General features: G+C 73.5%; 56 protein-coding genes (1 of these 56 only partly in view). 30 read left to right on the top strand and 26 right to left on the bottom strand.

What is annotated here, in order from left to right; genetic code table 11:
- Positions 1–261, top strand: the 3' end of a protein-coding gene (locus WBQ80_RS12410; protein WP_336570849.1) for a LacI family DNA-binding transcriptional regulator. The gene continues 765 nt to the left of window position 1, outside the view; the window shows 261 of its 1026 coding nt (coding positions 766–1026); the start codon falls outside the window, past its left edge; it ends in the stop codon at positions 259–261.
- Here WBQ80_RS12410 and WBQ80_RS12405 read toward each other — a convergent pair.
- Entirely contained in the window at positions 258–1160 is a 903-nt protein-coding gene (locus WBQ80_RS12405; RefSeq protein ID WP_336570848.1) for a DNA-methyltransferase, read from the bottom strand. The two genes, WBQ80_RS12410 and WBQ80_RS12405, sit on opposite strands and share 4 nt — an antisense overlap.
- A 107-nt stretch (positions 1161–1267) precedes the next feature.
- On the opposite strand from WBQ80_RS12405, the gene WBQ80_RS12400 reads away from it, so the two are divergent.
- On the top strand, positions 1268–1774 hold the full coding sequence (locus tag WBQ80_RS12400; protein WP_336570847.1) for a flavodoxin family protein: 507 nt from the start codon (positions 1268–1270) through the stop codon (positions 1772–1774).
- Positions 1775–1807: 33 nt separating this feature from the next.
- Here the strand turns inward: WBQ80_RS12400 and WBQ80_RS12395 are convergent, their stop codons facing one another.
- Complete coding sequence (locus tag WBQ80_RS12395) at positions 1808–2128, bottom strand: hypothetical protein (RefSeq protein WP_336570846.1); 321 nt, start codon at positions 2126–2128, stop codon at positions 1808–1810.
- 99 nt (positions 2129–2227) lie between these two features.
- Positions 2228–3277 (bottom strand): lipoate--protein ligase family protein, encoded by a 1050-nt coding sequence (locus WBQ80_RS12390; RefSeq protein WP_336570845.1) that lies wholly within the window; start codon positions 3275–3277, stop codon positions 2228–2230.
- A 91-nt stretch (positions 3278–3368) separates the two neighbouring features.
- Here WBQ80_RS12390 and WBQ80_RS12385 point away from each other — a divergent pair, with 91 nt between their 5' ends.
- Complete coding sequence (locus WBQ80_RS12385; protein WP_336570844.1) at positions 3369–3989, top strand: histidine phosphatase family protein; 621 nt, start codon at positions 3369–3371, stop codon at positions 3987–3989.
- Between the two features lie 16 nt (positions 3990–4005).
- On the opposite strand, the gene WBQ80_RS12380 is transcribed toward WBQ80_RS12385, so the two are convergent.
- A complete protein-coding gene (locus WBQ80_RS12380) occupies positions 4006–4854 on the bottom strand; it encodes an alpha/beta hydrolase (RefSeq protein WP_336570843.1) in 849 nt (282 codons plus the stop codon).
- 162 nt (positions 4855–5016) lie between these two features.
- Here WBQ80_RS12380 and WBQ80_RS12375 point away from each other — a divergent pair, with 162 nt between their 5' ends.
- A complete protein-coding gene (locus tag WBQ80_RS12375; RefSeq protein ID WP_336570842.1) occupies positions 5017–5439 on the top strand; it encodes a MarR family winged helix-turn-helix transcriptional regulator in 423 nt (140 codons plus the stop codon).
- Between the two features lie 5 nt (positions 5440–5444).
- Complete coding sequence (locus WBQ80_RS12370) at positions 5445–6899, top strand: MFS transporter (protein WP_336570841.1); 1455 nt, start codon at positions 5445–5447, stop codon at positions 6897–6899.
- Here WBQ80_RS12370 and WBQ80_RS12365 read toward each other — a convergent pair.
- From WBQ80_RS12365 to WBQ80_RS12340, 6 genes are all read right to left on the bottom strand, one after another.
- Positions 6896–7903 (bottom strand): LacI family DNA-binding transcriptional regulator, encoded by a 1008-nt coding sequence (locus WBQ80_RS12365; RefSeq protein WP_336570840.1) that lies wholly within the window; start codon positions 7901–7903, stop codon positions 6896–6898. The genes WBQ80_RS12370 and WBQ80_RS12365 overlap by 4 nt on opposite strands.
- A gap of 96 nt (positions 7904–7999) precedes the next feature.
- Positions 8000–8782, bottom strand: coding sequence for a nucleotidyltransferase domain-containing protein (locus tag WBQ80_RS12360; RefSeq protein ID WP_336570839.1), 783 nt, complete (start codon positions 8780–8782; stop codon positions 8000–8002).
- Complete coding sequence (locus tag WBQ80_RS12355; RefSeq protein ID WP_336570838.1) at positions 8769–10865, bottom strand: alpha-L-rhamnosidase-related protein; 2097 nt, start codon at positions 10863–10865, stop codon at positions 8769–8771. The genes WBQ80_RS12360 and WBQ80_RS12355 overlap by 14 nt, the downstream gene beginning before the upstream one ends.
- Positions 10866–10868: 3 nt before the next feature.
- A complete protein-coding gene (locus tag WBQ80_RS12350; protein ID WP_336570837.1) occupies positions 10869–11699 on the bottom strand; it encodes a carbohydrate ABC transporter permease in 831 nt (276 codons plus the stop codon).
- Complete coding sequence (locus tag WBQ80_RS12345; RefSeq protein ID WP_336570836.1) at positions 11696–12631, bottom strand: carbohydrate ABC transporter permease; 936 nt, start codon at positions 12629–12631, stop codon at positions 11696–11698. Before WBQ80_RS12345 ends, WBQ80_RS12350 begins: the two co-directional genes overlap by 4 nt.
- A 69-nt stretch (positions 12632–12700) precedes the next feature.
- On the bottom strand, positions 12701–14038 hold the full coding sequence (locus WBQ80_RS12340) for an ABC transporter substrate-binding protein (RefSeq protein ID WP_336570835.1): 1338 nt from the start codon (positions 14036–14038) through the stop codon (positions 12701–12703).
- Between the two features lie 235 nt (positions 14039–14273).
- Between WBQ80_RS12340 and WBQ80_RS12335 the strand changes: the two genes are divergently transcribed.
- From WBQ80_RS12335 to WBQ80_RS12305, 7 genes are all read left to right on the top strand, one after another.
- Positions 14274–15305 (top strand): LacI family DNA-binding transcriptional regulator, encoded by a 1032-nt coding sequence (locus WBQ80_RS12335; protein ID WP_336570834.1) that lies wholly within the window; start codon positions 14274–14276, stop codon positions 15303–15305.
- Positions 15306–15361: 56 nt separating this feature from the next.
- Positions 15362–18046: a family 78 glycoside hydrolase catalytic domain gene (locus tag WBQ80_RS12330; protein ID WP_336570833.1), complete on the top strand. Its 2685-nt coding sequence runs from the start codon at positions 15362–15364 to the stop codon at positions 18044–18046.
- An 83-nt stretch (positions 18047–18129) separates the two neighbouring features.
- On the top strand, positions 18130–18534 hold the full coding sequence (locus WBQ80_RS12325) for an L-rhamnose mutarotase (protein ID WP_336570832.1): 405 nt from the start codon (positions 18130–18132) through the stop codon (positions 18532–18534).
- 5 nt (positions 18535–18539) lie between these two features.
- Positions 18540–19697: an L-rhamnose isomerase gene (rhaI, locus tag WBQ80_RS12320; RefSeq protein WP_442892667.1), complete on the top strand. Its 1158-nt coding sequence runs from the start codon at positions 18540–18542 to the stop codon at positions 19695–19697.
- Between the two features lie 66 nt (positions 19698–19763).
- Positions 19764–20750 carry an alpha/beta hydrolase gene (locus WBQ80_RS12315; protein WP_336570830.1) on the top strand — a complete coding sequence of 329 codons (987 nt, stop codon included), beginning with the start codon at positions 19764–19766 and terminating at the stop codon, positions 20748–20750.
- Positions 20747–22783 (top strand): bifunctional aldolase/short-chain dehydrogenase, encoded by a 2037-nt coding sequence (locus WBQ80_RS12310; protein WP_336570829.1) that lies wholly within the window; start codon positions 20747–20749, stop codon positions 22781–22783. The genes WBQ80_RS12315 and WBQ80_RS12310 overlap by 4 nt, the downstream gene beginning before the upstream one ends.
- Before the next feature lie 109 nt (positions 22784–22892).
- The gene (locus tag WBQ80_RS12305; RefSeq protein WP_336570828.1) at positions 22893–24323 is read left to right on the top strand and encodes a rhamnulokinase; all 1431 of its coding nucleotides are present in this window, start codon (positions 22893–22895) and stop codon (positions 24321–24323) included.
- A gap of 6 nt (positions 24324–24329) precedes the next feature.
- Here the strand turns inward: WBQ80_RS12305 and WBQ80_RS12300 are convergent, their stop codons facing one another.
- Positions 24330–24965, bottom strand: a complete 636-nt coding sequence (locus WBQ80_RS12300) for a hypothetical protein (protein ID WP_336570827.1) — start codon at positions 24963–24965, stop codon at positions 24330–24332.
- 59 nt (positions 24966–25024) lie between these two features.
- Between WBQ80_RS12300 and WBQ80_RS12295 the strand changes: the two genes are divergently transcribed.
- From WBQ80_RS12295 to WBQ80_RS12285, 3 genes are read left to right on the top strand one after another with little or no spacing between them, the layout of a single operon-like run.
- Complete coding sequence (locus tag WBQ80_RS12295; protein ID WP_336570826.1) at positions 25025–25978, top strand: 2-hydroxyacid dehydrogenase; 954 nt, start codon at positions 25025–25027, stop codon at positions 25976–25978.
- Positions 25979–26004: 26 nt separating this feature from the next.
- Positions 26005–26976 (top strand): serine hydrolase domain-containing protein, encoded by a 972-nt coding sequence (locus tag WBQ80_RS12290; RefSeq protein WP_336570825.1) that lies wholly within the window; start codon positions 26005–26007, stop codon positions 26974–26976.
- Positions 26977–27031: 55 nt separating this feature from the next.
- Positions 27032–28132 (top strand): NYN domain-containing protein, encoded by a 1101-nt coding sequence (locus tag WBQ80_RS12285; RefSeq protein ID WP_336570824.1) that lies wholly within the window; start codon positions 27032–27034, stop codon positions 28130–28132.
- A gap of 19 nt (positions 28133–28151) precedes the next feature.
- Here WBQ80_RS12285 and WBQ80_RS12280 read toward each other — a convergent pair whose 3' ends face one another.
- Positions 28152–28670: a DUF1707 SHOCT-like domain-containing protein gene (locus WBQ80_RS12280; protein ID WP_336570823.1), complete on the bottom strand. Its 519-nt coding sequence runs from the start codon at positions 28668–28670 to the stop codon at positions 28152–28154.
- Positions 28671–28778: 108 nt separating this feature from the next.
- On the bottom strand, positions 28779–28994 hold the full coding sequence (locus WBQ80_RS12275; RefSeq protein ID WP_336570822.1) for a hypothetical protein: 216 nt from the start codon (positions 28992–28994) through the stop codon (positions 28779–28781).
- Between the two features lie 173 nt (positions 28995–29167).
- Between WBQ80_RS12275 and WBQ80_RS12270 the strand changes: the two genes are divergently transcribed.
- The 3 genes from WBQ80_RS12270 to WBQ80_RS12260 are packed head-to-tail and all read left to right on the top strand — an operon-like array spanning position 29168 to position 32255.
- Positions 29168–29932, top strand: a complete 765-nt coding sequence (locus tag WBQ80_RS12270; protein WP_336570821.1) for a FadR/GntR family transcriptional regulator — start codon at positions 29168–29170, stop codon at positions 29930–29932.
- A gap of 14 nt (positions 29933–29946) precedes the next feature.
- Complete coding sequence (locus tag WBQ80_RS12265; protein WP_336570820.1) at positions 29947–31233, top strand: alpha-hydroxy acid oxidase; 1287 nt, start codon at positions 29947–29949, stop codon at positions 31231–31233.
- Entirely contained in the window at positions 31230–32255 is a 1026-nt protein-coding gene (locus WBQ80_RS12260) for a lactonase family protein (protein WP_336570819.1), read from the top strand. The genes WBQ80_RS12265 and WBQ80_RS12260 overlap by 4 nt, the downstream gene beginning before the upstream one ends.
- A 33-nt stretch (positions 32256–32288) precedes the next feature.
- On the opposite strand, the gene WBQ80_RS12255 is transcribed toward WBQ80_RS12260, so the two are convergent.
- From WBQ80_RS12255 to WBQ80_RS12235, 5 genes are all read right to left on the bottom strand, one after another.
- Positions 32289–32594 carry a hypothetical protein gene (locus tag WBQ80_RS12255; RefSeq protein WP_336570818.1) on the bottom strand — a complete coding sequence of 102 codons (306 nt, stop codon included), beginning with the start codon at positions 32592–32594 and terminating at the stop codon, positions 32289–32291.
- Between the two features lie 73 nt (positions 32595–32667).
- Positions 32668–34293, bottom strand: a complete 1626-nt coding sequence (locus tag WBQ80_RS12250) for a response regulator transcription factor (protein WP_336570817.1) — start codon at positions 34291–34293, stop codon at positions 32668–32670.
- Positions 34294–34425: 132 nt separating this feature from the next.
- Positions 34426–34773, bottom strand: a complete 348-nt coding sequence (locus tag WBQ80_RS12245) for a hypothetical protein (RefSeq protein ID WP_336570816.1) — start codon at positions 34771–34773, stop codon at positions 34426–34428.
- 1 nt (position 34774) lies between these two features.
- Positions 34775–35248, bottom strand: a complete 474-nt coding sequence (locus WBQ80_RS12240) for a hypothetical protein (RefSeq protein ID WP_336570815.1) — start codon at positions 35246–35248, stop codon at positions 34775–34777.
- Positions 35249–35258: 10 nt separating this feature from the next.
- Positions 35259–35468 carry a DUF2945 domain-containing protein gene (locus WBQ80_RS12235; protein ID WP_336570814.1) on the bottom strand — a complete coding sequence of 70 codons (210 nt, stop codon included), beginning with the start codon at positions 35466–35468 and terminating at the stop codon, positions 35259–35261.
- A 155-nt stretch (positions 35469–35623) separates the two neighbouring features.
- On the opposite strand from WBQ80_RS12235, the gene WBQ80_RS12230 reads away from it, so the two are divergent.
- Positions 35624–36466, top strand: coding sequence for a class I SAM-dependent methyltransferase (locus WBQ80_RS12230; RefSeq protein ID WP_336570813.1), 843 nt, complete (start codon positions 35624–35626; stop codon positions 36464–36466).
- Positions 36463–37248, top strand: a complete 786-nt coding sequence (locus WBQ80_RS12225) for an SDR family NAD(P)-dependent oxidoreductase (protein ID WP_336570812.1) — start codon at positions 36463–36465, stop codon at positions 37246–37248. Before WBQ80_RS12230 ends, WBQ80_RS12225 begins: the two co-directional genes overlap by 4 nt.
- 2 nt (positions 37249–37250) lie before the next feature.
- On the opposite strand, the gene WBQ80_RS12220 is transcribed toward WBQ80_RS12225, so the two are convergent.
- Together WBQ80_RS12220 and WBQ80_RS12215 are read right to left on the bottom strand one after the other, a co-directional pair.
- Positions 37251–37727 (bottom strand): MSMEG_6728 family protein, encoded by a 477-nt coding sequence (locus WBQ80_RS12220; RefSeq protein ID WP_336570811.1) that lies wholly within the window; start codon positions 37725–37727, stop codon positions 37251–37253.
- A gap of 43 nt (positions 37728–37770) precedes the next feature.
- Entirely contained in the window at positions 37771–38538 is a 768-nt protein-coding gene (locus WBQ80_RS12215) for a polyprenol monophosphomannose synthase (protein ID WP_336570810.1), read from the bottom strand.
- A gap of 193 nt (positions 38539–38731) precedes the next feature.
- Between WBQ80_RS12215 and WBQ80_RS12210 the strand changes: the two genes are divergently transcribed.
- Positions 38732–39571 (top strand): alpha/beta fold hydrolase, encoded by an 840-nt coding sequence (locus WBQ80_RS12210; protein WP_336570809.1) that lies wholly within the window; start codon positions 38732–38734, stop codon positions 39569–39571.
- Positions 39572–39576: 5 nt separating this feature from the next.
- On the opposite strand, the gene WBQ80_RS12205 is transcribed toward WBQ80_RS12210, so the two are convergent.
- Both WBQ80_RS12205 and ddaH read right to left on the bottom strand, forming a co-directional pair.
- Positions 39577–40212, bottom strand: a complete 636-nt coding sequence (locus WBQ80_RS12205; RefSeq protein ID WP_336570808.1) for a Rho termination factor N-terminal domain-containing protein — start codon at positions 40210–40212, stop codon at positions 39577–39579.
- Positions 40213–40374: 162 nt separating this feature from the next.
- Positions 40375–41232 (bottom strand): dimethylargininase, encoded by an 858-nt coding sequence (ddaH, locus tag WBQ80_RS12200; protein WP_336570807.1) that lies wholly within the window; start codon positions 41230–41232, stop codon positions 40375–40377.
- A 413-nt stretch (positions 41233–41645) separates the two neighbouring features.
- Here ddaH and WBQ80_RS12195 point away from each other — a divergent pair, with 413 nt between their 5' ends.
- The 5 genes from WBQ80_RS12195 to WBQ80_RS12175 all read left to right on the top strand — a co-directional run bounded on the left by WBQ80_RS12195 (position 41646) and on the right by WBQ80_RS12175 (position 45752).
- Entirely contained in the window at positions 41646–42380 is a 735-nt protein-coding gene (locus WBQ80_RS12195; protein WP_336570806.1) for a hypothetical protein, read from the top strand.
- Between the two features lie 119 nt (positions 42381–42499).
- On the top strand, positions 42500–43225 hold the full coding sequence (locus WBQ80_RS12190) for a hypothetical protein (RefSeq protein WP_336570805.1): 726 nt from the start codon (positions 42500–42502) through the stop codon (positions 43223–43225).
- A gap of 80 nt (positions 43226–43305) precedes the next feature.
- Positions 43306–44136 (top strand): hypothetical protein, encoded by an 831-nt coding sequence (locus WBQ80_RS12185; RefSeq protein ID WP_336570804.1) that lies wholly within the window; start codon positions 43306–43308, stop codon positions 44134–44136.
- A gap of 83 nt (positions 44137–44219) precedes the next feature.
- Positions 44220–44951 carry a hypothetical protein gene (locus WBQ80_RS12180; protein WP_336570803.1) on the top strand — a complete coding sequence of 244 codons (732 nt, stop codon included), beginning with the start codon at positions 44220–44222 and terminating at the stop codon, positions 44949–44951.
- A 117-nt stretch (positions 44952–45068) separates the two neighbouring features.
- On the top strand, positions 45069–45752 hold the full coding sequence (locus tag WBQ80_RS12175) for a hypothetical protein (RefSeq protein WP_336570801.1): 684 nt from the start codon (positions 45069–45071) through the stop codon (positions 45750–45752).
- Positions 45753–45777: 25 nt separating this feature from the next.
- Here the strand turns inward: WBQ80_RS12175 and WBQ80_RS12170 are convergent, their stop codons facing one another.
- From WBQ80_RS12170 to WBQ80_RS12160, 3 genes are all read right to left on the bottom strand, one after another.
- Positions 45778–46608, bottom strand: coding sequence for an LLM class F420-dependent oxidoreductase (locus tag WBQ80_RS12170; RefSeq protein WP_336570800.1), 831 nt, complete (start codon positions 46606–46608; stop codon positions 45778–45780).
- A 111-nt stretch (positions 46609–46719) separates the two neighbouring features.
- A complete protein-coding gene (locus WBQ80_RS12165) occupies positions 46720–48177 on the bottom strand; it encodes an APC family permease (RefSeq protein WP_336570798.1) in 1458 nt (485 codons plus the stop codon).
- A gap of 15 nt (positions 48178–48192) precedes the next feature.
- Positions 48193–49896, bottom strand: a complete 1704-nt coding sequence (locus tag WBQ80_RS12160) for an amidohydrolase (RefSeq protein WP_336570796.1) — start codon at positions 49894–49896, stop codon at positions 48193–48195.
- Between the two features lie 126 nt (positions 49897–50022).
- Between WBQ80_RS12160 and WBQ80_RS12155 the strand changes: the two genes are divergently transcribed.
- From WBQ80_RS12155 to WBQ80_RS12145, 3 genes are all read left to right on the top strand, one after another.
- Positions 50023–50667 (top strand): TetR/AcrR family transcriptional regulator C-terminal domain-containing protein, encoded by a 645-nt coding sequence (locus WBQ80_RS12155; protein WP_336570795.1) that lies wholly within the window; start codon positions 50023–50025, stop codon positions 50665–50667.
- 77 nt (positions 50668–50744) lie between these two features.
- Positions 50745–51182 carry an Lrp/AsnC family transcriptional regulator gene (locus WBQ80_RS12150; protein WP_336570794.1) on the top strand — a complete coding sequence of 146 codons (438 nt, stop codon included), beginning with the start codon at positions 50745–50747 and terminating at the stop codon, positions 51180–51182.
- 7 nt (positions 51183–51189) lie between these two features.
- Entirely contained in the window at positions 51190–51552 is a 363-nt protein-coding gene (locus WBQ80_RS12145; protein WP_336570793.1) for a GntR family transcriptional regulator, read from the top strand.
- 64 nt (positions 51553–51616) lie between these two features.
- On the opposite strand, the gene WBQ80_RS12140 is transcribed toward WBQ80_RS12145, so the two are convergent.
- Positions 51617–52825, bottom strand: a complete 1209-nt coding sequence (locus WBQ80_RS12140; RefSeq protein WP_336570792.1) for a RimK family alpha-L-glutamate ligase — start codon at positions 52823–52825, stop codon at positions 51617–51619.
- Between the two features lie 27 nt (positions 52826–52852).
- On the opposite strand from WBQ80_RS12140, the gene WBQ80_RS12135 reads away from it, so the two are divergent.
- Entirely contained in the window at positions 52853–53332 is a 480-nt protein-coding gene (locus WBQ80_RS12135) for an ATP-dependent zinc protease family protein (RefSeq protein WP_336570791.1), read from the top strand.
- Positions 53333–53496 lie beyond the last annotated feature (164 nt).

The raw sequence follows: 53496 nt of genomic DNA, 5'->3' as shown, positions 1-53496 counted from the left end.
GTGGCGAGCGACCTCATGGCGACCGGCACGCTGTCGGTGCTGCGCGAGCGCGGACGCCGCGTGCCCGAGGACATCGCGGTCGTCGGCTACGACGACAGCCCCGCGGCGACGTCCTCCGCGATCCCGCTCACGACCGTGCACCAGCCGTCGGAGGAGATGGGGTACCTCATGGCGGACCTGCTGCTCCGCCTCCTCTCGGGCGAGGACGTCCCGCACCGCAACATCATGTCGACGCGGCTCGTGCGTCGCGCGTCGGCCTAGCCGGCGTCCTCCCGGATCGCGGGCGGCATCTCGTCGAAGCGGATGCCGCCGGCCCCCGCGAAGCGACGGCGCATGACCTCGATCGCCTCCGCGTGCTCGTCGACGAGCACGAACCGCCGGTCGAGCGAGCGCGCGACCGCGCCCGTCGTGCCGGACCCGGCGAACGCGTCGAGCACCCAGTCGCCCCGCCGGCTCGACGCCTGCACGATCCGCCGCAGCACGCCCTCGGGCTTCTGCGTCGGATAGCCGGTCTTCTCGCGCCCGGTCGGGGACACGATCGTGTGCCACCACACGTCGGTCGGCAGCTTGCCGGCCGCCGCCTTCTCGGGCGTCACCAGCCCCGGGGCCATGTACGGCTCGCGGTCGACGGCCGCCGAGTCGAAGAAGTACCGCTCCGGATCCTTCACGTACACGAGGATCGTGTCGTGCTTGGTCGGCCACCGCCGCTTCGACTTGCCGCCGTAGTCGTAGGCCCAGATCAGCTCGTTGAGGAAGCACTCCCGCCCGAAGAGCGCGTCGAGCAGCACCTTCGCGTAGTGGGCCTCGCGATAGTCGAGGTGCAGGTAGAGCGTTCCGTCGTCGGCGAGGACCCGCCAGGCCTCGGCGAGCCGCGGCTCGAGGAAGCCCCAGTAGTCGTCGAACCGGTCGTCGTACCGCATGAGGTCGCCGCGGATGCGCTCGTACCGCTTGCCGGCGAAGCCCGTGACGGTTCCGGATGGCGCGAGCGCCGCGTCATCCGTCGGCGACTGCCGCACGTGCCGGGTCGACTGCCGCGACTGCGACCGCCCCGTGTTGAACGGCGGGTCGAGGTAGACGAGCGTGAAGCGGCCGTCGGGAAGCGTCGGCAGCACGTCGAGGTTGTCGGCGTGGACGACGCGGTCGGGCTCGGCAGCGGACACCGGTCAAGTCTGCCAGCGCGCACGCCAGCGGCCGAAGGTCCCGTTCGGCGCGGCTCCGCCGCCGTAACGTGACCGGCCAGGACCCGGACGAGGAGGAACGAGGAGCGATGATGCACGCGCTGGTGGTGTACGAGACGATCTGGGGGAACACGGGGGAACTCGCCCGCGCGGTCGCCGAGGGACTGCGCTCGAGCGAGGGCGTCGAGGTCGTGGACGTGGTCGAGGTCGTGTCGGCGCCCGACGTGATCGACCCCGACGTCGATCTCATCGTGGTCGGCGGGCCGACGCACGCGTTCTCGATGACGACCGCCTCGACGCGCGAGTCGGCCAGGCAGCAGGGCGCGACGACCATCCCCGCCCGCGGAATCCGGGAATGGCTGGACGCCCTGGCCGTGCCGTCGTCGCCGGTGGCGGCCGCCACGTTCGACACGCGCACCGTGAAGCCCCGCCTGCCCGGATCGGCCGCCAAGAAGGCGCTGAAGAAGCTGATCTCGAAGGGGTTCCGCCCGGTCGACCACGCGGTGACCTTCGGCGTGCACGGCTACTCGGGCCCGGTCGCCGACGGCGAGCTCACCCGCGCCCGCGAGTGGGGTGCGACGCTGGTCGACGCCTAGCGTCGACGGCGTCGGGGTGCCGTCGCGGCGCGCTCAGCGCTCGACGTCGAGGCGGATCCGCCCGCGGAACCGGTCGGGGTCGTCGTCGCCGGCGTCGGCCGCGGCGTACGAGATGCCCTTGTCGCCGTCGCCGGGCACGGGAGCGGGCACCGGCAGGCGGGCCTGGCGGTCGACCTCGACCTGGGCCTCGTACTTGCGGGGCGCGAACACCTCGTCGCCGATCATCATGACGGCGGACCCACTGGGCTTGCCCTGCTTGGTCTTGTCGGACAGGTCGATCCAGCGCAGGCGCACGGCGATGACGCCGAACGCGACCACCGCGCCGGCGATGAGCAACCCCATCCACCAGTCCACCCGGCGATTGTACCGGCGTGACGACTGCTCACGTTCAGGGGTTCCCCAGTACCGCCGTCGGGTTGCATCCGGGGCGACGGGGGCGCTCCGTCCGTCGCCTCACGGCACGCGCTGGAGCCACTCCTCGGTCGCGAACTTCGACGCGACGAGCGCCTCGGCCTCGGCGAGCTCGTCGGGCGCGACCGTCCCCGGCGTCGCCCCGTGGAGCCCCGCGAACGTCTGCTTGAGCCGCTCGATGATCTCGGCGCGGGCGAGGCCCGTCTGCGAGCGCAGCGGGTCGACGCGCTTGGCGGCCGACGCGATGCCCTTGTCGCTGATCTTCTCGCGCCCGATGCGCAGCACCTCGAGCATCTTCTCGTTGTCGAGGTCGTACGCCATCGTGACGTGGTGCAGCACGCCGCCCGAGCCGAGGCGCTTCTGCGCGGCGCCGCCGATCTTGCCCGCCGGGCTCGCGATGTCGTTCAGCGGCTGGTAGGTCGCCTCGATGCCGAGCGAGCGCAGCCCCTGGAGCACCCAGTCGTCGAGGAACGCGTAGGAGCCGGCGAAGCTCATGCCCTGCACGAGCGCGGCGGGCACGTACAGCGAGTAGGTGACGACGTTGCCCTTCTCCATCATCATCGCGCCGCCGCCGGAGATGCGGCGCACGACGTCGAAGCCGTACTTCGCCGCACCCTCGGGATCGACCTCGTTGCGCACCGACTGGAACGAGCCGATCACGACGGCCGACTCCTCCCACTCCCAGAACCGCAGCGTGGGCTTCCGGCGGCCCTCGCCGACGCGCGTCGCGAGCACCTCGTCGAGCGCGAGGTGCACGCGCGGCGACACGGCCGGATCGTGCACGATCTCCCACTCGTAGTCCGACCAGGTCGCGGCATCCGTGAGCGCTCGGCGCACCGCGACGGCGACCGCCTCGGGCGAGAACCCGAGCAGGACCGCGTCGGGGCGCAGGCCCTCGGCGATCGCCGCGGCGATCTGCTTGGCGTCGGATGCCGCGGGCAGCCCCTCGAGCGCGGCGTTCAGGTCGCCCAGCGCCTCGTCGGGCTCGAGGAAGAAGTCGCCCGCGACGCGCGGGTCGCGGATCGCGCCGTCGACCACGTCGAGGTCGACGACCACGAGCTTGCCGCCGGGAACCTTGTACTCACCGTGCATGGGCCCCAGCCTACGGATGCCTCGGGCCGGACGCGCCTCGGGCGTAGGCTCGGCCGCAGGTCCCGATTCGATCGAGGGAACGGATGCCGCGATGACCACGCTCTTCCTGGCCCGGCACGGCGAGACCGTGTGGCACGCCGAGCACCGCTATGCGGGCTCGTCCGACGTCGAGCTCACGGACCACGGCCGGGTGCAGGCCGACGAGCTCGCGGACTGGGCGACGCGGGCGCGGCTGTCGGCGATCGTCGCCTCGCCGCTGCAGCGGGCGCGGCGAACGGCCGAGCCGGCCGCGAAGGCCACGGGCCTCGACCTGCGCGTCGACCCGCGCCTCGTCGAGATCGACTTCGGTTCGGGCGAGGGCCTCACCCCGGCCGAGCTGGGCGAGCGGATGCCGGCGGAGTGGGCGGCCTTCGAGCGGCATCCGGCTCGCCAGCCCATGCCCGCGGGCGAGTCCGGCGTCGAGGGCCTCGACCGTGCGCTGCCCGCGCTGCTCGAGCTCGTGGACGAGTTCCCGCACGGGCGCGTGCTCGTCGTGACCCACGCCACGCTCATGCGGCTGGTGCTGTGCGAGCTGCTCGGCATCGATCCGGACCGGTACCGCGACCTGTTCCCCGTCGTGGAGAACTGCGCGCCGACGATCGTGCGCTTCGAGGAGCTCGGCGGCGAGCGTCGCGCGAGGCTGCTCGGGTTCAACGTCCCGCCACGGCCGTAGTCGCCGAGATCGCGCGTCAGTCGACCGCGAAGCGCTCGTCGAGCCAGCGGACGAGATCGGCCCGCACCTCCTCGCGGTTGGTCTCGTTGAAGACCTCGTGGCGGGCGCCGTCGTAGACCACGAGCGTGACGTCGGCCAGTCCCGATCGGCGCGCGTACGCGTTCGCGAGCCGCACCGCGCTCTTCTCGCCGCCGAGCGAGTCGTCGGAGCCGACCATGATCAGCAGCGGCAGCTCGGCGGGCAGGCTCCGGCGGGGCCGGCCCACGAGTCGCGCCGCCTCGATGAGGCCGAACAGCTCCTGGAGGGGTACCGCCGTCGTGTACGGGTCGCGCACGAACGCCTCGGCCACGGCCGGGTCGCGCGAGAGCCACTCGAGGCCCGTGGTGCCGAGGTGCCGGTGGCGACGGTTGAGGTCGCCCGAGTTCATGTGCGGCGGCATCCGGTAGGCGGTGCCCGTCAGCACGACCGCGTCGTAGTCGTGCGGATGCCGGTTGAGGATGATCTGCGCCATCAGCGAGCCCCACGAGTGGCCGAGCAGCACGAGCGGCGCCTCGTCGCCCTCGGTCTCGCGGATGACGGACGTGAAGCGGTGCACGTCGTCGATGGCCGCCCGCAGCCCTCCCGGGCCGAGCCGCCCCATGCGGTCGAGGTCGCCGCCGTGCTGCTCGAAGCCGGTCTGCCCGTGGCCGCGATGGTCGTCGGCCCACACCGAGTAGCCGGCGGCGTTGAGCTCGGCGACGAGCTCGCCGTAGCGGCCGATGTGCTCGCCGACGCCGTGCACGAGCTGCACGACCGCCGTGGCATCCGGCACCCGCCAGTGCTCGTAGTGGATGCGCACCCCGTGCGGGTCGGTGAACGTCGGCATGCGCTCATCTTGGCACCGGTGGGGCGCGACGGGGCAGTCCTCCTCACTGGAGTGCGGTTCGTGGGGTGGAGCACCGCGCGAAAGTGCCCTCGATCGCACGAACGGGACTCCCGCGGCATCCGACTTTACTTAGCAAGGCTAATTTGTTATGCTAATCGATCCATGGGGACGATCGCCGAGCAGAGCACGACGCTCCGCATGTCGACGCTGCGACTGGCCCGCCGACTCCGCGCAGAGCGGGTCGACCCGAGCCTGTCCGACGGGCAGTTCGCGGTCCTGGGCTGGCTGCACAAGCACGGTCCCATGACGCTCACGCAGCTCGCCGAGCGCGAGCGGGTGTCCGCACCGTCGATGAACCGCACCGTGAACTGCCTGCAGGACGTCGGCTACCTCGTGCGCGAAGCCGACGAGGCCGACCGCCGGCGCAGCAACATCCGCCTCACCGATGCCGGCCGCGACATCGTCACCACCACCCTCAAGCAGCGCGACGCGTGGCTCACCACGCGCCTCCGGGAACTCCCGAAGGAGGACCGCGCCACCCTCGCCCGAGCCGCCGAACTGATGGGAGACCTCGCCACCCTGTGAAAGCCATGTTCCGCTCCCTCGCGTCGGTCGACTACCGCATCTGGTTCGTCGGCGCGCTCATCTCCAACATCGGCGCCTGGATGCAGGCCACGGCCCAGAGCTGGGTCGTGCTCACCGAGCTGACCGACAACGACGCCCTCGCCGTCGGCATCACCATGGCGCTCCAGTTCGCGCCCCAGCTGCTGCTCGTCCCCGTCACGGGGCTCATCGCCGACCGCTTCGAGCGCCGCAAGGTGCTCATGCTCACCCAGTCGGCCCTCATGGTGCTCGGCGTCGGGCTCGGCGCGCTGCTCATCCTCGGCCACGCCGAGCTCTGGCACCTCTTCGTCTTCGCGGGCGCGCTCGGCGTCGTCAACGCGATCGACATCCCCGCCCGGCAGACCTTCGTCGCCGACCTCGTCTCATCGTCGAACATGTCGAACGCGGTCGCCCTCAACTCGGCGTCGTTCAACGCCGCGCGCATGATCGGCCCGGCCCTCGCGGGCGTGCTCATCGTGCTCGTGGGAACCGGCTGGGTCTTCATCATCAACGCCGTCACGTTCGTGGCGGTGCTCGTCGCGCTCGCGAAGCTGCGCGGTTCGAAGCTGCGCCGGATGCCGCGGGCCCCGCGCGAGCGCGGCGCGTTCGTCGCGGGCTTCCGCTACGTCGCGGGCCGGCCCGACCTCGTCGTCGTGTTCGCGATCGTCTTCCTCGTGGGCGCGTTCGGCATGAACTTCCCGATCTTCTCGTCGACCATGGCCGTCGAGTTCGGACGCGGAGCGGGCGAGTACGGCATGCTGAACTCGATCCTCGCGATCGGGTCCCTCACCGGCGCCCTGCTCGCCGCCAAGCGCGAGCGCGCTCGCATGCGCGTCATCATCGTGGCCGCGGGGCTGTTCGGCGCGGCCGCCGCGATCTCGGCGATCATGCCCGGCTATTGGCTGTTCGCCGCGTCGACGGTGCTCATCGGCTTCGGCGCCGTGACGATGCTCACGACCGCGAACGGCTACGTGCAGACCACGACCGATCCGCTGCTGCGCGGGCGCGTGATGGCGCTCTACATGGCGATCCTCTCGGGCGGCACGCCCATCGGCGCACCCATCGTGGGCGCGGTCGCGAACGCATGGGGCCCGCGCTGGGCGCTCGGGGTCGCGGCGGTCGCCGCAGGGATCGCCGCGCTCATCGGCCTCGCCTGGCTCGTCGTCGCGCGCGGCCTGCGCGTCGTGCGGCATCCGGCCGACGGGTGGATGCCGCGACTCGGCCTCGACTGGGCCGAGCCCCCGACCGCGGCGATCGCCGTGCCGGTCACGCGCCCGGTGGCGGTGGCGCGGCCCGATGGCCCGGCGGGCGCGCACGTCGCCGCCCGGCGCACCGGGCCGCTCGTGCTGCCCGCCGAGCCACGCGATCGAGTCGCGCCTCGCGCCGCGCGACCGGCGGAGCCGGCCGTGCGGGAGGCCGTCGCCCGCCCCCCGCGAGGCTAGCGGGTCGACTCCCGCACGACGAGCTCCGGCTGGAACTGCACCTGGTCGGGCGCGAAGTCCGCGCCCTCCCTCGCCTCGCGGAGGAGCAGGTCGACCGCGGTGTACCCGATAAGCCACGCGGGCTGGCGGATGGACGACAACGGAACGACCGCGGCCTGCGCGAAGTCGATGTCGTCGTAGCCGATGAGGGCGAGGTCGTCCGGTACCCGGATGTCGCCGCCGAGCATGATGAGCGCCTGCAGCACGCCGACCGCAAGGAGGTCGTTCGCCGCGAAGATCGCGTCGGGACGGTCCTCGGGTGCCCGATCGCGGATCCGCTCGCCCGCCGCACGACCCTCGAGCACGGTCAGCGCGTGCGTCTCGACGACCTCCAGCGTCACGCCCGGCGTCTCGGCCGCCGCGCGCCGTGCACCCTCCAGTCGGTCGGCCACCTGCCGGATCGACCCGGGCCCGCCGACGAACGCGATGCGGCGACGGCCCGACTCGACGAGGTGACGCACCGCGAGCGCACCGCCCACGACGTCGTCGACCGCGACCGACGAGAAGCTGCGGTCGTCGGCCTCGCGGTCGACGAGCACGACCGGGACGCCCCGCGTGCGGAGCGTCGCGAGCCGGGGAAGGTCGTCGCCGAGCGGCGAGATGAGCACGCCGTGCACGCGCTGCTGCTCGAAGAGGTCGAGGTACGAGCGCTCGCGATCCGGGTTGTCGTCGCTGTTTCCGAGCAGGATCGTCATGCCGTCCTCCGCGGCGCGGTCCTCGGCGCCGCGGGCCACGTCCGTGAAGAACGGGTTGCGCACGTCGAGCACGACGAGGCCGATCGACCGGCTGCGTCCCGCCCGCAGCTGGCGTGCGGCGTCGTTGCGCACGAAGCCCAGCTCGTCGATCGCGGCGAGCACGCGGGCGACGGTCTCGGGCGACACCTTCTCGGGGCGGTTGAGCACGTTCGAGACGGTGCCCACCGAGACGGATGCCGCGGCCGCGACCTCGCGCACGCTGACGGCCATGCACGTCCTCCTGTCGTCGCCGGGCGGGCGCACGCCCGGGCCGGTCCTCCCATGATCGCAGGCGCGACCTCCTCGAAGCGGAGCCGCACCGCCGGTTCAGCGGTACTCGGGCGGCGCCGCACCGGTGAGCCACGCGAGCTCGTTGTCGCGGATGAAGGTCGAGAGCGTGGCGTCCGGGTCCAGCGCCGGGCCCAGCCAGTCCTCGAGCACCGCGAGCATCCGGGTCCCGGAGTCGAGCCCCGGATCCGCGACGAGGGCCCGCCACGACTCGAGGAACCCTTCGGGCAGGTCGAGCCCGGCGAGCGCGGCCGCGACGTACTTGGGTCCTCGGAGCAGCGTCCGTCGTTCGGCCAGGGCGGCTCGGGCGGCCGCGAGGGCGAGGTGCGTGGCCGCGTGCAGCCGCAGGAACCGGTCGCCGCGCAGCTCGGCCTGCGGGAGGAAGTAGCCGCCGTGGATCCGCGCCTGCGCGACGTGCGATCGGACGCGTCCGCGCCAGGCCTCCTCGGGCAGCCGCACGATGGGCTCGATCGCGGCCGCGACGTCGACGTCGCGGGCGAAGGCGATCCGGGCGCCCTCGAACGACGCCCGCATCGGGTCGTCGCCCGACTCGGCCGCCGCCGCGAGCACGCGCGGGCTGACGACCTTCACGTCGAGGTAGCCGCCGGGGTAGTCCTCGTCGTGGCGCTCGGTCCACGACAGGCGCCCGGCGGCGAGCGCCGCGTCGAACGCGGCATCCGCCACGACGAGGTACACGTCCACGTCGGAGTCGGAACGCTCCGTCCCCCGGGCGACCGAGCCGACGGCGATCACCGCGAGCGTCGACGGGGACGCCCTGACCGAGTCCGCGTACGCCGCGAGCGCGCGTTCATGGTGTTCCATGCGCACCGACCCCGGCCGGCCACCCGGACACCGCTTCGGCGGTCGACCACTCGACCACCGCAGGCCCCCGATCGACGCGCTCGCCGCGGACGAGCGCCGTGCCGGCCGGGACGCGCACCGTGACGCGCCCCGCTGCGGCGTGCACGACGACGTCGCCCGACGGGGTCGGGACCACCGCGGCGGCCCAGTCGAGCTCGTCGAGGCGCGGGTCGACGGCGAAGCGGGTCCAGCCGTCGGCGAGCGGGCGGACGCCGAGGATCGCCTCCGGGAGGATCGCGGCCGGGCCGGCCGACCATGCGTGGCACCGGCTGCGCCCGAACGGCCGGCCGTACATGGCGAGGTCGTCCTCGCCGGTCGCCGCCTCCTCCCAGAACGTGCCGGGGCCGGCGTCGAGCATCGCGCCCCAGGTGTGCCGGATCTCGTCGAGCACGGCGGCGTGCTCCCCCGCCGCCAGCCGGGCGCGGAGCCGGAAGGCCGTCATGAACGGCGTCCCCGCCGTGCCGCCCGCGATGGACGCGGCCACGCCGGGCGGCACCCCGTCCGGGTGGAGACCCGCGACCACCGCGAGGAAGTTCGCGTACGGCGCGGTCGACGCCGATGCGGCATCCGCACCCAGGTAGTCGGCCCATCGCCCGGGGCCGGCGAGCCAGCCGCGCGCGCGCAGCGTCGCCCCGAGGGTCTCGGCGAGCCCGCGCCACCGGCCGGCGCCCGCGTGGGCGGCCCGGTCGAGCAGGCGCGCGGCGCTCCCGAGGGCCCACCACCACAGCATCTGGAGCGCGACGGGATCGCGCCCCTGCTCGAGCGCGAGTCCCCAGTCGAGGAAGACCGAGCCGGGTCCGGAGTCCACGAAGCCGCCGGGCTGCTCGGCCGGACGGAACACCCCGTCGTCGTCGGCGTGCCGGGCGAGGTCGGCGACGAACGCCTCGACGTGCTCCGCCTCGCGCTCGGCGAACGCCGTGTCGCCGAAGTACCGCACGTACAGGTCGGCGTCGACGACCCACCACAGCGAGTAGTCCGCGATGCCGTTCACGTACCCGTGCTGCGGGCGGCCGAGCGCGACGAGCCCGTCGGCGACCGTGCGTGCGTCGCCGAGGGCGAAGGCGTTGGCGAGGGTGCTGAGCGCCTGGTCGCCGGCCCACGGCATGCGGTCGCGCTTGATGCCGTCGATCATGAGGCCCTGCGAGCACAGGCGGAGCGTGTACTGGGCCGCGGCCCAGATCCGCGTGAGCCGGTCGTCCGAGCACGCGAAGGCGCCGGGGCGGGCTGCCGGGGCGACCTCGGCGCGGACCGCGACCGGTTGCGGCGCGGCATCCGCCGCAACCCGCAGGTACCTGAACCCGAGCGGATGCCGCGTGGTCCAGCCGCCGTCCGGCAGCGACGCGACGTCGTGGCGCGTCTCGAGCACGGCCGGATCGGCGAACGCCTCGGCCTCGCTCTCGCCGCTCGTGATTCCAGGCTTCGCGCCGCCGGCGGGGAGGAACGGGCGCCCGAGCACCGGGGCACCGACGTCGAGGAGCCCCGCGGGGCCCGGCCGGGCCACGACGTCGACGGTTCCGGGCGGATCGAGGTGCGGCGGACGCTCGCCGCCGGGCCGCACGTCGGCCGCCGTCCAGGGCCCGCCGCCGACGCTCGCGGTCCAGTCGCCGAGCACCGCACCGCGCGGCGCCCCGAGCGCCGGGACGGCCCCGGGCCCCCCCGTGACCGCGACCTCGACGACCGCGCCCGCCTCGTCGATCGCCAGCTCGAGTCCGCCGTCGGTCACCCGGACGCGGACGCCGTCGCCCGCGACATCCGCTCGCCCCGAGACGAGCACGCGCACGACGCCCGCGCCCGCCGAGACCGCCCGGAAGTCGACGCGCTCGGCCGGCCCGGCGTGGTTGCGCGGGTAGTGCACGTGCCGGTTGGCGGCGAATCCGTCCGCCACGAGCCGGTCGAGGAGGGCCGGCGGGTACTGGCCCGGCCCGTACACCCAGTCCCGGTCCGCCGGGCGCGGGACCACGTCGGCGTCGTCGAACGGCTGCGGCGAGCGCGCCCGCACCCACCGCCGCAGTCCGTCGGCCGAGCGCGGCGGCCGCTGCGGCATCCGTCAGCCCTTCACGGCGCCGGACGTCATGCCGGCGACGATCTGCCGCTGGAAGAAGATGTACATGATCAGCGGCGGGACGGTGATGAGCAGCACGTTCGCGAACAGCAGGTTGAACGAGCTCACCGACTGCGAGATGTAGTTGAACGTCGTCAGCTGCACCGTCGCGTTGTCGTCGCCCGGCGCGAAGTACAGGGCGAAGGTGAAGTCGTTGAACACCGACACGGCCTGCACCACGATCACGGTCACGATGACCGAGCGCAGCAGCGGGAAGATCACCCGGAAGAAGAGCTTGACGGGCCCGGCGCCGTCGATGATCGCGGCCTCGTCGAGCTCGCGCGGGATGGTCGCGACGAACGCCCGGAAGAGCAGGATGCAGAACGACAGGCCGAACGCGACGTGCACCGCGATGAGCCCGGGAATGGTCTTGAACAGCTCGAGGCCCTGCAGCACCCAGATCGTCGGCACGACGGCCGGCGGGATGATGAGGCCGGCCAGCACCAGGCCGTTGACGAGCGGGTTCCACCGCGACTTGCGCCGCTGCAGCACGTAGCCGACCATGGCGCCGAGGATGACCATGATCGTCACCGCGACGACCGTCAGCACGGTGCTGTTCACGAATGCGCGCACGAGCAGGAAGTCGCGGTTCTCGAGGACCGTGGCGATGTTCTCGAAGAACACCCACTCGGTCGGCCAGGTGAACTCGAGGAAGGCCGACTCCGCCTGGGTCTTGCCCGCCGTGAACACGATGAAGAGGAACGGGACGATGAAGACCACGAGGGCCACCAGGATCGCGGCGATGCCGCCGCCGACCCGCCAGAGCCGAGCGCTCATCGGTCGTCTCCCTTCCGGTTGAGCCACCACGAGAGCGGGAAGACGATCGCCGCCACGACGATGAAGAGCACGACGTTCCCCGCGGTGGAGAGGCCGAAGAAGCCGGCCTGGTACTGCTTGTAGATGACGGAGGCCAGGACGTCGCTCGTGAAGCCCGGCCCGCCGCCGGTCATGGCCCAGATCAGGTCGAACGAGCGCAGCCCGCCGATGAGCGAGAGCAGCACCACGGTGACCGTCGCCGGCCGCAGGAGCGGCAGCGTGATGTGGCGGAAGTTGTTCCAGGCGCCCGCGCCGTCGACCTTCGCGGCCTCGTAGTACTCCTGGGGGATCGCCACCATGCCCGCGATGTAGATGAGGGTCGCGAGCCCGACGCCCTTCCAGATGTCGACGAGCGCGACGGACAGGAGGGCGATCGAGGGATCGGTGAGCCATGCGGGGCCCTCGATGCCGATGACCGCGAGCGACTCGTTGATCGGGCCGCCGAACGGGTCCATCAGCACCTTGAAGAGGATCCCGACCCCGATGGTGCTCACGAGCACGGGGAAGAAGATGGTCGCGCGGAGGAACCCGCGGGCGATGATCTGCGAGCTGAGGAACACGCCCAGCAGCAGGCCGAGCACGACCTTGGCGCCCGAGGTGAGGAACGCGTAGATGAACGTGTTGACGAAGCCCGTGACGAGCTGCGGCTCCTGGAAGAACCGCACGAAGTTGTCCAAGCCGATGAACTCGACGTCGAAGAGCGTCCAGCGCGTGAGGGCGAAGTAGAAGGATGCGAGCGTCGGGACGAGGAACAGCACGACGTAGAACACGCCGGCGGGGATGAAGAACCAGGTCGGATAGGGGCTCTTCATGGGCTTCCGCTTGCTGGAGGCCGGAGGCGCCGTCGCCTCGGCTCCCGCTGCGGTGCGGCCGGAGGCCGTCGCGGTCGTCATGGTGATCTCCCGGGTGTGGCTGCGGGGCCGGGCCGGGCGGCCCGGCCCCGCAGCGTGCGGTCGTACGGCCTACCAGCCCTCGAGGCCGAGCTGCTGGGCCTGCTTCTTGACATCCTCGTCGTACTGGGCGGCGCCCTCGTCGGCCGAGGTGATGCCGGAGCCCACGGCGACCGTGATCTGCTCCAGGGCCGGTCCCTTGATGGGCGAGAGGAACTCGAGCGCGAGGTTGGTCTTGCCCTCGTCGAAGTACGGCTGCAGGTCGGAGACCATCGCCGGGACGTCTTCGGGCAGCTCGCAGCCCTCGACGACGAACGGGCCCTGCGGGGCGTTCGACTCGGCCTGGATGTCGCAGGCCTCGGGCGTCGTCAGGAATTCGAGGAACTGCTGCGCGGCCTCGAGCTTCTCGCCCTCGGTCGACTTCGGCACGTAGATCGTGTTCGTGGGCATCCACACCGTGAGGCCGTTGGACTCGGGGTCGTCGCCCGGGAGCGGGAAGGTGCCGACGACGTCGGCGGCCTCGGGGTTCGTGGTCGCCAGCTGCGACGCGGCGAACGTCAGCATCGGGTAGTGCGCGCCCTCGCCCGTCGCGACCATCGAGACGCCGTCGGCGTAGAGGGCCGAGGCGAAGTCCTCGTTGAAGAGGTCCTTCTCGAACGCCTCCTGGAGGTGCTCGAACCCGGCGAACGCGGGCTCGTCGACGTACTTGGCCTCGTTGTTCGTGTACTTCTCAGCCCAGTCCGGGTCCTCGGCGAGCACGTTGTTGAAGTCGCCGAGCACGAACAGCTGCGAGGTCCACGTGTCGCCGTACGTCTGCACGATGGGCGCGGCGGTGCCGGCCTCCTTGACGGCCTCGGCGTTGGCGATGAACTCGTCCCACGTGGTGGGGATCTCGAGGCCGAGCTCGGCGTAGATGTCCTTGTTGTAGAGCACCGCGCCCGCCATCGACTGGCCCATGGGCACGCCGTAGACGCCGTTCTCGGTCGAGACGCTCTTCACGAAGTTCTCGTCGAACTTGTCGACGTACTCCTGGTCGGCGAGGTTCACGAGGGTCTGGTCGGGGTTCAGCGCCTGCAGGAGGGAGCCCGAGTTGTACTGGAACAGGTCGGCCATCTCGCCCGTGGAGAGGCGGGTCTTCACGACGTTGTCGCCGTCGGCGCCCTGCGGGCGGGTCTCGACCTCGATGGTGATGTCGGGGTTCTCGGCGGTGAACGCCTCGGCGAGGGCCTCGGCCGTGCCGACGGTGGCCTCGCCGTTGTCGACGAGGAAGGTGAGCTCCACCTCGCCGTCGGCGGAGCCGGAGTCGCCGGCGCTGCAGCCGGCGAGGGCGAGCGACAGGGCGAGACCGCCTGCGCCGAGGGCGACGATCGAGCGTCGCGTGGGACCGGGGACCATCTTCTTTACCTCCATGTAAAGCAACTGCGCTGTTGGGTGCGCCGAAGCAACCGGTGCTGTGGCGCGGCCCACGTTACGAGTGCGCCATCCGCTTTGTCAACCGATCTACACAGATTTCTTGAAACGATTTACAGCGAATGTGCCGACGCGCTATCGTCCTCGCGTAGATCGATCTATGATCAAGCATCCCGGTGTGTATCGTGACACCGGGATCCTGCGTCCCGGCATCGACGACGGAAGGGGAACGAGCATGAGCGCATCGCGGGCAGCGACCATCGAGGACGTCGCGCGCCAGGCCGGCGTCTCCCGCGCCGCCGTCTCGAAGGTCATCCGCAACGCCTACGGCGTGAGCCCCGCGATGCGCGAACGCGTGAACGCCGCCATCGAGGCGCTCGACTACCGTCCCCGGGTCGCGGCGCGGGCCATGCGCGGGTCGAGCTTCACCCTCGGCATCGAGCTGCCGAGCATCGGCAACCCGTTCTTCACCAAGATCATCGCCGGCGCCACCGCGGCGCTGCAGGGCAGCCCGTACCAGCTGATCATCGCCCCGGCCGACATGGACGGCGAGGAGGGGGTCCGGGCGCTCGGCGCCCTCGCCGACCGGCAGGTCGACGGCATCATCGCCATCTCGCCCAAGGTGCGACCCGACTGGCTCGAGCGGCTCGCCGGGCGGGTGCCCGTCGTGATGATCGGCCGCCACGACCGCCCCGTGGCCTACGACACCGTGACCGACGACGACGTGCTCGGCACGCGCCTGGCCATGGAGCACCTCTTCGACCTCGGACACCGGCGCATCGCGCACCTCACGCGCGACGAGGAGGTCACGCTGCCCGGCTCCGGGACCCCGCACGCGATCCGACTCGAGCAGTACCGGGCGCTGATGGAGGGCGCCGGGCTCGCCGAGCACATCCGCGTCGTGCGCACGGGACTGACCGAGGAATCGGCCCGCCTCGACACGCACGCCCTCCTCGACGAGGATATGCCGACCGCGATCTTCGCGGGCAACGACGAGCTCGCCTTCGGCGCCCAGCGGGCGCTCGGCGAACGCGGACTCGGCCCCGCCGAGGTGTCGCTCGTCGGCTACGACGACGTCGACATCGCCAGCCATCCGGCCATCTCGCTCACGACGGTCCACCAATCCGGTGAGGCCCTCGGCGAGCGTGCCATCCGCCTGCTGCTCGAGCGCATCGACGGCAGGAGCGAACCGGTGAACTTCACCGTGGTGCCGTCGCTCGAGGTGCGCGCATCGACCGCGCCGGCGCCCGCGGAGCCCACCTCCTGACCGACCCTCCGGCGAGACCGGAACGCCCAGCCGGGCGAGCCCACGAAAGGACGCGCATGCCGACGATGCTGCCCGCCACCACGATCACCGATCCCACCGCGCGGATCGCATCCGTGCGGACCCAGTACCCGGGCGACCTCCTGGGCGTGCCCCGCACGGGACTGCGCCTCACGTGGCGCGCCGAGGCCGCCTCGCCCCAGGTCGCCTCCCAGGTGCGCTGGCGCGGCTCCGACGGCGAGGCCGTCACCGCCGAGCCCGTCGAGGGCGACGCGTCGATCGGCGTGCCGGCGCCCGGTCCCGCTCTCGGCGCCGGCGAGGAGCGGCGCTACGCGGTGCGGATCGCCACGGACGCGGGCTGGTCGGACTGGAGCGACGACCTCGTCGTCGAGGGCGCGCTCGAGGCCGCCGAGCTCGAGGCCGTGCCGATCGGCGGATCGCAGCCCGTCGAGGGTCCGGCCGCGCTGCTGCGGACCGCGGTCGCGCTGCCGGCCCCGCCGACGCGAGCGCGCCTCCGGGCGACCTTCTGGGGCGTCGGGGACCTGCGGATCAACGGACGTCGCGCGACCGACGAGCACCTCGCACCCGGATGGACGTCGTACGACGAGCGACTCCTGCTCGCGACGTGGGACGTGACCGACCTGCTGCGCGAGGGCGAGAACGCACTCGGCGTCGTGCTCGGCGACGGGTGGTACCGCGGCCGACTCGGCTGGGAGGACGAGATCGAGCACTACGGCACCGAGCTCGCCGCGCTCGTGCAGCTCGACGTCGAGTGCGCCGACGGGACGCACGTGCGAGTGGGGACCTCGCCCGAGTGGCGCACCTCGACGGGCGGCATCCGCTTCGCCGGGCTCTACGACGGCGTCGACGTCGACCTCGCCGCCGAACCCGACGGATGGGACGCGCCGGGCTTCGACGACGACGCCTGGGCACCCGCCCGCCGCGTCGACGTCGACACCGCCCGGGTCGAGCCGCGCATCGCCGGCGGCGTCCGCACCGTGGGCGAGTGGGACGTGCGCGCCGAGCCGCGCGGCGACCGGGCGTTCCTCGACGTCGGGCAGAACATCGCGGGCTGGCTGCGCCTGACCGTCCGGGGCCGCACCGGCGACCGCGTGGTGGTACGCCACGCGGAGGTGCTCGAACCCGACGGATCGCTGCACACCGCGGCGTTGCGCACCGCCCGCGCGACCGACACCTACGTGCTCGCTCGCGACGGCGAGACCGTGCTCGAGCCGCTGCTCACGTTCCACGGCTTCCAGTACGCCGACGTCACCGGTGCCGAGGTCGTCTCGGCGACGGCCGTCGCCGTCTCGAGCGCCGACCGGCCGCGCTCGACGTTCGAGTGCGCCGACCCGCGCCTGGAGCGGCTCCACTCCAATGTGGCATGGTCGCAGCGCGACAACTTCGTCTCGCTGCCGACCGACTGCCCGCAGCGCGACGAGCGCCTCGGATGGACCGGCGACGCCCAGGCGTTCGCCCCGACCGCGTCGACGCTGTTCGACGTCGAGGCGTTCTGGATGAGCTGGCTCCGCGACGTCGAGCTCGACCAGGACGCCGACGGCGCCGTCGCCGCCGTGGTCCCCAACATCCTGACGCGCGACGAGTTCCCCGCCGACGGCGGCGCCCACAGCGTGATGGGGCGTGCCGGCTGGGCGGATGCCGCGACCATCGTGCCGTGGGCGGTGTACGAGTCGTACGGCAGCACCGAGGTGCTCGAGCGCCAGCTGGATTCGATGCGCCGGTGGGTCGACCACCTCGAGCGCCGGGCGGGCGAGCGGGGGCTGCTGCCGACGGAGTTCCAGTTCGGCGACTGGCTCGACCCCGACGCGCCCGGCGATCGGCCGTGGGAGGCGAAGGTCTCGTCTGACTACGTGGCCAACGCGTTCTTCTCCCGCAGTGCGCGGCTCCTCGCCGACGCCGAGCGGCTCGTCGGCGATGCGGACCGCGCCGAGCGCGCGGCGCAGCTCGCCGAACGAGTCGCCGCGGCCACGTGGGCGGAGTGGGGCGAGGCCGCGATCGACACGCAGACCGGCGCCGCCATCGCGATCGAGTTCGACATCGCCCCGGGCGACGACCGCGAGCGCATCGGCGAGGCGCTGGCCCGCAACGTGCGCGCCGAGCACGGGCGCATCGCGACCGGATTCCTGGGCACGCCGCTCGTGCTGTTCGCGCTCGTGCACACCGGGCACGTCGACGAGGCGTACCTGATGCTGCTCCGCCAGGCGCCGCCGTCGTGGCTGTACCAGGTCGAGATGGGCGCGACGACCGTGTGGGAGCGCTGGGACGCACTCGCACCCGACGGCACCATCCACTCGGGCGAGATGGCGACGGGCGACAGCTCCGGCATGCTCTCGTTCAACCACTACGCGTACGGCGCCGTCGTGGACTGGATCTACCGGTACGTCGCCGGCATCGCGCCCTCGCCGGAGCGACCGGGCTACCGGCGCATCGTCGTCGCTCCCCGGCCGACGGCGAGCATCGCGTGGGCGCGCGCCAGCGTCGAGTCCCGCCTGGGCGAGGTCTCGATCGAGTGGCGGCGCCGCGACGACGAGCTGGCGATCGACCTGCAGGTGCCGTACGGCGCGGACGCGATGCTGGACCTCCCCCTCGACGAGGCCTCGACGGTCACGGTCGACGGCGAGGCGACGGAGGCCCCGACGGGTGCACTCCTCGGCCCCGGCACGCACCGCGTCCTCGTCACCGGCGTTCGGGTGGCGGATCCGGCGGCGGTCGTGACGGCATAGCCGCGGCAAGCGCCTTCCCCCTTGCGGGCATGCGCTTCGCCGTCTACGCTTGAAACGATTCAGGACGAACGGAGAGCTCGACGATGAGCACAGGCACCACGCAGCGGGTCTGCTTCCAGCTGCAGGTCGACCCCGCCCGCCTCGGCGAGTACCGCGAGCGCCACGCCGCGGTCCGGCCCGATATGCTCCGGGCCATCGAGGCGTCGGGGCGCCGCAACTACTCGCTCTTCCTCCGCGAGGACGGCCTGCTCATCGGCTACTACGAAGTCGACGACGACGAGGCCGCGCAGGACGCGCTCGCGAACGACCCGCGCACCGCGCCGTGGGAGGCCGAGATGGCGGAGTTCTTCGTCGCGCTCGACGGCACCCGCCCCGACCAGGCTGCCCCGCGCATCCCCGAGGTGTTCCACCTGGAGGACCAGCTCGCCGCGCTCGGACCCGAGCCCGCGGCATCCGTCACCACCACCACAGAAAGCAGCGACTCGTGAGCACCATCCCGCAGACCGTCCTCGACCAGCTCGAGCTGCAGTCGATCGAGCTCCCCTCGTGGGCCTTCGGCAACTCGGGCACCCGCTTCAAGGTGTTCGCCACGCCGGGCACCCCGCGCGACCCCTACGAGAAGATCGCGGATGCCGCGCAGGTGCACCGGTACACGAGGCTCGCCCCGACCGTCGCGCTGCACATCCCCTGGGACAAGGTCGACTCCTACGACGACCTGCGCCGCCACGCGGAGGACCTCGGCGTCTCGCTCGGCACCGTCAACTCGAACACCTTCCAGGACGACGACTACAAGTTCGGCGCGCTCACGCACGAGGACCCGGCGGTCCGCCGCAAGGCGATCGACCACCACCTCGAGTGCATCGACATCATGCACGCGACCCGCAGCCGCGACCTCAAGATCTGGCTCGCGGAGGGCTCGAACTACCCCGGCCAGGCCGACCTGCGCGGCCGTCAGGACCGCCTGCACGAGTCGCTCCAGGAGATCTACGCGCGCCTCGGCGACGAGCAGCGCCTCGTGCTCGAGTACAAGTTCTTCGAGCCGGCCTTCTACCACACCGACGTCCCGGACTGGGGCACGAGCTACGCCCAGGTCGCCGCGCTCGGCGACAAGGCCATGGTCTGCCTCGACACGGGCCACCACGCGCCCGGCACGAACATCGAGTTCATCGTCATGCAGCTGCTGCGGCTCGGCAAGCTCGGCTCGTTCGACTTCAACTCGCGCTTCTACGCCGACGACGACCTCATCGTGGGCGCGGCCGACCCGTTCCAGCTGTTCCGCATCCTGTTCGAGGTCGCCCGCGGGGGCGGCCTCAACCACCCGGACGTCGCGTTCATGCTCGACCAGTGCCACAACGTCGAGGACAAGGTCCCCGGCCAGATCCGCTCGGTGCTCAACGTGCAGGAGATGACCGCGCGCGCCCTGCTCGTCGACACCGACGCGCTGCGCGCGGCGCAGGTCTCCGGCGACGTGCTCGAGGCGAACCGCATCTTCATGGACGCGTTCTACACCGACGTGCGTCCGGCCCTCGCCGAGTGGCGCGAGTCGCGGGGCCTCCCCGCCGACCCGATGCAGGCGTTCGCGGCATCCGGCTACCTGGAGCAGATCGCGGCCGACCGCGTCGGCGGCGTCCAGGCCGGGTGGGGCGCCTGACCCCCGGCGGGCCCCACCCCGACCGCGAACCGAATCGCACGACGTGAGCCTCGAGAGGAGCGACGGATGACGCAGCAGGCGCCGTACGGTGCGGCCGACGGCCTCGTCCGGGTGTACCCGGTGGATGCCGCGGCTCCGCGTCCCGCGCCGGGCCTCGTCTGGGCGCACGGCGGCGGCTTCGTCGCGGGCGACCTCGACATGCCCGAGGCCGACTCGGTCGCTCGCGCCGTCGCGGCACGCGGGATCGGCGTCGTCTCGATCGACTACCGGCTCGCGGTCGACGACGCCGCACGGTACCCCGCGGGGTCGGACGACGTGCTCGCGGCCTGGCGCTGGACGGTCGAGCACGCCGCCGAGCTGCGCCTCGACCCGGCGCGGCTCGTGATCGGCGGCGCGAGCGCGGGCGCGAACCTCGTGACCGGCGCGGTGCTGCGGCTCCTCGGCCACCCCGTCTTCGGGGGTGGCACGGGAGGGCTGACCTCCGCATACACTGACTCCGCCGGCGGGGCGCCTGCGCCCGGCGCTGCACCCGAGGTCGCGCAGGAGACGCGCGCCCCGTCGGCGGGCGGGCGAGTCGAGCGGGGCGGCGACGCGCCGCTGCCCGCGGGCGTCTTCCTCGCGTACCCGACGCTGCTCGCGGTGCAGCCCGCTCCGGATGCCGCGCTGCGGGCGCTGCTCGACGCGAACCCCGTCGCCGACCGCTTCGGCCCCGCCGTCGTGCGCGCGATGTACGAGGATTACCTCGGCCGTGCCGTCGGAGAGGGCGCCCCGCTGCCCGCCGTGCCCGGCCTCGCGACCGCCGACGACCTCGCCGGGTTCCCTCCCGTGCTCATGGTGAACGGCGAGGCCGACGAGCTCCGCGTGTCCGGCGAGGCGTTCGCCGCGACGCTCGCACGCGCCGGCGTGCCGGTCGAGCTCGTGACCGAGCCCGGCACCGAGCACGGGCACCTGAACCGACCCGCCGAGCCCGCGGCATCCGCCACCGTCGACCGCGTCGTGCGGTGGCTCGACCACCTGACCGCTCCCCGTTTCACCGAAGGAATCACCTCATGACGAACCAGGCCGCTGCCGACCTCATCGCGCGGTCGAACCGCCTCGGCGCCGACCCCAGGAACACGAACTACGCCGGCGGCAACACGTCGGCGAAGGGCACCGGGACCGACCCCGTCACGGGCGAGCCGGTCGAGCTGCTGTGGGTCAAGGGCTCGGGCGGCGACCTCGGCACGCTCACCGAGCAGGGGCTCGCGGTGCTGCGCCTCGACCGCCTCCGCGACCTCGTGGAGGTCTACCCCGGCGTCGAGCGCGAGGACGAGATGGTCGCCGCGTTCGACTACACGCTGCACGGCAAGGGCGGCGCGGCGCCGTCGATCGACACGGCCATGCACGGCCTCGTCGATGCGGCGCACGTCGACCACCTCCACCCCGACTCGGGCATCGCGATCGCGACCGCCGCCGACGGCGAGGAGTTGACCCGGAAGATCTTCGGCGACACGGTCGTGTGGGTGCCGTGGCGCCGCCCGGGCTTCCAGCTCGGCCTCGACATCGCCGCGATCAAGGCGCGGAACCCGCAGGCGATCGGCTGCATCCTCGGCGGGCACGGGATCACCGCGTGGGGCGACACGTCGGAGGAGTCCGAGCGCAACTCGCTGCGGATCATCGACACCGCGGCGGCGTACCTCGCCGAGCACGGGAAGGCCGAGCCGTTCGGCCCGGTCGTCCCGGGCTACGAGCCCCTCCCCGAGGCGGAGCGTCGTGCGAAGGCGGCCGCGCTCGCGCCCACCATCCGCGGGCTCGCCTCGTACGACACGCCGCAGGTCGGCCACTTCACCGACGCCGACGTGGTGCTCGAGTTCCTCTCGCGCGAGAAGCTCCAGCCGCTCGCCGCGCTCGGCACGAGCTGCCCGGACCACTTCCTCCGCACGAAGGTCAGGCCGCTCGTGCTCGACCTGCCGGCCTCCGCGACCGTCGAGGAGAGCATCGCGCGCCTGAAGGAGCTGCACGAGCAGTACCGCGCCGACTACCGGGCCTACTACGACGCCTACGCGACGCCCGAGAGCCCTGCGATCCGCGGTGCGGACCCGGCGATCGTGCTCGTGCCCGGAGTCGGAATGTTCTCGTTCGGCGCGAACAAGCAGACCGCCCGGGTCGCCGGCGAGTTCTACGTCAACGCGATCAACGTCATGCGGGGCGCCGAGTCGCTCTCGACGTACGCGCCGATCGCCGACGAGGAGAAGTTCCGCATCGAGTACTGGGCGCTCGAGGAGGCCAAGCTCCAGCGCATGCCGAAGCCGAAGACGCACGCGTCGCGCGTCGCGCTCGTCACCGGCGCGGCGTCCGGCATCGGCAAGGCCATCGCGACCAGGCTCGCGGCCGAGGGCGCGTGCGTGGTGATCGCCGACCTCGACCTCGGCACGGCGCAGGCGGCCGCGGCCGAGCTCGGCGACGCGGATGTCGCGATCGGCGTGCAGGCGAACGTGACGGATGCCGCGGCCGTGCAGGCCGCGATCGACGAGGCCGTCCTCGCGTTCGGCGGCCTCGACCTCGTGGTGAACAACGCCGGTCTCTCGCTCTCGAAGCCGCTGCTCGAGACCACCGAGGCCGACTGGGACCTGCAGCACGACGTGATGGCCAAGGGCTCGTTCCTCGTGTCGAAGGCCGCGGCGAAGGTGCTCATCGACCAGGGCCTCGGCGGCGACATCGTGTACATCTCGTCCAAGAACTCGGTGTTCGCCGGCCCGAACAACATCGCCTACTCGGCGACCAAGGCCGACCAGGCCCACCAGGTGCGGCTGCTCGCGGTCGAGCTCGGCGAGTACGGCATCAAGGTCAACGGCATCAACCCGGACGGGGTCGTCCGCGGCTCGGGCATCTTCGCGAGCGGCTGGGGCGCGAACCGCGCCAAGACGTACGGCATCGAGGAGGAGGACCTCGGGACGTTCTACGCGCAGCGCACGATCCTGAAGCGCGAGGTGCTCCCCGAGCACGTCGCGAACGCGGTGTTCGTGCTGACCGGTCCCGAGCTCAGCCACACGACGGGCCTGCACGTCCCGGTCGACGCGGGCGTCGCCGCGGCGTTCGTGCGATGAACCGGCGACCTGTGCGGGCCGAGGAGCGCGGAGCGCGTCCCGAGGCCGTCGCCCGCCGCTCTCGGGACGCGGCTGCGCCGCTCCTCGACTCGCACCGCGCGGTGACCCGATGAGCGGCGGCGCGGTCGCCGCGGTCGACCTCGGCGCCACGAGCGGGCGCGTGATCGTCGGACACGTCGACCAGGCGGCGGGCCGGCTCGGGCTCGACCAGGCGGCGCGGTTCCCGAACGGTCCCGTCCGGCTCGCGTCGGGCCTGCACTGGGACGTCACGGGCCTGTACCGGGACCTCGCGCGCGGGCTCGCCGACGCGTTCCGCCGCGAGCCCGGCGTGGCCTCCGTGGGCGTCGACTCGTGGGCGGTCGACTACGGCCTGCTGCGGGGCGGGCGCCTGCTCGGTGAGCCCTTCCACTACCGCGACGCCCGCAACGAGGCAGCGGTCGACGCCGTCCACGCGCGGGTGCCCTTCGAGGAGCTCCACCGCCGCAACGGCCTGCAGTTCCTGCCGTTCACCACCGTGTACCAGCTCGCCGCAGAGCAGGCGACGGGATGGCTCGACCTCGCCGACTCGCTCCTGCTGATGCCCGACCTCGTCGGGTTCCAGCTCACCGGGGCGGAGGTCGCCGAGCGCACCAACGCGTCGACGACCGGCCTCGTGCGGGTCGAGTCGGGCGAGTGGGACGACGACCTCATCGAACGGCTCGCGCTTCCGGCATCCGTCTTCGCGCCGCTCGTGTCGCCCGGCGACGCGATCGGGGGCCTCCGGGCGGAGGTCGCGACCGAGCTCGGCGCTCCCGCCGGCCTCGAGGTCGTCGCGGTCGGATCGCACGACACCGCCTCCGCGGTCGTCGCCGTGCCCATGCGCGCCGAGTCGGCCGCGTACGTCTCGTGCGGCACGTGGGGGCTCGTCGGCGTCGAGGTCGAGCACCCCGTGACGACGGACGCCGCGCGCGAGGCGAACTTCACGAACGAGGGCGGCGTCGACGGGCGCGTGCGGTTCCTGCACAACGTCATGGGCCTGTGGCTGCTCAGCGAGTCGGTGCGCTGGTGGGAACGGGACGGTGAGGCGATCGACCTGCCCCGGCTGCTCGCGGCCGCGGCATCCGTCACCGCGCCCGTGACCGTGTTCGACGCGAACGACCCGCGGTTCCTCGCGCCGGGCGACCTCCCCGGACGCATCGCGGAGTGGTGCCGCGAGCACGACGAGCCGGTGCCGCAGTCGCGCGCCGAGTTCGCACGGTCGATCGTCGAGAGCCTCGCGGAGGCGTTCGCCCAGGCGGTCCGCGACGCGTCCATCCTCTCGGCCGTCGACGTCGAGACGATCCACCTCGTGGGCGGCGGCGCGCTGAACGGGCTGCTGTGCCGGCGGACGGCCGACCGGTCGGGGCTGCCCGTGCTCGCCGGTCCCGTCGAGGCGACCGCGATCGGCAACGTGCTCGTCCAGGCCCGCGCCCTCGGGTTCGCCCGCGGCGACCTCGAGTCGCTCCGCGCGCTCGTGTCGCGGGCGCTCGCGCCGACGCGCTACGAGCCGCGCGGGCGCTGAGCGCGGTCAGTGGCCGTGGGCGAGCTGCTGCAGCGCGACGACCGCGAGCCCGAGCGCGAGCAGTGCCCCGAGTGCGACGAGCTGCTTCCACCACTCGGCGTGCGTGCGGCGCACGGCCACGAGGCCGATGAGCACGAGCGTCACGAGGTACAGGATCGACGCGGTCCGGAGGGCGATCTCGAGGTCGACGATCCCGGATGCGGCGAGCGCGAGGATCACGAGCGGTCCGGCCGCCGACGCGATGGCCGATCCGGAGACGCGCAGCATCCGGCCGACCTCCTCGCGGTCGGGGAAGCCGCCGCGCACCGCGACGTGGGCGACCACGCCGGCGACGAAGCCCGCCGCCGTGATCGCGACGACGCCGACCAGCAACGTCACGGTCGCGCGGAGGGCATCGACGTGCTCCACGTTCTCGAGCTGCACGAGCACGATCGCGAGACCCGTGAAGCTCGCGTAGACGCGCTCCTTGAGCGCCTCGGCGAGTTCCTCGCGGGGCCGCTCGGGGCGCTCGCGGTGACCGCGGTGGGCTCGGCCGTGGCGGGCGGGGTGGCCGACGACCGCCTCGCCGTCGACGTCGATCGCGTCGGGATGTTCGGGCGGAGCCGCACCGGTCCCGCCCGACTCGGCCGCCCGCTCGTCCATGCGCGTCACGGTAGCACCAGCTCCGGCCGCCGGCCCGGAGGTTCTGCGAGGATCGTCGCATGACCCAGACCCGGCCGCTCCTCGTCACCGTGCCCGGCGTGACGCTGCGCCGCGCGCTCGAGCAGACCGCGGGCGGCGTGCCCGACGGGGTCGAGCTGGTCGAGTGGGACCTGTCCGGCCCGCCTCCGGCCGCGGCATCCGGTCGGCGCATCGACGTCGTCGTGCCGCCGTACATGGGGGCGTCCGCGCGGCTCGGCGCGCTCGACGGGCTGGACGTGGGGCTCGTGCAGTCGCAGTCGATCGGCTTCGACGACGTCACCGGAGCCCTTCCGGCCGGGCACGTGTTCGCGAACGCGGCGTCCGTCCACGAGTCGTCGACGGCCGAGCTGGCCGTGGGGCTCGCGATCGCGGCGCAGCGGGGGCTGCCCGACTTCGTGCGCGCGGCCGCCCACGGCCGGTGGGCGCCCGCGCGGCACGCGAGCCTCGCGGACCGGCGCGTGCTCCTCGTCGGCTACGGCGGCGTGGGTCGCGCGATCGAGGACCGCCTCGCCGGGTTCGAGGTCGAGCTCGTCCGGGTCGCGAGTCGGGCGCGCGATGACGCGCACGGTCGCGTGCACGGCATCGACGAGCTGCCGGCGCTCCTGCCGGAGGCCGAGATCGTGATCGTCGCCGTGCCGCTGAACGAGGGCACCACGCGCCTGGTCGACGCCGGGTTCCTCACCGCGCTCCCCGACGGCGCCCTCGTGGTCAACGTCGCCCGGGGGCAGGTCGCCGACACGGATGCGATCCTCTCGGAGGCCTCGAGCGGGCGACTCCGCTTCGCCCTCGACGTCACCGACCCGGAACCGCTGCCCGAGGGGCATCCGCTGCTCGTGCGGCCGAACGTGCTCGTGTCGCCGCACGTCGGCGGCGCGACGACCGCGATGATGCCGCGCATGGCGCGGCTCCTCCGAGACCAGATCGAGCGGATGCGACGCGGCGAGGAACCCCGCAACGTCGTGCTCCGCACCTGACCGCCGCACCACCGGGAGGAACGCCCATGCCGCAGTTCGACCACGCCTTCGACTGGGTCCGGCGCCACGTCGACGACGGCCGGCTGCCCACGGCCGTGCTCGGCGTCGCGACGGCCGAGGGGGTGATCGCGCTCGACGCCTTCGGCGCGGCATCCGTCGACGATCACTACCCGCTGTTCTCGATCACGAAGCCCATCGTGGGACTCGCCGCGCTGCGGCTCGTCGAGCAGGGCCGGCTCACCCCGGAGACGCCGCTGACTCGGGCGATCCCGGCGTTCGGCACCGGCCGCGACGACGTCGTGCGGCTCCGCCACCTCGCGAGCCACACGTCGGGCGTCGTCGAGCCGCCGCTCGATGCGCCGCGCGGCCTCCGCCCGTCGCTGCTCGCGGGCGGACGGGACTTCGCGGCCGGCACCGCATCGCGGTACTCGACGATCGCCTTCGAGGGCATCGCGGCCCTCATCGAGGACGCGTCCGGCCGCCCGTGGGAGCAGGCGGTCTCCGCGATCGCCGAACGTGCGGATGCACCGGGCCTCACCTTCGACGACGTGTCGCCGCACGCGCCGATCGAGGCGGCGGAGCAGGGACTGGACTGGCCGCGGCTCGCCTCGCTGCGGCATCCGGGTGCCGGGCTCTTCGGCCGCGCCGCCGACCTGCTCGCGGTGGGCGGCGCCCTGCTGCGCGACGACGGCTCGCTCGTGTCGCGGCTGACCGTCGAGGCCATGCGGCGGCCGCTCACGACGGGCCTGCCGAAGCTCGAGCCGTACCCGGAGTCGCGCGGCCAGGACTGGGGCTTCACCTGGAACCTCCGGCACGCGGCCCCGGGGCTGCTCGCCCGCGACACCTACGGCCACGGCGGATGGGCCGGCACCGAGTTCTGGATCACGCCGTCGCTCGGAGTGTGCTTCGTGCTGCTCGCGAACGTCGGCGGCGGCATCACGCGCCTCGGCCTCGACGCCGACGAGCTGCACAACGCGGTCGCCGCGGCCGCGGCCTGAGCGCCGACCCAGCCGGCGGGCCTACGATCGGAGGACACCCCGACGGAAGGTCGACATGCCCGCTACGGCAGAACCCCGGGTCGCGCTCTACTTCGACTTCGACAACATCGTCATCTCCCGGTACGACCAGCTGCACGGCGACAGCTCGTACCGCAAGGACACGAGCCGCACCAAGACGGTCGCGCCCGGCACCCAGGCGTGGAAGCGCCTGCAGCAGGCGACGGTCGACATCGACGCGGTGCTCGACTTCGCGGCCACGTTCGGCACGATCGCGATCGCGCGCGCCTACGCCGACTGGTCGACGCCCGTGAACGCCAGCTACCGCGGCCAGCTCATCGACCGCGCGGTCGACCTCGTGCAGCTCTTCCCGCTCTCGGCGACGAAGAACGGCGCCGACATCCGCCTCTCCGTCGACGCGATCGAGGACCTCTTCATGATCCAGGACCTGTCGCACATCGTGATCGTCGCGGGCGACTCCGACTACGTCGCGCTCGCGCAGAAGGCGAAGAAGCTCGGCCGCTACGTCGTCGGCATCGGCGTCGCGGGCGGCACGAGCCGGGCGCTCACGGCCGCGTGCGACGAGTACGCCGACTACGACGCGCTGCTGGCGACCGATGCCGCCGTCGCCGACGACGAGGACCGGGCCGCGTCGCGCGCCCCGGAGTCGAAGCCGGCGGCCGCCGCCGAGCCGCCGCAGGCCGAGGGCGCGTCCGCACCCGCGGCCCCCTCTCGGCGCCGCCGCGCCTCGACGAAGTCGGTGACGGATGCCGCGTCCGGCGACGCCTCCCCCGAGCCCGCCGCCGCCAACGCCACCGCCTCCGCCTCGAGCGACGCCGCACCGGCCAAGGGGTCGTCCCGGGCCGTGCAGTTCGTCGCGCCGATCGAGCCGGGCTCCGACGACGCCGCCGCCGGAGCCACGCGCAACCCCGGCCGGCTGCTGCTCAAGGCGCTCGAGCTGCTGCGCGCGAAGAACGACCAGGAGTGGCAGGGCTCGAGTGCGGTGAAGAACCAGATGCTCCGCATGGACCCGTCATTCCAGGAGCGTCGTCTCGGCTTCCCGACGTTCACCGACTTCCTCAGGTCGCGCGGCGGCGTGGTCGAGCTCGACGAGACGCCCGGCAACAACCGCGTGCGGATCCGGCCGAAGAAGGGCTGAGCCGGGCCCGGCGCGGTCGTCAGCGTTCGGAGTCGGGCTTGCCCGACGGGCCGTAGATGATGATCGCCGCGATGGGGATGATCAGGAACCACAGCCACGACCACGCGAACCCGCCCGCGAACCCGGTCAGGAAGAAGAGCGCGAGCGCGAGGAACGGCGTCAGCGCCATCACGGTGTCGCCGACGCGGCCGCCGAGGGCGCGGGACGTGCGGACCGGCCGCGCTTCGACGGGCGCGCCGAACGCGGGCGGCGGTGGCGGCGCGAGCGGCGGTCCGGGCGTGCCGGTGGACGCCGAGGCGGCCGGCGGGGCCGCCCACGGCTCGGACTCCCACGACGGCGCCGCCGACGGCAGGTCGGCGAACAGCGGCACGAGGTCGGCGCGCGTCACGGCGGCGCGGGCCGCGGCGGCGCGGTCGTCGAACTCCGCCGACGTGATCCGGCCCTCGATGTGGAACTCGGAGAGCCGCGTGAGGGCCTCCTCGCGCTCGGAGGTGCTCAGTCGCTCGCCGGGGCGGTCGGGGTTGGCGTATCCGCTCATGCTCCCAGCGTGCCCGAACCCGCGGACGTGGCGGAAGGGGCCAACGGCCCGGCGCCGTGAGCGCGACGACGGCGGGGGCCGGCGCGGGTCCGCCGCCCCCGCCGGAGATCAGGCGCCGACGCCCGTGGCGTTGGCGCCCGGCTCGCCGTCGGTGCCGCCGTCGAGGGCGCCGCTCGCGTCCGGAACCCCGGGCACCTCGCCGTCCTCGGTGGGCGGGGGCTGGATGGCGTACGACGACATGTCGTCGGGCGGGGTGTCCTCGTCGTCGCCTTCGCGGGGTTCCCGCGGGTGCTCGTTCCCCCTGGGCGTGTTGATGTCGCTCACGTTCGCGCTCCCTCCGCGGCGCGGTGCGCCGTCGCTGCCCAGTCTGCGAGCGGTCGGCGCCCGGCGTCAGGGGGTTGCGTCCGGACCGCGCCGGCCCGAAGATGCGTCTGCATATGGTCTGACCACATCTGGTACGCTGTGGTCAGACCACACGGCGCGACGAGGGAGACGGCATGGGCGACCAGACATCCGCCCGCTCGATCGAGCCCCGCGCCTGGCAGGCCGTGCTCGAGCACGTCGAACGGCGACTCCTGGAGGGCGAGCTCGCCCCGGGTGAGCGCCTCCCCGGCGAGCGCCAGCTCGCCGCCGATCTCGGCGTCGGCCGCTCGAGCGTCCGCGAGGCCCTGCGCGTGCTCGAGGTGCTCGGGCTCGTCCGCACGCACGCGGGCTCCGGCCCGAACGCCGGCGCGATCATCATCGCCACCCCCGGCGGCGGCATGAGCGCGCTCATGCGACTGCAGGTCGCCGCCAGCGGATTCCCGGTCGCCGACATCGTCGAGACGCGGCTCGTGCTCGAGGCGCACGTCGCGGACGACCTGGCCGCCGCGTCCGCGGGCGATCGGCGACCCGACCTCGGTCCGGCCGAGCGCCTGCTCGATGCGATGGACGACCCCACGCTCGTGCCCGCCGAGTTCCTCGCGCTCGACGCGGCCTTCCACCTCGCCCTCGCCGAGGCATCCGGCAACCAGGTCGTCACCGCGACCATGGCGGGGCTGCGCAGCGGCATCGAGGGCTATGCGCTCGCCGGGCTCGGCCGCATCGCCGACTGGCCGGCCACGTCCGCGCGCCTGCGCACCGAGCACCGCGGCGTGGTCGCCGCGATCCGGGCAGCGGATGCCGCGGCCGCGCGCTCGCGCATCCACGACCACATCTCGGGCTACTACGCCGAGACCTCACCCGACCCCGGCGGCGCACCCGCCGCGCCGAGCACCCCGTAGGAAGAGAGCACCCGATGGTCAAGCGCCAGTTCCCCGACCCGCGCGAGCTCGCCGAGCTCATGCAGTTCAAGCGGCCCACGCTCAACCCGACCGACCGCCGCCTCGAGAAGGCGCTCACGATCGCCGACCTGCGCGACATCGCCAGGCGCCGCACGCCCAAGGCGCCGTTCGACTACACCGAGGGGTCGGCCGAGGGCGAGATCTCGCTCGCGCGCGCCCGGCAGGCCTTCCTCGACATCGAGTTCCACCCCTCGATCCTGCGGAACGTGCCGGTCGTCGACACGAGCCGCGAGGTGCTGGGCGGCCCCAGCGCCCTGCCCTTCGGCATCGCGCCGACGGGCTTCACGCGCATGATGCAGACCGAGGGCGAGGTGGCCGGCGCCGGCGCGGCGGGCGCCGCGGGCATCCCGTTCACGCTGTCGACGCTCGGCACCACGTCGATCGAAGGCGTCAAGGCGGCGAACCCGAACGGGCGCAACTGGTTCCAGCTCTACGTCATGAAGCAGCGCGAGATCTCGTACGGCCTCGCCGAGCGAGCCGCGGCCGCCGGATTCGACACGCTGTTCTTCACGGTCGACACCCCGGTCGCGGGGGCGCGCCTGCGCGACAAGCGCAACGGCTTCTCGATCCCCCCGCAGCTCACGCTCGGCACGGTGGTCAACGCGATCCCCCGCCCGGCCTGGTGGATCAACTTCCTCACCACGCCGAAGCTCGAGTTCGCCTCGCTCACGTCGACGGGCGGCACGGTCGCGGAGATGCTCGACGCCGCGATGGACCCCACGATCTCGTTCGCCGACCTCGACGAGATCCGCGCGATCTGGCCGGGCAGGATCGTCGTCAAGGGCGTCCAGACCGTGGAGGACGCGAAGCTGCTCGCCGACACCGGCGTCGACGGCATCGTGCTCTCGAACCACGGCGGGCGCCAGCTCGACCGCGCCCCCGTGCCGTTCCTGCTGCTGCCCGACGTCGTCCGCGAGGTCGGCGCCGACCTCGAGGTGCACCTCGACACCGGCATCATGTCGGGCGCCGACATCGTCGCATCGATCGCCCTGGGCGCGCGGTTCACGCTCGTCGGTCGCGCCTACCTCTACGGCCTCATGGCGGGCGGGCGACGCGGCGTCGACCGGACCATCGACATCCTGCGCAGCGAGATCGTGCGCACGATGAAGCTGCTCGAGGTCGCCACGCTCGACGAGCTCACGCCCAGGCACGTGACGCAGCTGACGCGGCTCGTGCCCGTCGCGCGGCCGACGGCGCTCGCCGCGGAGGCCGTCGCCGAGCGGATGCCGGTGCAGCTGTGAGCGACGGGGCGGCGCCGCGCCGGTTCGCCATCGGGTCGTACACCCCCGAGCCGTCGGACCGGGGACTGCACCTGGCCGAGCGCTCGGCCTCGGGCGACTGGCGCCTCGTGGCCGCCGCGCCAGCGTCGAACGCGTCCTTCGTCGCGCGCTCGGGCGACCTGCTGTTCGCCGTCGGCGAGGACCGGTCGGGGTCGGTCGCGAGCTTCCGCGTCGACGGTGACGCGATCGAGCCCGTCGACGCGGTCGAGCACGGCGAGGCGCACCCGTGCCACGTCGCCGTCGACGCGGCATCCGGCATGCTGCTGGTCGCCAACTACGGCGCGGGGTCGGTCACGGCGGTGCCCGTCGAACCGGACGGCGCCTTCGGCCGACCCTCGACCCTGGCGCTCCCGGCCGGCACGGGGCCCGTCGCCGACCGGCAGGAGGCTCCGCACGCCCACCAGGTCGTGTCCACGCCGTGGGGCACGCACCTCGTGAGCGACCTCGGCGGCGACGCGATCCACGAGTTCGTCGTCGACCCGGATGCCGCGCCGTCCGTGCTCCGGATCGTGCGCACGATCGAGCTCGCCCCCGGCACGGGGCCGCGTCACATGCTCGTGCGCAGCGGCGTGCTCCACGTGGTCGGCGAGCTCGACGCTCGCCTGCACTCCTTCGAGGTCGACGCTGCCACGGCGCGCGCCCTCGGAACGGAGCCCGTCGTCGTCCGGCCGGCGTCGGGCGACGACGACGTGGTCCAGCCGTCCCACCTCGACGCGAGCCCCTCGGGCCGGCTGTTCACGGCGCTCATCCGCGGCCGCGACGCCGTGTGCGTGTTCGATGCGACGGATGCCGCGCGCCCGCGCCTCGCGGCCGAGCATCCCGTCGGCGCGGCGTGGCCCCGCCACCACGCGCACCTCGACGACCGCACGGTCGTCGTCGCCGCCCAGGAGGGGCACGTCCTCGTCGAGGTGGACCTCGTCACCGGCGGGACGCGCGACGTGCTCGACCTCGCGTCGCCGGCGTGCGTGCTCCCGCTCGACTGAGCGGGCGTCGGCGGGGCCGCAACGGGCCCGGCGTCATGCCGCCCGCTCCCGGGACGCCGGACGTGGACGGTGCCGCTCGCCCGCCGTCCGGTACCGCAGGAACCAGCCGAGCATCAGCGCCGACGCGACGAGGTAGAACGCGTGCAGGAACCAGATCGGCCCGGGCGGGAGGCTGAAGACGTAGACGGAGTGCACGAGGTTGCCCGCATTCGTGATGGCGAGGTTCCCGAGGCTGTACGACGAGAGGTCCCTGGTGCGCGCAGCCTTCACCAGCATGGGCAGGTAGCTCATGGCGAAGAGGCCGGTCGAGGTGACGCCGGCGATGATGGCGACGTCCATGGATCCGATGCTGGGGGTGACGGTCGCGCGCGGCATCAGGTGAATCCCCCATTCCCTCGGGCGATCGGACCGCTCAGATCAGTGCGTGCTCGTAGGCGTACGCGGTCGCCGCGGCGCGCGACGAGACGCCGAGCTTCGAGAAGACGTTGCTGAGGTGCCGGTCGACGGTCTTCTCGCTGAGATACAGCTCGCGCGCGATCGCCCGGTTCGTCCTCCCCTGCGCGACGAGCCGGACGACCTCGACCTCGCGAGCGGACAGCGGCGTCGTCCCGAGGTGCGAGCCGCGCGACAGTGCATCGACCCGGAGCAGGTCGGGCGTCGCGCCGAGCTCGGCGAACGCCTCCCGTGCCGCCGAGAGGTCCATGGCGGCGGCCGCGTCGTCGGCGAGGTCGCGACAGGCCCGGGCGGCGAGGACGCGGCAGCGTGCCGCGTCGTACGGGGCGTCCAGCTCCTGCCAGACGGCCCAGGCCGTCCGCAGCACGGCGAGCGCGCCGCGAGCGTCGCCCTCCTCGAGCCGTACCGCCGCGTCGCACCTCGCCGCGACGGCGCGCATCAGGGGCATCGCGCCGCCGGGCGCGGCGGAGGACAGCTCGTCCGCCGCTTCCCTGGCGGCCTCCACGTCGCCCGCGGCGAGCTCGATCTCGACGACGGCCTCGAGCAGCCCGCGCCGGGTGGCGGGGTCGGCCGCCTCGACGGCCTCGCGGATGAGGGACCGTGCGAGCCGCACCCTGCCCTGCGCGAGCCGGAGCAGCGCGAGTCCCGGCTCCGGCGGAGAGCCCGCCTCGGCGGCGCGGTGGTAGGCCCGCTCGGCGGCCTCCGTCTCACCGCGCAGCCGCCGCACCTCCGCCTCCTGGTACCACGCACCCCAGGCGCCCGACCAGTCCCCGGCGCGTGCCCGATCCTGCGCCACGCGGGCCGCGGCCACCGCATCGGTCCACGCGCCGTGCAGTCGGTACAGCTCGGCGCGGTGCGCCTGGCACTGCCCGGAGAACATCACCATGTCGGGTCGCTCGCCGCACCAGCGGTCGAGCGCGACCGTCCACTGCTGCGCGCGGCGCACGTCGAACGCGAGGTGGCAGCTGCCGATCACCGAGCAGTAGACGATCCCGGATGCCACGGCCGACACCTCACCCGCGGTGACCGCCACCATCGCCTCGTCGAGCAGCGCCAGACCGCCCGTCGAGTCCCCGAGCTGGATCCTCGCCTGACCTTGGCCCAGTTGGGCGAGGGTGGTCGCGTCGGGATCGCGCGCGCCGCGGCCGACCGCGAACGCGCGTTCGAACGCCTGCGCCGCGGCAACCGGGTCGCCCGCGTAGAGCCGTTCGAGCCCCGCGGCAACGAGCAGGAGCGCCTCCGCCGACTCCGCACCGGGATCCTCCGAGGCGATCCTGCGGGCGCGCCCGAACCAGCCGTTGGCGCGCGCGTCCTCGCCCTTCCCCATGAGGTAGAGGCCGATCCAGGCGGCGCACCGTGCCGCCCCGGCGGGGTCGACGCCGAGGTACGCCTCGTGGGCCCGGGTCGCCAGGTCGATGCCCGCGCCATCCCGTCCGAGGAGCAACGCCGCGGTGGAGAGCCGCTCCAGGTCGGGCGCTGCGAGCGCGCGCTCGCCGTCGGCACCGCTCAGGGCGGTGAACGCATCGGCCCACCGGTGCTCGGCGAACGCCGAGCGGCCGTCCTCGAGGAGCGCGGAGGGAGTCATGGCACCGCCCTGCGGCGACCGGACGTCGTACCGGGCGACGTGGTGGCGGCCGCCGGATACGCGCACGGTACCGCCGCCGGCGACGGGCCGCAAGCGCGTCGGAACCGCCACGACCCGGCACGAGGGCTCGCGTCACTCCGCGTCGATCAGCTCCAGCAGCTTCCGCGCGGCATCCCGGATCTCGTCGTGGCCGTACTGGCCGGCCCGGCTCTCGAGCGAGATCACGGCGCACCGGTGGACCTTCGACAGGTCGCCGTAGGGGAAGGAGCTCGCGCCCTTCGTCTCGCGGTTCTCGTCATCGTCGATCCCGAGGTGCCAGTGCCGGAACGCCGCCCAGCCCTCCTTCTCGATGAACCGGTTCTCGTCGTCCGCGCTCGGCGCGTGCTCGCTCCAGTCGTCACGCTCGTCGCGCACGACCTTCCCGTCGCGCACGAGCGAGCGAGCGTGCCGGAGCGCGGTCTCGTTGAGCCGCGTCGCCATGTCAGGCCCGCTTCATGCGGCGGGCCCTCGCCTTCGCGGTCTTCCGGGCCTGCTTCCGGTCCGTCGGCGTCGTGATGCCCGCGAGCACCGTGCGGAAGCCGCTGAGCGCCGCCATCCGGGACGGCTGCTTCACCTGGGCCCGCTGCTGCTTGATCGTCGCGGACCGCTTGCCCTTCTTGGGAGCGTCCTTCGACGACGCCCTCCCGCCCGCGGTGCCGTAGCGCACCGAGACGCGCTCGAGCCGGGCCGACGAGCGACGCGCGACGCGCTTGGCGGCCTGCGGGCGGTCGGATGCCACGCGCTTGGCGTCGTCGATGCGAGCCTGCTCGACCTTCGCCGCGGCCTTCACCTTCGACTTGGCCGGTTCGGGCAACGACGAGGCGAGCTTGCTCGTCTCCTTGCCCGCCCGCTGGGCTTCCTTCACGGCGCGCTTCGCGGCGCGACGGGCGTCGCGATCAGTCGTGGTCTTCGTCATGCGCAGTCTCCTACTTCTTCTTGAGCACGCGGAGCGCGGTCGCCTTGTGGGCGGCTCGGGCTCCGGTCTTCTCGCTCTCGACGACGAATGCGGGGTCGTCCGGGCTCGCGGTGAACCGCTGCCCGTCGAACGTGAAGTCCGAGGTCTTCCGTTCGACGACCTTCCCGGTGGTGCGTCCCTGCGACGTCGCCCAGCTCACGCGGTCGTTCACTGCGACCATGCGCACCCCCTCGCATCGCGGCGGCCGGTCTCGGCCGCGTCACGGCGAGGCTACGCCCGGCGGTGCGCGCTCCCCAACCCCTTGACGCGCCCTCGAGCGGGGCTGAGGGCACGGCGCCCGTTGCCGGGGACCGGGCACGGGAGTAGAACGGTGGCGTGCCGGAACCTGCCAGCTACTGGGCGCACGGCGACGCGTACGAGCGGTACATGGGCCGCTGGAGCCGGCGCATCGCCGAGCCGTTCGTCGTCGCACTGGGTGCGCCGGCAGGACTCCGCTGGCTCGACGTCGGATGCGGCACGGGCGCGCTCGCGAGCGCCGTGCTCGACCTCGCCGCACCCGCGTCCCTCGTCGGCGTCGACCCCGCCGAGGGCTTCCTCGAGACGGCGAGGGCGCGGGTCGCCCGCCGGGCCGCGGCCGTGGAGTTCGTCCGCGGCGACGCGACCCGCCTCCCGCTCGACGACGACTCGGTCGACGCCGCGGTCTCGGGCCTCGTGCTCAACTTCGTGCCGTCGCCCGAGGCGGCGATCGCCGAGATGGCACGGGTGGTCCGTCCGGGCGGCGTGGTCGCCGCGTACGTCTGGGACTACGCCGAGGGGATGCCGCTGATGAGCACGTTCTGGGATGCCGCGGTGGAGCTCGACCCGGACGCCGAGGCGCTCGACCAGTCGGCGCGGTTCACGCGCTGGGGGCCGGAGTTCATGCGAACCCTGCTCGAGGACGCCACGGGCATCGCGGGTCCGACCGTCGAGACGGGGCGGGTCGAGCTCGATGCGGTCTTCGCCGACTTCGACGACTACTGGACCCCGTTCCTGGGCGGCCAGGGCCCTGCGCCGGCGTACGCGACGTCCTTGGCCGAGGTCGACCGGGCGGCGCTGCGCGAGCGGGTCCGGGCGGCGCTCCCGACCGCCGGCGACGGTGCCATCACCCTCCGCCTGCGGGCGTGGACGGTCCGCGGCGAGGCCGAGGGCACGCGATCGCGTCCTACGATGACGCCATGAGCCTTCCGACGATGTGGAACCTCGACGGACGCGTCGCCATCGTGAGCGGCGCCGGAAGCCCGCACGGGATCGGGTTCGCCGCCGCGCGAGCGCTCGGCGAACTCGGCGCCGGGGTCGTGCTCACGGCGACGACCGAGCGCGTGCACGAGCGCGCCGAGGAGCTGCGGCGCGCCGGCATCACCGCGACGGCGATCGTCGCGCGCCTCGACGTCGAGGAGCAGGTCGACGACCTCGCGGCCGAACTCGCGGCCGCCGCCATCCGCCCCACCATCGTCGTGAACAACGCCGGCATGATCGCCTCGGGCGACCCCGAGATGCTGCACGGCGACGGCACCATGACCCTCGCCGACTGGAACGCCCACCTGGCCATGAACCTGACGACCGCGTTCCTCCTCACCCGGGCGGTCCTCCCGGGCATGCGCGACGTCGGATGGGGCCGGGTCGTCTGCGTCTCGAGCGTGTCGGGCCCCCTCATGGCCTCGCGCGGCGACGTCGGCTACGCCACCGCGAAGGCGGGCATGCTCGGCTACGTCCGCGCGCTCGCGGTCGACGAGGCGGTGTTCGGCATCACCGCGAACGCCGTCGCGCCCGGCTGGATCGCCACGGCGAGCCAGCTGGCGAGCGAGGCCGAGGAGGGTCTCCTCGTGCCCGTCGCCCGGAGCGGCCGCCCCGACGAGGTCGCCTCCGCGGTCGCCTGGCTCGCGAGCCCCGGCGCCTCGTACGTGACCGGCCAGCTCATCGCGGTCGACGGCGGCAACAGCGTCGCCGAGGAGCGCCGCTGACCTCAGCCGCGCGGATCGACCGGCGCGACGCCGTCGGCCGCCGCGGGCCACACGTACGGCAGGTCGGGCGGCACGTCGGCGGCGATCGTGGCGTAGAACGCCGCGTCCTTCCGCAGCAGGTTCGATCGGTGCGACCGGTGGAACGCCTCGTCGCCGACCCAGGCCGGCAGGGCGAAGTGCCCGGACCGGTAGCGCTCGCCGTCCTCCGCCACGAGGTCGAGATCGAGGAGCGTCTTCGGCCGGCAGGTGTCGGCGTGGCCGCGGCGCTCCCACTCGTCGCAGACCGCGTCCTGGTAGGCCATGAGCGCCGGCCGGTGCCCGCGCCACATCCTCACGGCCGGATGGTGACGCCACCCGTATCCCGGGATGGTGAGGGCGCGCATCACCTGCAGCGTCTCGACGCGCTGCTTGCCGAGGCGGACGGTGTCGAGCGCCGCCGCGCTGCGCGCGAAGTCGGGGAACGGCAGGAACGTCTGCATGCGGCGTCGCCCCTCCCCCGCGCGCGGTGCGCGTCAGCCCACGCTAGGCGGCGCGACTCGGGGATCGCGACGGGTTGACGCGGCCGAGTCGGAGCGCGAGACCCCATCGGGTCACGCGGAGCATCGCCTCGAACACGATCGAGGCGCTCATCTTCGACCGTCCGCGCTCGCGCTCGACGAACGTGATCGGCAGTTCCACGATGCGGAGTCCCGCGAGGGCGGCGTGCCAGGTCATGTCGACCTGGAACACGTAGCCGCGCGTGTGCACCTCCTCGAGGTGGAGCGCGCGCAGCGCCTCCGCGCGGAACACGCGATAGCCGGCGGTCACGTCCCGCACGGGCAGCCGGAGCATCCACCGCGAGTACGCGCTGCCCGCGCGGGACAGCCAGATGCGGCGGGCCGGCCAGTTCACGACCGCGCCCCCGGCGACCCAGCGCGACCCGATGACGACGTCGGGCGCGCGCCCCGCGGCATCCGTCGCCTCGAGCCCGGCGAGCAGGTGCGGGAGCTGCTCGGGCAGGTGCGATCCGTCGGCGTCGAGCTGCACGACGGGGTCGTGGCCGTGGGCGAGCGCCCAGTCGAACGCGGCGAGGTAGGCGGCGCCCAGGCCGGCCTTGCCCGCCCGGTGCAGCACGTGCACCGCGGCATCCGCTCGCGCCAGCTCGTCGGCGAGCCGCCCCGTGCCGTCGGGCGAGTTGTCGTCGACCACCAGCACGGATGCCGCGGGCACCGCCGTGCGGGTGCGCGCGACGATCTCGGCGAGGTTGTCGCGCTCGTTGTAGGTCGGGATCACCACCAGCGGCCCGGTCATGCGTGGCTCCTCAGGTCGCGACGGCACGACTGGAATCGTACCTGCGGTCCGCGCGCGGTCCGAATGCGGGTGCGCCGCGTCCGTGCCGCATAGCACGCCCGGACGCGGAACCGGCCACGCTCCCGCCGCCCTTGCCACCGCTCCCGCGGGATGCTGGACTTGCGCGACACGACACGACGCACCAGGGGGACGCATGCCGTACATCGAAGTGGGAACCGAGAACTCCGCACCGATCGAGCTCTACTACGAGGACCACGGGGTGGGCCAGACCGTCGTGATGATCCACGGCTACCCGCTCGACGGCCAGTCATGGGAGAAGCAGCAGCGCGCGCTGCTCTCCTCGCGCCACCGGGTGATCACGTACGACCGTCGCGGGTTCGGCCGGTCCGGCAAGCCCGCGACCGGGTACGACTACGACACGTTCGCGTCCGACCTCGCGATCCTGCTCGAGACCCTCGACCTGCGGGATGTCGCGCTCGTCGGCTTCTCGATGGGCACGGGCGAGGTCGCCAGGTACCTCGGCGCCCACGGCAGCGACCGCGTCGCCAAGGCGGCGTTCCTCGGATCGCTCCAGCCGTACCTGCGGCAGACCGACGACAACCCGGCCGGCGCGGCGCCCGACTTCGACGGCCTGCGGTCGCAGGCCGAGGCCGACCGGTTCGCCTGGTTCGACGCGTTCTTCGAGAACTTCTACAACCTCGACGAGAACCTCGGATCGCGCATCTCCGAGGCCGCCGTGCGCGGCAGCTGGGACACCGCGTCACAGGCCTCGTGGTACGCCGCGGCGGCGTGCGTCGACACCTGGCTCACCGACTTCCGCGGCGACATCGAGCGGATCGACGTCCCGTCGCTGATCCTGCACGGCACGGCCGACCGGATCCTCCCCATCGACGCGACGGCCCGGGAGTTCGCCAAGCGGCTGCCCGACGCCCAGTACGTCGAGATCCCGGGCGCTCCGCACGGGCTGCTCTGGACGCACGCCGACGAGGTCAACGCGGCGCTGCTGACCTTCCTCGCCGACTCGCTCGAGTAGCAGGCTCAGCGACGCAGGGCATCGACCAGCTGCGCCTTCGGCAGGCGCGAGTAGCCGGTCACGCCCCGCTCCCTGGCCAGCGCGCGCAGCTCGGCGACGGTCTTCTTCCCGAGCTCGTCGGCGGATGCCGCGGTCGCGGAGCGCTTCGGCGGGGCGGGCTGCTTCGCGGCGGCCGGCTTCTTCTCGACGGCGGACTGCTTCGCCGCGGACTGCTTCGCGCCGGACTGCTTTGCGGCCGTCCTCTTCGCGGCCGCCTTCTTCGGGGCGGGCTTCGTCGGGGCCGGCGCCACCTCGGCGACCGGCACCTCGGCCGCGGCGCGCGCCGCGGCCGTCGCCGACTCGGGCGTGGCGTCGGCGGGCTCGGTGCGCGTGGACGCCGCGCCGTCGGCTCCGCCGCGCTTGCGCAGCTTGTCGAGGCTGCGCTCCAGGTCGCGGACCTTGGCCCGCGCCGCCTTGTCGGCCTGCTTCGCGAGGCGAGCGGCCTCGGCGACGGCGGACCTGGCCGCCTCGAGGGCCTTCGCGGCCGTCTTCTGCGCTGCCCTGGCCGCCGAGTCGGCCTGCGCCGCGGCGTCCGTCGACGAGGTCGCCTGGCCGCCCCGCTTCCCGGACTTGGCCTTCTTGTCGGACTTCTTGCGCGCCATCGTCGCACCTCCGGTCGTCGGGGTTCCTGCGTCTCGCTGCATCGTAGCGCGGCCCCGATGAACTCGGCGACGGGCCGGCCGCAGGCGAAGGCGAGGGGCGGATGCCGCGGGCCCGGGCCCGTGGCATCCGCCCCTCGATCACTCAGGTGCGGGCGCGACCGCTCAGCGACGCAGCTCGAGCGTGCAGCACTTCACGCCGCCGCCGCCGAGCAGCAGTTCGGAGAGGTCGACCCCGATCGGGTGGTAGCCGGCATCGCGCAACTGCTGCTCGAAGCCCTTCGCGCGCGCCGCGATGACCACGTTGCGGCCGTCGCTGTACGAGTTGAGGCCGAGCACCGCCGCGTCCTCCTCGGAGACGAGGATCGCGTCGGGGTACCGCTCGCGCAGGATCTCGAGCGACGGCTCGTCGAACGCGCTCGGCAGGTAGGCGATGTGCTCCTGGCCGGCGCGCGAGTCGAGCACCGCGATCGCCGTGTCGAGGTGGTAGAAGCTCGGGTTCACCAGGTTCAGCGTGACGACCTCGCGTCCGGTGATGCGGCGCAGCTCGTCGTGGCTCGACGAGTCGCTTCGGAACCCGGTGCCGGCGAGGATCACGTCGCCGACGAGCAGGAAGTCGCCCTCGCCCTCGTTGGTCTCGACGGGCTCGCGGACGTCGAAGCCCGCCTCGCGGAACCAGTCCATGTACGCGGGTCCCTCGGCGGCGCGCTGCTCGTGCGTGAACTTCGCGCCGTAGGCGATGCCGTCGATGACGGTCCCGCCGTTGGCCGCGTAGACCATGTCGGGCAGGCCCTCGACCGGGTCGATGAGGTGCACGTCGAAGCCGAGGCCGACGTAGGTGTCGTGCAGCACCTGCCACTGCCGCACCGCGAGCGCGGTGTCGGTGGGCTTCGCGGGGTCCATCCAGGGGTTGATCTGGTACACGACGGTGAAGTGCTCGGGACGGCACATCAGCACGGTCTTCTTCGACGGCGTGCGCTCCGGGGCGTCGGTTCGGGTCTCGGTCTCGATCACAGTCGACATCTCACTCCTCGGGAGGTTCTCGTGAGCCGAGCGCGGCGGCGTGCCGCCCTGCTCGACCGGTAGGTGTCGGCGGACCAGGTCGCTCTCTCAAGCCTCGACGGCGGTGTTCGGGTGTCACCGCCGGCGAGACGCCACTCCCAGTGTGGAGGGAAACGCGCACGTCTTCTCGGCATCCCGCACAGGATCCGTGCGCCTTCCGGCCCTCCGCGCAACGAAGTCCCCATTGCAGACGCCGGAGCCGCTCGTTTCCGGCGTGGCGCCGCGGCGCGCGCGCGCACGGATCGTGCGCTCGGCACGCCGGCACCGCCAGGTCATGGCGCGGACCTCCGTCCCGCCGCGGTCGCACACCCGATTCCCAAGGACGCGTCGCATCCTGATCGGGGCGGCCGGGGCGGCCCGACGACGGAGCGGGGATGGCCGACCACCGGGACGAGCTCGACGAGCAGACGGCGCGACTGCAGCGGGTCGCGTACGGCGCCGATGCATCGGACGACGAACGCGCCGCGGCACTCGGAGCGCTCGCGTCGCTGGCAGGGGGGACGGCCGGGCCCGCGGCGCGAGCCCCCGGCGGCGGTCCGGTGCCCGCGCCGGGAGCCTCCGCCGGGGCGACGGCCGGGGCGACCCCATCCGGGGATGCGGCGCCGACGACCGCCGGTCCCGGCGCGTGGGAGCGGCGGCGGGCCGTGCGCCTCGCGGTGGCCTCGGCCGCCACGGCACTGCTCGTCGGCGGCGCCGCGGGATGGGCGCTGGGAATCGCGGCGGGCCCGTCGACGGCGGCCGGCGACGACACCCCGGTCGAGCGCACCCAGGCCTGGCAGGTCTTCGACCGCCGCGCCGGCGACGGCGACCTCGTGCGCCATCCGCCGCCCGAGGAGGACGTCGAGCTGGACGACTCGAGCCGCCGCCTGCTGCTCACGCGATCGGACGGCGTGCGCCTCGTCGCGGCGCGCACCGCCGACCGGACGGACGCGTGCCTCATCCTCGTGCTGCCGGTCGGCCGGCCCGGGATCGCCTGCACCGAGTCGGGGCGGTTCCCCGCCGACGGTCTCCGCGCGGAGGTGTCCGCGCGCGCGATCGGCGAGTACCTCGCGGTCTGGCACGCGGACGGGCGCGTCACGGTCAACGCCGCGGCGGTGCCCTCGGGCTGAGCCGTGCGACCGCGGGCGACGCCGCGCCGCGACGGCCGGGGGCCTTGTCGGTCGGTCGTCGCGGCGTGATGCTGGAGGGAGCCGGACGCTCGACGCCCGGCGGACCGACGGAGGTCTCCATGCCCGACGACGAGCGGATCGCGCGACTGCGGCGGCTCGCCTACGGCGCGGCCGTCCCGCGGGCGGACCGCACCGCGGCGGAGGCCGAGCTCGCCGCCCTGCGCGGCCCGGCGACCGGTGCCGTGCCGGCCGATGGCGAGGACACGGCCGTGGGCGCACCCGGGCAGGCTGACGCCGCGCGGGACGCCGGCCCGATCGATGCCCGGGGCGTGGGGCGGTCGCGGGCCGCGAGTGGGCTGGCGGCGGCCGCGGCCGGCGCCCTGCTCGCGGGCGTCGGACTCGGCTGGGCGGCCGCGGGGCTCGCCTCGCCCGGAGCCGGCGCCGGGGCCGGGGCTCCATCGTCCGCGGGCGCGGTCGCGCCGACGTCCTCGGTGCCCGCCATCCCGTTCGAGGACGCTGCGGCGATGGCGGTGTTCGACCGGGAGCAGGTCGCGGCGGATCGCACGCCGATCACCGACGGACGCATCTGGGTCGACCGCGCGACGCAGCGGCGACTCCTCACCCTCCCCGACGGCGCGACGGTCACCGCGGTGCGGACCGTCAACGGCGCCGACGTGTGCCTGCTGATCGAGCATCCCCGTCGGGGCGGCGGGTCGACGTGCCTGCAGGATCCGCGGTTCCCCGCCGCCGGCATCACCCTGGACGTCGCGCTCGACGGGGTCGGCTACGAGCTCGCATGGATGCCCTCCGGCGAGATCGCCGTCCGCCGCGCCCCCGCCCGCTGAGGATCGCTCCTTGCCGCCGCGCGGCTCGCTGGGGCAGGCTGAGCGCAGCCCGGCCCAACGCCGGCCGACGAGGAGACCGGATGCCGAACGCCGAGCGCATCGCCGGACTGCAGCGCCTGGCGTACGGCGCGGGGTCGACCGACGCCGAGCGCCGCGCGGCGGTCGACGAACTGGAGGCGATCCTCCACGGCCGGGCGCACTCGGACGACGGCGGCACCCCCGGGTCACCGGCGGTTCCCTCCGTCGAACCTGCCGACGCCCCCGAGTGGCACGACGTCGTGTTCGGTCCCGCGGAGGACGGCGGCGACGGGGACGCCGACGACGACACCGCCGACGGAGTCGGGTCGGACGACGCGACCGCATCCGGCGCGATCGTGCGATGGGCGGTGACGGTCGGCGCGATCGCCCTCACGATCGGCTTCGGCGCCGGCTGGGCCGGCGCCTCGATCGCCGCCGCCGAGCTCATCTCCGCCTCGGAGGCCCCCGGCGACGGCCCCGGCGATCGACAGGTCGTCCTCCCGCTGACGGTCGAGGCGCCCGAGCGCGACCGGCCCGTCGAGGAGACGCGGGCCGCCGAGATGTTCGCACGCGAGCCGACCGAGGCCGACCTCGCGGTGGATCCGCAGTTCTTCGGCACCGAGATCGAACCCGACAGCCGGCGCCTGCTGAGCACGCGCTCCGACGGCGTCTCCGTCTGGGCGGCGCGGTCGGCGGGGGGCGAGCTCTGCCTCCTCCTGCGAGTCGACGAGTCGTTCGGTGCCAGCACGTGCACGGTCGGCGGCATGTTCCCGTCCGGCGGACTGGGAGTGGACGCGTACGTGGGCGGGAACGACTACCACGGCGCATCGCTCGACCAGTACGGCGACCTCCGGATCCGCGCCGAGGGGGTCTCCGGGGGGCCGCGGACCTGACCCGTCCACGGTCCCACCCGATTCCCAAGGTCGGGTCGCATGCTGGTACGCACCGGCCCGGCCGCCGGACGACGGAGTACGCGATGGCCCACCACGACGACGAGCGAGACGAGCGGATGGCGCGCCTGCAGCGCCTCGCGTACGGCGCCGGCGCCTCCGAGGAGGAGCGCACCGCGGCCGCGGCCGAACTCGCGGCGCTGCAGGAGTCCTCCACGGCCGACCGCGAAGGGCCGGGCGTCCTCTCGGCACCCGCGGACCGGCCGGAGCCGGGCGTCGCGGCGATCGAGCCGATGGCGCCGCAGCCCGGTGCGCCGCCCGTGCCGGCGGTCCGCTCGGGCGAGCGCTCCCGCGTCGGCGCGGTGCTCGCCGCCGCCACGGCGGCACTGGTCGCCGGAGGCGTGGTCGGCTGGGCCCTCGGCAGCACGACCGAGCCGTCCGAGGGCGCGGACGTCGGCATCCCCGTCGCGGAGACCGCGGCGTGGGAGGTATTCGACCGTCCGGTGACCGAGGGCGATTTCGTGCGGTATCCGGCGCCGCTCGTCGACATCGACGCCGACGACACGACGCGGCGCCTGCTGCTCACGCGTTCGGACGGGGTCCAGCTCGTCGCGGTGCGCACCTCGGACGGCGAGGACGCGTGCCTGGTCCTCGCCGTGCCCGTCGGCCGCCCCGCGACCGCCTGCACCGAGGACGGGCTCTTCCCGGGCGATGGGCTGATGACGGAGATCTCCGTGCAGGGCGTCGGCGTCTACCTCGCGGGCTGGGATCCCGACGGCAGCGCCCGGATCAACACCGCCGCGGCGCCCACGGACTGACCGTCCTCGGCCGCGGGTCGCGCGTGCCCTCCGGCCGCGGGTCGTCACACCCGATTCCCAAGGTCGCGTCGCATGCTTCTCGGTGTCGGCACCACCCGGTAGGACGACGGAGTTCCCATGCCCGGCCACGACGACCTCGACGAGCGGATCGCGCGCCTCCAGCGCGCGGCGTACGGTGCGGGCGTGCCCGACGACGAACGCCGCGCGGCCGCCGCGGAGCTCGCCGGCCTGCGTCCGGAGGCGGACGACCGGGTGCGGTCCGGGGATCCGGCTCCTCCCGCCGACTCACCGGAGGACGGCGACGACGGAGCGAGCGCCGAAGAGCGCGGCGGCCCGGCGTCGCGCGCCGGCCTGGTCGTGACGACCGTGATCGCGCTGCTCGCCGGGCTCGCGGCGGGATGGACCCTCGACGCCGTCGTCTCGCGGGGCGACGGGATCCGCGCCCTCCGGGCATCCGAGACGGAGGCCTGGCGCGTCTTCGACTCCCCCGCGCCGAGAGGCGATCGGGTCCGGTACCCGGCGCCGCCCGTCGGCGTGGACCTCGATCGGGACAGCCGGCGTCTGCTCGCCGCGCGTTCGGACGGCGTCCGCCTCATCGCCGTCCGCAGCGAGGACGGCCGGGACGCGTGCCTCGTCCTCGTGATGCCGTCGGGCCCGTCGGCGGCAGCGTGCACCGTCGACGGCCGCTTCCCGGGTGAGGGACTCGAGGTCGAGACCGACCATCCGGACACCGGCGCCTTCAGCGCGACCTGGGATGCGACGGGACGGGTCTCGCTGGGGCCGGCGGGGACCGGCGACTGACGCCGGCCCCGCGCCGTGCGCCCGGCTAGGCGGCGGTCGTCGCGGCGCCCGCCTCCGCGTTCTTGCGGTCGCGCCAGGCCAGCCAGTGCCGCACGGGCGTGTCGTCGTAGTCGGGCCCGGAGAGGCCGATGGTGAAGAGCCGCACGCCGGCGGCGTAGAGCGCTTCGGCGTGCTCGTCGTCGACGCCTCGGCGGTCGAGCTCGTTCGAGACGACGATCTGCGACACGTCCCTGCCGACCCGGTCGCCCCAGCGCTTCAGCACGTCGAGCTTGTGCGCGATCTCGGAGGGACGCACGAACGAGTGCCAGATGTCGGCGTGCTCGGCGACCAGGCGCAGCGTCTTCTGCTCGCCCTTGCCGCCGATCATGATCGGGATGTCGCGCGTCGGAGCCGGGTTGAGCTTCGCCCAGCGCGCCTTCACGCGCGGCAGCGCCCCGGCGAGGTCGTCGAGCCGCGAGCCGACGGTGCCGAACTCGTAGCCGTACTCGTCGTAGTCGCGCTCGAACCAGCCCGACCCGGTGCCGAAGATGAACCGGCCGGTGCCGCCGTCCTTCGCGCTGAGGTGGTCGAGCGTGCGGGCCATGTCGGCCTGGAGGTCGGCGTTGCGGTACGAGTTGCAGTTCACGAGCGTGCCGAACTCGACGCGTTCGGTCTGCTCCGCCCACGCCCCGAGCATGGTCCAGGCCTCGAAGTGCAGGCCGTCCCGGTCGCCCGAGAGCGGGAAGAAGTGGTCCCAGTTGAAGACCACGTCGACGCCGAGGTCCTCCATGCGGAGCACGGCGTCGCGGATCTGCGGGTACGTGGCGTGCTGCGGCTGCAGCTGGACGCCGAGTCGTGCGGGTGCGTCAGGGGTCATCCTCCGACCCTAGGCGCATCGGCGAGCGGTTTCCGCGCTGTCAGCCCAGGGCGAACGGATGCCGCGGCGCGGGCGACCGCTCGCGCGCCGCGGCATCCCGGGCGAGCGCGGCTACCCCTGCACGCGCTCGCCCGACGGCGCCGTCGGTGCGGTCGCCGGGTCGTGCGAGGACGCACCGCCGTCGTCAGCGGACGCCTCCTCGCGCAGGTCGAGCATCGGGACGGGACGGCGGAACCCGCGCGTCACGACGCCGAGCAGCACGAGGCCGAGCGCGAGCCAGATGAGCCCGACGACGAAGGTGCGCCCCGAGAGGCTCGTCCACAGCCACACCGTGAGGCCGAAGCCGACGAGCGGCAGCACGAGGTTGTTGACGACGGCCCAGCCGCTCCGCTCGCGACGGTCGATGAAGTAGTGCTTGAGGACGGTGAGGTTCACGACCGAGAACGCGATGAGCGCGCCGAAGCTGATCATCTCGACGAGCAGCCCGAGGTCGATCACGACCGCGAACAGCGAGATCGCCGACACGACCAGGATCGCGACCACCGGGGTGCGGAAGCGCTCCGAGAGTCGACCGAACACCGCGCGCGGCAGCACCCGGTCGCGGCCCATCGCGTAGAGGATGCGCGCGACGGACGCCTGCGAGGTCAGTGCCGAGCCCGTCGCGCCGGCGATGTACGCGGCCGTGAAGAAGATCGCGAGGAACTGCCCGCCCGCCGCGCCCATCACGTCGAGTGCAGCGGAGTCGACGTCGGTGAACGCGTTCGACGGGAACGCGAGCTGCGACAGGTACGACAGCCCGATGAAGATGACGCCCGCGGCGATGGTCGTGATCATGATCGCCCGCGGCACGGAGCGGGTCGGGTCCTTCGCCTCCTCGGAGAGGGTCGAGACCGCGTCGAAGCCGAGGAACGACAGGCACAGCACCGCGGCGCCCGCGAACAGGACGCCCGTGCCCTCGACCGAGCCGTCGCCCGCGAACGGCGCGAGCGGGTCGACCCGGCCGGTGCCGCCGAACGAGACGATGCTCAGCACGATGAACGCGACGATGAAGAGCGCCTGCACGGCGATGATGACGAAGTTCGCACGCGCGACCGAGAGGATCCCGACCACGTTCAGCACGGTCACGAGTGCGATCGCGGCGATGATGAACACCCACTGCGGCACCGCGGGGAACGCCGCGTTCAGGTAGATGCCGATCACGAGGTAGTTGATCATCGGCAGGAACAGGTAGTCGAGCATGAGCGACCAGCCGGCGAGGAACCCGACCCCGGGGCCGAAGGTGCGCTGCGCGTAGACGTACGCCGATCCCGCGTAGGGGTACGCGGCGGCCATGCGAGCGTACGATCGCGCCGTGAAGAACATGGCCACGAGCGTGATCGCGTACGCGAGCGGAACCCGCCCGCCCGTCAGCTGCGTGACGATGCCGTAGGTCGTGAAGACCGTGAGCGGCACCATGTAGACGAGGCCGAACAGCACGAGCGAGGGCACGCCGAGCACGCGGCGCAGGTGCGTTCCCTTGGCGGCGGCTGCCGCGTCGCGGTGCGGTCGGGCATCGATGGTCTGGGACATCGGGGGTGGGTCCTTTCAGGGGCGGAGCGCGACGCTGCGCTCGGGATCTGCGGAGGTGTCCGGGGCGGTCGCGGTTCGGGCCGCGTCGTCCCGGGTGATGCAGGGCGCGCCGGCGAGGTAGGTCTCGCGCACCGCGACGGCGGGGAGGTCGTGCGGCTCGACGGTGCGCGGATCGCGCGCGAGCCAGACCAGGTCGGCGCTCGCGCCGGGCACGATCCGGCCCCACGGCGCCGAGGCCAGGTCGGCGAACGCCTGGTGGGCGACCGCCGAGGTGTAGGCGACGAGCGCGGCCTCCATCGGCATGATCTCGTGGGGCGTCCAGCCGCCGGCCGGCTCGCCGTCGATCGTGCGACGCGAGGCGGCGATCGCGAGCCCGTCGCGGGGATCACCCGACGACACGGGCCAGTCGGAGCCGAACGCGAGGGTCGCTCCCGTGCCGGCGAGCGAGCGCATCCGGTACTGCCGGTCGGCCCGGTCCTGCCCCAGGCGCGGCACGGTGAGCACCGTCATGAGCGCGTCGAGCTGCGCCCAGAGGGGCTGCATGTTCGCGATGACGCCGAGCTCGGCGAACCGGGCGAGGTCGGCGTCGTCCACGAGCTGCGCGTGGGCGATGACGGGGCGCCGGTCGCGGGGTCCGTTGACCTCGATCGCCTGCTCGATGGCGTCCAGGGCCTGACGCACCGCCGCGTCGCCGATGGCGTGGACGTGCACCTGGAAGCCCGCGGCATCCGCTGCCCGCACCGCCTCGGCGAGGCGCTCGGCGTCCCAGACCGACATCCCGTGCGAGTGCAGGCCGGAGCAGTAGGGCTCGAGGAGCGCGCCGGTCTCGTTCTCGACGACGCCGTCGGCGAAGAACTTGATCGTGTTCGCCGTGAGCCTCGGTGAACCCAGCGCCTCGACGCGGTCGCGCGCCATGGCCATCTCGGGCAGGTCGCGCGGGAACCGCCGGGGGTCGGCGTAGAGCGCGAGGTTGACGCGCAACGGCAGCGCTCCGGAGGTCGCGGCCTCGACGTAGACGTCGACGTCGGCCGGTTCGACCCAGGCGTCCTGCACCCACGTGACGCCCCGCTCGAGGTAGTGGCGCCCGGCGCGCTCGAGGGCGCGGACCCCGACCTCGATCGTGCGCCGGGGCATGACCGCGGTGACCAGGTCGACGGCCCCCCACTCGCGGAGGGTGCCGAGCGGCGAGCCGTCGTCGCGGCGCGGGATCTCGCCGAGCTCGGGCTCGGGCGTCGACGCGTCGATGCCCGCCAGTTCGAGCGCGCGGGAGTTGACCCACACCGTGTGGTAGTCCCACGCGCGCAGCATCACGGGCCGGTCGGAGACGGCGTCGTCGAGCCAGCGCGCGTCGAAGAGGCCCGCCTCGGCGAGGCTGCCGTCGTACGACGCCCCCGCGATCCACTCGAGCTCGGGGTGCGCCTCGGCGAACCGGCGCACCTCGTCGACGATCTCCTCGACGGAGCGGCAGGAGCGCACGTCGGGCCCCTCGGCCTCGAGGCCGCCGAACATGGGGTGGGCGTGCCCGTCGCCGAACGACGGCATGAGGAAGCCGCCTTCGAGGTCGACGGCCTTGAGCCCATGGCCGGCGGCGTCGGATGCCGCGGCCTCGGCCGCCGCGCCGACGGCCTGCACCACTCCGTCGCGCACGAGCACCGCCCGCTCGTCGCGGCCGTCGGCACCGGTCCACACCGTGCCGCCGTGGAAGAACGTCGTCGTCACCGCACCTCGTCTCGCCGGGGCGGGTGCCGGCTGCGGAGCGCGGCATCCGTTTACGAACACTGTTCGTGTTTGCGTGCGGTCACGTTACACTCCGGAGCACGGCGACGGAAGACCCCGGAGGGATTCGTGACACGGCTGAAACGCGAGCAGCTCATCAGCGCCGCCCTCGACCTGATCGACGAGGAGGGCGGCGAGGCGCTCACCATGCGATCCCTCGCCGCGCGGGTCGACCGGCAGGTCTCGTCGCTCTACAACCACGTCGGGAGTCGCGGCGAGCTCATCGAGCTCGTCCGGGCGCGCATCGTCGAGGGCATCGACGTCTCCGCGTTCGGCGTGCACCCGTGGGATGCCGCCCTCGACGCGTGGGCGCGCTCGTACCTGACCGCCTTCGCCGCCCACCCGAACGCGATCCCGCTGCTCGCGACGACGCCCATCCGCGACCGCTCCACGCTCGAGATGTACGAGACCGTCGTCGGCTCGCTGCTCGCCGGCGGGTGGTCGACCCGCGACGCCGTTGCCGTCATGCGCACGGTCGAGGCGCACGTGCTCGGGTCGGCGCTCGACATCGTCGCCCCCGGAGACCTCCTCACGCAGGCCTCGGTGCCCGCCGAGCTCGGTTCGCTGCGTTCGGCGCTCGACCCCGAGCACGCCGATGCCTCCGGCGCCGAGCGGGCCTTCCGCCTCGGGCTCGAGGCGCTCATGCACGGGCTCCGGGTCCGCCACGCCGCCGCCGGCGACCGACCGCCGGCCTCCGGCGAACGCTTGCCCTGATCACGAAACCGCAACGCCGCGCACGAAAGCCGCGTTCGCCCGTATCGTGGCGCAACGGACGGTCGTACACTCCCCCCATGGACAACCTCGACCGTGCCATCCTCGACCTGCTGCGGCAGAACGCCCGGGCGGGGTACGGCGACATCGGCTCCTCCGTCGGGCTGTCCGCGTCGGCGGTGAAGCGACGCGTCGACCGGCTCGTCGCCGACGGGGTCATCAAGGCGTTCACGATCCAGGTCGACCCGGCCGTCGACGGCATGAGCACGGAGGCCTACGTCGAGCTGTTCTGCCGCGGCACGGTCGCTCCCGACGAGCTGCAGCGGATCCTCCAGAACGTGCCCGAGGTGGTCTACGCGGGCACCGTGACCGGCAGCGCCGACGCGATCGTCCACATGCGCGCGCGCGACATCACGTCGCTCGAGGACGCCCTCGAGCGCGTGCGCGTCGCGCCCAACGTCGACCACACGCGCAGCGCGATCGTGCTGTCGCGGCTCATCAACCGCAACCGCGACTGAGGGCGTCATGCGGTTCGCGGTCGACGGCGACTCGAGCACCCCGCCCTACGAGCAGCTGCGCATGCAGGTGGTCGACGCCGTGCGAGCCGGCCGACTCGCCGCGGGCGCGAGGCTGCCGACGGTGCGGGCCCTCGCCGAGGAGCTCGGCCTCGCCGTGAACACCGTCGCGCGGGCGTACAAGGAGCTCGAGGCCGACGGCGTCGTCGAGGGCCGGGGGCGCGCCGGGACGTTCGTGCGTGCCACGGGCGATCCGGTCGATCAGGCGCTGCAGGCCGCGGCATCCGACTACGCCGCCGCAGTCGGCCGTCTGGGGGTCGCCGCGCCCGAAGCGCTCGCCGCCGCCGAGCGCGCGCTCCGCTCGCGCGCCTGAGCACGACTCCGTCGAGACGGCCGCGGGCGGCCATCTCGACCCGCACCCCCGACCCGCGCCGTGTCTAGCTCGCGGCGGCCTCGGCGGGCGCGGGGATCGGCTCCTTCGGGAGCCGGCGGACCTTCTGCCGGCGACGACGGCGCTCGGGGATCATCGACCGCATCTCCTCGAGCTTGCCGAAGCACAGCAGGCGGTCCTCGGCCTCGAGCACGACGCCCTTGCGCGGGTTCGGGATCACCGCGGTGCCGCGGTGCAGCGTGAGCACCGTGATGTCGCGGTCCCACAGCCCCGAGTCGCCGAGCGTCTTGCCGACCAGGTCGGCCGCGCCGTGCACCACGAGCTCGGCCACGCCGTACCCCGTCGAGACCGTGAGGCGCTGGCGCACGTCGATCTCGGGGAAGGCGACCTGGTTGGCGATGTAGTCGATGATGGCGCCCGCGACATCCAGGTTCGTCGCCGTCTCGATGCCCTGCAGGCCGGGCGACGAGTTCACCTCCATCACGAGCGGGCCCTCGTTGCCCTCGAGCATGTCGACGCCCGCGACCTTGAGGCCCATGATCTGCGCCGATCGCACGGCCGCCTGCTCGTACTCGGCCGAGAGCTCGACGGGCTCGACGGTGCCGCCGCGGTGCACGTTGGAGCGGAACTCGTCGCCGCTCGCCACGCGCCGCATGGCCGCGACGACGCGGTCGCCCACGACGAGGGCGCGGATGTCGCGGCCGCGGCTCTCCGAGATGAAGCTCTGGATCAGCACGTTCTGCTTCGTCGAGTGCAGCGTCTCGATGATCGCCTCGGCGACCTTCACCTCGGGGGCGAGGATGACGCCGATGCCCTGCGTGCCCTCGAGCAGCTTGATCACGACGGGTGCGCCGCCGACGCGCTCGATGGCCGGGCGGAGGTCGGCGCGGTTGCGCACGAAGGTCGTCGCCGGCATGCCGATGTTGTGCCGCGAGAGGATCTGGGTCGCGCGGAGCTTGTCGCGCGCGTTCGTGATGCCGTTCGCGGTGTTGGGCGTGTAGACGTCCATCTGCTCGAACTGCCGCACCACGGCCGTGCCGAAGTACGTGATCGAGTTGCCGATGCGCGGCAGGATCGCGTCGTAGTCCGACAGCGTGCGGCCGCGGTACTGCAGGTCGGGTTCGGCGCCGGACAGGTCGATGCCGAAGCGGAGCGTGTTCAGCACCTTGACGTCGTGACCGCGCTGCTGCGCTGCAGCACGGAGACGCTGGGTCGAGTAGGCGTGGGGCGCGCGCGACAGGATCGCGAGTTTCATGGGGAAGTCCCTGCGAAGATGGTTCGGATGACAGAGCCCACCCATTCAAGCACCATCGCCGGATGGCGCGAGTGGGTGCGCCTGCCCCAGGCCGAGGTCGAGTGGATCAAGGCGAAGCTCGACACGGGTGCGCGCTCGTCGGCGCTGCACGCGTTCGACGTCGAGGAGTTCACGCGCGACGACGTCGACCGCGTGCGCTTCGGCATCCACCCCTGGCAGGACACCGACCAGGACGCGACCACCGTCGAGCTGCCGGTCCACGATCGCCGGGTGGTCCGCAGCTCGACGGGGCACACGCAGGAGCGGCTCGTGGTGCTCATGGACCTCGTGCTGCTCGGCCGCGCGGTGACGGCGGAGGTGACGCTCACGAACCGCGACGAGATGGGCTTCCGCATGCTCATCGGGCGCGAGGCGCTCCGCAACGGATTCCTCGTCGATGCCGGCCGGTCGTTCGTGGGCGGCCGGGCGCCGCGCGCCATCCGCCGTCGCAACCGCGGTCGCGCCTGACGCGGCCCCCGCTGGTCGAGCAGGACGCGACGCCGCCCGAGCCCAGGGCTCACCGACGCGGGGGGGGGGGGGGGGGGGGGGGGGGGGGGGGGGGGGGAAGAGAGGGAGGGGGGGAGAAGAGAGGGGGGAGGGGGGGGGGGGGGGGGGGGGGGGGGGAGAAGAGA

It is taken from the genome of Agromyces sp. CCNWLW213, from assembly GCF_037199545.1.
In the GTDB taxonomy this organism is placed as follows: domain Bacteria; phylum Actinomycetota; class Actinomycetes; order Actinomycetales; family Microbacteriaceae; genus Agromyces.
Note: the sequence above shows the minus strand (reverse complement) of the source record. Positions and strands in the feature narration are given on the sequence as shown.

What these genes read in the sequence shown, in the direction of transcription:
- WBQ80_RS12400 (WP_336570847.1), top strand. Translation starts at nt 1,268, where the DNA reads ATGATGCACGCGCTGGTGGTGTACGAGACGATCTGGGGGAACACGGGG.
- WBQ80_RS12390 (WP_336570845.1), bottom strand. Translation starts at nt 3,277, where the DNA reads ATGCACGGTGAGTACAAGGTTCCCGGCGGCAAGCTCGTGGTCGTCGAC.
- WBQ80_RS12385 (WP_336570844.1), top strand. Translation starts at nt 3,369, where the DNA reads ATGACCACGCTCTTCCTGGCCCGGCACGGCGAGACCGTGTGGCACGCC.
- WBQ80_RS12380 (WP_336570843.1), bottom strand. Translation starts at nt 4,854, where the DNA reads ATGCCGACGTTCACCGACCCGCACGGGGTGCGCATCCACTACGAGCAC.
- WBQ80_RS12375 (WP_336570842.1), top strand. Translation starts at nt 5,017, where the DNA reads ATGGGGACGATCGCCGAGCAGAGCACGACGCTCCGCATGTCGACGCTG.
- WBQ80_RS12370 (WP_336570841.1), top strand. Translation starts at nt 5,445, where the DNA reads ATGTTCCGCTCCCTCGCGTCGGTCGACTACCGCATCTGGTTCGTCGGC.
- WBQ80_RS12365 (WP_336570840.1), bottom strand. Translation starts at nt 7,903, where the DNA reads ATGGCCGTCAGCGTGCGCGAGGTCGCGGCCGCGGCATCCGTCTCGGTG.
- WBQ80_RS12360 (WP_336570839.1), bottom strand. Translation starts at nt 8,782, where the DNA reads ATGGAACACCATGAACGCGCGCTCGCGGCGTACGCGGACTCGGTCAGG.
- WBQ80_RS12355 (WP_336570838.1), bottom strand. Translation starts at nt 10,865, where the DNA reads ATGCCGCAGCGGCCGCCGCGCTCGGCCGACGGACTGCGGCGGTGGGTG.
- WBQ80_RS12350 (WP_336570837.1), bottom strand. Translation starts at nt 11,699, where the DNA reads ATGAGCGCTCGGCTCTGGCGGGTCGGCGGCGGCATCGCCGCGATCCTG.
- WBQ80_RS12345 (WP_336570836.1), bottom strand. Translation starts at nt 12,631, where the DNA reads ATGACGACCGCGACGGCCTCCGGCCGCACCGCAGCGGGAGCCGAGGCG.
- WBQ80_RS12340 (WP_336570835.1), bottom strand. Translation starts at nt 14,038, where the DNA reads ATGGAGGTAAAGAAGATGGTCCCCGGTCCCACGCGACGCTCGATCGTC.
- WBQ80_RS12335 (WP_336570834.1), top strand. Translation starts at nt 14,274, where the DNA reads ATGAGCGCATCGCGGGCAGCGACCATCGAGGACGTCGCGCGCCAGGCC.
- WBQ80_RS12330 (WP_336570833.1), top strand. Translation starts at nt 15,362, where the DNA reads ATGCCGACGATGCTGCCCGCCACCACGATCACCGATCCCACCGCGCGG.
- WBQ80_RS12325 (WP_336570832.1), top strand. Translation starts at nt 18,130, where the DNA reads ATGAGCACAGGCACCACGCAGCGGGTCTGCTTCCAGCTGCAGGTCGAC.
- WBQ80_RS12315 (WP_336570830.1), top strand. Translation starts at nt 19,764, where the DNA reads ATGACGCAGCAGGCGCCGTACGGTGCGGCCGACGGCCTCGTCCGGGTG.
- WBQ80_RS12310 (WP_336570829.1), top strand. Translation starts at nt 20,747, where the DNA reads ATGACGAACCAGGCCGCTGCCGACCTCATCGCGCGGTCGAACCGCCTC.
- WBQ80_RS12305 (WP_336570828.1), top strand. Translation starts at nt 22,893, where the DNA reads ATGAGCGGCGGCGCGGTCGCCGCGGTCGACCTCGGCGCCACGAGCGGG.
- WBQ80_RS12300 (WP_336570827.1), bottom strand. Translation starts at nt 24,965, where the DNA reads ATGGACGAGCGGGCGGCCGAGTCGGGCGGGACCGGTGCGGCTCCGCCC.
- WBQ80_RS12295 (WP_336570826.1), top strand. Translation starts at nt 25,025, where the DNA reads ATGACCCAGACCCGGCCGCTCCTCGTCACCGTGCCCGGCGTGACGCTG.
- WBQ80_RS12290 (WP_336570825.1), top strand. Translation starts at nt 26,005, where the DNA reads ATGCCGCAGTTCGACCACGCCTTCGACTGGGTCCGGCGCCACGTCGAC.
- WBQ80_RS12285 (WP_336570824.1), top strand. Translation starts at nt 27,032, where the DNA reads ATGCCCGCTACGGCAGAACCCCGGGTCGCGCTCTACTTCGACTTCGAC.
- WBQ80_RS12280 (WP_336570823.1), bottom strand. Translation starts at nt 28,670, where the DNA reads ATGAGCGGATACGCCAACCCCGACCGCCCCGGCGAGCGACTGAGCACC.
- WBQ80_RS12270 (WP_336570821.1), top strand. Translation starts at nt 29,168, where the DNA reads ATGGGCGACCAGACATCCGCCCGCTCGATCGAGCCCCGCGCCTGGCAG.
- WBQ80_RS12265 (WP_336570820.1), top strand. Translation starts at nt 29,947, where the DNA reads ATGGTCAAGCGCCAGTTCCCCGACCCGCGCGAGCTCGCCGAGCTCATG.
- WBQ80_RS12255 (WP_336570818.1), bottom strand. Translation starts at nt 32,594, where the DNA reads ATGGACGTCGCCATCATCGCCGGCGTCACCTCGACCGGCCTCTTCGCC.
- WBQ80_RS12250 (WP_336570817.1), bottom strand. Translation starts at nt 34,293, where the DNA reads ATGACTCCCTCCGCGCTCCTCGAGGACGGCCGCTCGGCGTTCGCCGAG.
- WBQ80_RS12245 (WP_336570816.1), bottom strand. Translation starts at nt 34,773, where the DNA reads ATGGCGACGCGGCTCAACGAGACCGCGCTCCGGCACGCTCGCTCGCTC.
- WBQ80_RS12240 (WP_336570815.1), bottom strand. Translation starts at nt 35,248, where the DNA reads ATGACGAAGACCACGACTGATCGCGACGCCCGTCGCGCCGCGAAGCGC.
- WBQ80_RS12235 (WP_336570814.1), bottom strand. Translation starts at nt 35,468, where the DNA reads ATGGTCGCAGTGAACGACCGCGTGAGCTGGGCGACGTCGCAGGGACGC.
- WBQ80_RS12225 (WP_336570812.1), top strand. Translation starts at nt 36,463, where the DNA reads ATGAGCCTTCCGACGATGTGGAACCTCGACGGACGCGTCGCCATCGTG.
- WBQ80_RS12220 (WP_336570811.1), bottom strand. Translation starts at nt 37,727, where the DNA reads ATGCAGACGTTCCTGCCGTTCCCCGACTTCGCGCGCAGCGCGGCGGCG.
- WBQ80_RS12215 (WP_336570810.1), bottom strand. Translation starts at nt 38,538, where the DNA reads ATGACCGGGCCGCTGGTGGTGATCCCGACCTACAACGAGCGCGACAAC.
- WBQ80_RS12210 (WP_336570809.1), top strand. Translation starts at nt 38,732, where the DNA reads ATGCCGTACATCGAAGTGGGAACCGAGAACTCCGCACCGATCGAGCTC.
- WBQ80_RS12205 (WP_336570808.1), bottom strand. Translation starts at nt 40,212, where the DNA reads ATGGCGCGCAAGAAGTCCGACAAGAAGGCCAAGTCCGGGAAGCGGGGC.
- ddaH (WP_336570807.1), bottom strand. Translation starts at nt 41,232, where the DNA reads ATGTCGACTGTGATCGAGACCGAGACCCGAACCGACGCCCCGGAGCGC.
- WBQ80_RS12195 (WP_336570806.1), top strand. Translation starts at nt 41,646, where the DNA reads ATGGCCGACCACCGGGACGAGCTCGACGAGCAGACGGCGCGACTGCAG.
- WBQ80_RS12190 (WP_336570805.1), top strand. Translation starts at nt 42,500, where the DNA reads ATGCCCGACGACGAGCGGATCGCGCGACTGCGGCGGCTCGCCTACGGC.
- WBQ80_RS12185 (WP_336570804.1), top strand. Translation starts at nt 43,306, where the DNA reads ATGCCGAACGCCGAGCGCATCGCCGGACTGCAGCGCCTGGCGTACGGC.
- WBQ80_RS12180 (WP_336570803.1), top strand. Translation starts at nt 44,220, where the DNA reads ATGGCCCACCACGACGACGAGCGAGACGAGCGGATGGCGCGCCTGCAG.
- WBQ80_RS12175 (WP_336570801.1), top strand. Translation starts at nt 45,069, where the DNA reads ATGCCCGGCCACGACGACCTCGACGAGCGGATCGCGCGCCTCCAGCGC.
- WBQ80_RS12170 (WP_336570800.1), bottom strand. Translation starts at nt 46,608, where the DNA reads ATGACCCCTGACGCACCCGCACGACTCGGCGTCCAGCTGCAGCCGCAG.
- WBQ80_RS12165 (WP_336570798.1), bottom strand. Translation starts at nt 48,177, where the DNA reads ATGTCCCAGACCATCGATGCCCGACCGCACCGCGACGCGGCAGCCGCC.
- WBQ80_RS12150 (WP_336570794.1), top strand. Translation starts at nt 50,745, where the DNA reads ATGGACAACCTCGACCGTGCCATCCTCGACCTGCTGCGGCAGAACGCC.
- WBQ80_RS12145 (WP_336570793.1), top strand. Translation starts at nt 51,190, where the DNA reads ATGCGGTTCGCGGTCGACGGCGACTCGAGCACCCCGCCCTACGAGCAG.
- WBQ80_RS12140 (WP_336570792.1), bottom strand. Translation starts at nt 52,825, where the DNA reads ATGAAACTCGCGATCCTGTCGCGCGCGCCCCACGCCTACTCGACCCAG.
- WBQ80_RS12135 (WP_336570791.1), top strand. Translation starts at nt 52,853, where the DNA reads ATGACAGAGCCCACCCATTCAAGCACCATCGCCGGATGGCGCGAGTGG.